We start from the raw sequence: 55,966 nt of genomic DNA on the forward strand, positions 1-55,966 counted from the left end.
ACAGATCGCCGGGATGGATCGGGCCGAACTGGACCGCATCCATGCGCCCATCGGCCTGCCTATCGGCAGCAAGACCCCGGCGGAGATTGCGCTGTCGGTCATGGCCGATATCGTCCGGGTGAAGAATAGCGGGCAGTCAGCCGCCTGATTCCGCTGTCTTCTCAGGTGCCAGCCGATAAAGATAGCTGCCCGAATAAGGGATGGGCAGGAAATCACGAAACAGCTGCTGTAACGTCTGTTCGGGATCAACGTCGCGGAACAGCTGTGGATAGAGCGTGGTAGCAAAGAATTCGGTCGCTACGACGTGCCACGGACTCAGGTAAAAGTTGTGCCAGATAGCTCCGGTATGCCCCTCCCGTAGCGCGGTCAGCTGCTTCAGCGCATTCTGCTGACCGGTCAGTGCCAGCAGGCTCTGTCGGGTCTGCAACGTGGTGACGGCGGGGCCGAGCTTCAGCGCGCTCACCTCATCGGTGCTGCCGCTGCCGGTGGCAAAGTAGTACTCCGGCTGGGCCGCAATCACGCTCTCCTCACTCAGCCGTCCGAACACGCCTTTGATCTGCTGGCTGGCGATGTTATTGCCACCAGCAAACGTCAGCAGCTCACCCAGATTGCCATTCACCGAGGTGACGCAGCATTCGCTGCGTCGTCCAAGATGTAACTGTAACAGCACTGACGGTTTCGGGCCATGATAATCCGCCAGCCGATCGGCAATGCGCTGCATGTGGCTGCGGTAGAAGTGATTAAACTCAGCCGCGCGCTGCGGCTGATTTAGCACCTCGCCCAGCAAAGTGATGCTGCGCTCAGTGTTTTTCAGCAGATTAACCCGCAGATCGATCTTCACCACCGGGATATGCGCCGCAGCGAGCATCTTCTCAAGCACGGCGCTGTTTTCACTGTCACGCGCCAGCTGCGGCAGGATCACCACATCGGGTTTAAGTGCGATGACCTGTTCGGAGTTCATATCGTTAACGCCATCCAGCCCCACCACGGGAATCGTCTCCATTTGCGGAAACTGGCGGGCAAAAATCTGCCAGGTCTGAGGATCGTACTTTTTCAGATCCTGCGGCCAGCCGGCAATATGCTGCAGCGGATTACCGGGCGTCAGCAGTGCGACGCTGTAGAGCATCCGGCTTTCACCCAGCACAATGCGCTGCGGATGGTCGGGAATCGTGACCTGCCGACCGGTGATATCGGTCAGCGTGCGGGCATGTGCACCCGCGCTGACCAGCATTACAGTGATCGTCAGCAGCACCGAACGTAGCGAGTTAAAATTCCACACGGGCCTGTACCATCAGATTACGGGTTTCGCCTTCACGGACGCGCAGGTTGCCGCCGCTTGAACTGTAGTAGTGCTGGTTAAACAGATTATTGATATTCAGACGCAGCTGGGTTTTTTCACCAAACAGGCGGTTGTTCCACGCCACGAAGCTGTCCGCCACTACATAGTCGGGCAGGGTGAAACTGTTATCAGGATCGCCCGCACGGCTGCCGACATAGCGCGCACCACCGCCGAGCCTGAGCGTGCCGGGCAGGCTGGTGATCTGCATCTCATGACTCAGATAGAGCGCACCGGCATGACGCGGCGCATTCTGCAGGCGATTGCCGTTGTTATCCGGATTCACCCGGTCGCTGACGATCTCTGCCTGATCATAGCTGTAGTTCGCACTCAAATCCCAGCCGGGTGCGATTTCACCGTTAAGCTCAAATTCAGCGCCGCTCGAACGGGCCTTATCAATCGCTCGCGTGCTGCCATTGATGTTAAGCGACATCGCCTTTTCATCAATCCGGTAGAGCGCCACTGTTGCCAGCAGTTTCGGCGAAAGCTGCCATTTGCTGCCGACTTCCCAGCTCGTGCCCTGTTCCGGCTTGCCAACATTACCGTCATCATCCACATCGGTGGATGGCGTAAACGATTTGCTAACGCTGGTGTAGAAAGAGAGGTCAGGCGTGAGTTTGTAGATTATCCCCGCCTGTGGCAGAAACTTATTGCCCTCATCGTTCAGGATTTCTGACTGGGGATTAACGCCGCGGGAGGCGCGCTGTTCATAATGCTGATAACGACCGCCCAGCACCAGAATCCAGTCCTGTGTGAGTGAAATACTGTCTTTGGCGTAGAGCGAGCGGCTATGAATTCGGTTCAGGTTGTTGGCGCCGGTCGTGTTTTCCGTGCTGTCATCTGTAACCGGTGACAGGATGTCATACTCGGGATTGACGTAACTGAACTGGCGGTTGACCTTACCCTGAAACTGATGGGCGCGATAAGTCTGATTCATCTCATAGTCAGTGCCTGCCACAAGTGAATGTTGCATGCCCAGAATCTCCGGGTTGCCCAGCAGATCCCAGCTCACATATTTGGTTTTGTGGTTAAATCCGCGGTTGGCATCGGCGCGACGAGTCACCACGCCCGTGCTGGCATTGACCACTGTTACGCGCACCTCATTGTTGTCATAGCGCCGTTGATTCCAGCCCAGGGTGAGCCGGGTGCGCCACTCATCATTAAACTGCCAGTCATAGTGGGCATTCAGCGTTTTGTTATGGCCCCAGGCGTGGTTGGCTTTGTCATCCAGACGATCTTTGTAAGCAATATCGATCGGCCTGCCGTCGATAAAGGCCGTGCCGCGGTCGTAGGGAATGTCATAACGGTAGTCGGCATAGCTGATCAGAAAGCTGGCCTGCTCGCCAAACCATTGCAGAGAGGGTGCCAGCAGCGTGTGCTCTTCGCTGCCAAAGTTGCGCCAGTAATCCTGATTCTGCTTTTCGGCGATGAGCCGGAAGGCAAAACCATTGCCCAGCGGGCCGGTGACATCCAGCGTACCTGCACCGCCACCTTCACTGGCATAACGTCCGGTAACGCTGGAGTGCCAGCTATATTGCGGTTTTTTGCTGACCACATTGATAATGCCGCCCGGATTCTGAATGCCATACAGCAGCGAGGAGGAGCCTTTCAGCACCTCAACCCGTTCGGTCGTGGCATCAAAATTGAGCCCCTGACTACTGCGGATGCCATCCCGGTAAACCGACCCATCAGCGTTACTGCCAAAACCGCGTCGTACAAAGCCATCTTCGGTACCCGCCAGCGTGTTGGCCTCTGAAACGCCGCTGACAAAGCGCATTGCATCTGCCAGTGAGCTGGCCTGGAAATCCTCCAGCTGCTGCTGCGTCACCACGCTGACCGATTGTGCTTCATCGAGCCGCGCGGTTGGCATTTTACTGGCAACGCTGGTTTCGCTGGCGCTGTAATTTCCCTCTGAGCTGGCATCGGCGGTCACGGTTATATCTGATGCGCTGTCGGTTGCTGCACTGACCTGCGGCAACAGCATGCTGCCACAGATCGCCACGACCAGAGCGGGGTGCCGGGCCGGATATCGCGAGTCTCTGTTTTTCATTTTTCTTTTCGTATCTTTTTCTGAAGCTAATAAGGCCCGATGGCTGACGACTACGCCGGGCTTCCCTGAAGGTGTTCTGCAAGATGCAGCGGTTTAAACAGAGGCGATCAGCATCAGGGCTCGGCGCTCATTACGGCACCCGGACGACAATGCTTCTCATCTGTAATTGAGAATCATTCAAACATCCGGTAATGTAGTAGTAAACATAATTTGTACATAAATCACTACAATTATGGCTAAAGGTACTTTCACCGGTAATCAGATGCGTGTTTAATGCAGGTTAATGAATGTATTGAATTTATTTACATATCAAATACAGTTTGAGGCATAAACCCCCATCTTTTGCAGGTGAAAAAGAAAACGGATTCAGCCATTCACTACATTTTTACAACGTTTAACCCAGCAGCAGGAACAACATGAAACAGAACCGGCCAGGTAAAAACAGGGTGGATGTGGTGGCAGAGCGTCTGCGCGCCCGCGAAAAGCAGCTTTCTCCTCGTCTGCTGGCTGTGGCGCGTTATATCGATCAACAGCGTGAAACGGTACTTGAAAGCACGGCGATGGGAATCGCCGTGGCGAATGCTACCTCTGATGCCACCGTGATTCGTGCTATTCAGGCACTGGGATTTAGCGGACTGCGCGACCTCAAACAGACGCTCAGGAGCTGGTTTGGTGCCTCGCTGACCTCGGAAGATAAGATGATCACCACGGTCAGTGAGGTGACCAGTGACGTAAACAGCGCCATCGACTTTGTACTTGCGGGCCACCGGCATGCCTGTGAGGTGCTGTCGCAGCCGCAGAACCGGGTGGCGATGGCAGACGCCGTGGCGCTACTGAGTGAGGCGCGGGAAGTGGCTATTTTTGGCATTAACGCCTCAGGGATTCTGGCCGACTACAGCGTGCGGCTGCTGAACCGCATCGGCCTGCCCGCTTTTTCGCTTAATCGCGCCGGGATTGCGCTGGCAGAGCAGATGCTGGCGCTACAGCGTGGCGACGTGCTGATAATGATGGCGCAACAGTCGGCGCACCGGGAAGGGACCACCGTAGTGCGAGAGGCGAAACGGCTGGATATCCCGATTATTCTGCTCACCAACGCCACCGACTCTTTTTTTGCACGCGAGGCGGATGTGGTGATCAATGTGCCTCGCGGTGGCGAGAAGGGAAGGATTCCGCTGCACGGCACCATTATGGTCTGTCTGGAGATGCTGATCCTGTCGGTAGCCTCGACGCTGCCGCAGCGCACGGTTAAAACCATGAAACGGTTACAGGATTTCAACCGCGGGCTAAAACCTGCCAGCAAAAAGTAGCCTGCTTAACTGCGTCATGACCGGAGTTTTCCGGTAAAAACTGGCTCACCTTTAAGTCAAATTTCTCCGCTTTGCGAGCGCGATCGCCTCTTTTCATCAGCACGTTTATCAGGGCGACTACGCTTACAGCGTGCTGTGCCCCCGGGTGTGGCTTTTACTCTTTCTCACTCACTTTGTTTTGTGCGGAGCTGCTGATGAAACCCCTTCACGCGCATTACCTTTTCTGTTGTGCCACCCTGAGCCTCCTGTCGCCGCTGCCTGCAATGGCATGGAGTGACCTTACCGTCTTTGGCGACAGCCTGAGCGATGGCGGAAACGTAGGACGTTTTACCTATGATGGTGCGACCCATCCGCTCTATGACGAGATCCTGGCGCAGTCGCTGGGTGACACTCTGCGCCCCTCATCCCAGGGTGGTAACAACTATGCGGAGGGCGGTGCCGTCGCAGTGCCCGCGATCAATCCGTTATTTAATACCCAGGATCAGCTTGATCGTTACCTGGTGGCGCGCGACGGACGCGCCGATCCGGACGGACTCTATATTCACTGGATTGGCGGCAATGACTTAGCGGCGGCGGCCCTTGCGCCGCTCGCTGCGCAGCAGATCGTGGATAACAGTGCCAGTGCCGCGGCCTCACAGGTCAGTCGTTTGCTGGATGCCGGAGCCGGCACGGTGATTGTGCCGACGGTGCCGAATGTCGGGGCGACGCCCGCGCTGCTTCAGGCGATTCTGCAGGTGCTGGGTCCGGCCGCGCAGCCTGCCACGGCGGCGCTGTTTCAGTCGCTGAGCGCCACCACCACGTCAGATCGTGCCGCCAGAGAACAGGCGATTGAAACCGCGCTTAACGAGGCCGCTGGTCAGGTCTCTTCGATTCCGCTGATCCGCGATGCCCTTGCTCAACAGCTGATTGCCGCCTGGCAGTTGCTGAGTCAGGAGGCGGCGGCGCTTACCGATCGTTACAACCAGGCGGAGGAACAGGGCCTGGTGGCGGCACGCGGTAACATCGCGCGGGTGGATATTAATGGCCTGTTTAATGAGGTGATTGATAATCCGCGCCTGTATGGACTCAGCAACACGGCGGGCATGGCCTGTCCGCCCGGCGTCTCATCCATGGACTGCACCTCCTCGACGCCAGGTTTTTCGCAGTCACAGCAATATCTGTTTGCCGACCGGCTGCATCCCAGCCCGGCAGTGCATGCGCTGATCGCCGATTATATTCAGTCAGTGCTGAATGCACCGCTGCAGGTGGCCGCACTGAGTCAGGCACCGTCGATGCTGGTGGGTGATGCGCAGAATACGCTGGATGGCCATCTGCAACAGCAGCGTCAGCAGCCCGCCAGCGCTGGAGAGTTTACCGTTTTCGGTGGCTATGCCGGACAGCAGCGAGATTTCCGCGGCGACAGCCTGCTGGATGGCGATGCTACCAGCGCCACCGGCACCGTGGGTGTGGGCTATCAGCTGACCGATCACTGGCAGGCCGGCGCCTTGCTCTCCACCACCTCGCAACGACAGGATCCCTCGTCGCGCTTTGATTACCGTTTACGCGGCAATCTGGTTGCGCTGTGGAGCCAGTTACATTATCTGGATCGGGGATGGATTAATGCAGATGCCCATTATGCCGATCTTAACTTTGATGATATTGAGCGTAAGGTCAGGCTGGGACCGGCGACCCGCACGGAGAAGGGCAGCAGCGACGGCAAGGTGCTGGGAATGCGGGTGCAGACCGGCTGGGATCTACCGCTGGGCCGCTATGTCTCCACCGGCCCGATGGCCAGCTATGCACTCGACTACACCCAGGTTGATGGCTACAGAGAAGAAGGAAACAGCAGTACCTCGATGCGCTTTAGCGACCAGACGCTGCATTCTCAAATCGGCTCGGTGGGCTGGCGTATCGACAGCAAAGATTTAGTCATCAATCCCTGGGCGCAGGTCAGTTACAACCATCAGTTCGGCGATAGCGACTCTGCTGTTACCGCCGGACTGAAATCGACCCGCACAGCCTTTACCCGCAGCAGCGGCTCAAGGGATGATAACTGGATCAACATGGCTCTGGGTGCGAGCGTGCCAATTGGCACATCGGTGAACGCGTTTGCCGGCGTTTCAGCGGTGACAGGTAACAGCGACTACCATCAGGTGACCTGGAACGTCGGGCTGAACGCCCGTTTTTGAATAATAAGTTATATCAAAAAGCCGTGCAGGGATCGTCTGCCGCTGTCTGAAACGGTGCGGCAGACGACACAGCGTGTTATTCATTACGCCGGGGCGGCAGAGCGTTAAACGCGCCCTGGCGTACGGTTTTCACGCTTCGATCAGTGCCGCCTGCGCCTCCAGTTCACGAACGCGCGGTATCACTTCGCGGCCAAAGAACTCTACCTCTTCGTGAAAGTGCAGAAACGCCAGCAGCAGCAGATCGACACCGGCCTGCTTCAGTTCGAAAATCCGTTCAGCAATCTGCTGGGGGGTGCCAATCAGATTGGTTTTGAAGCCGTCGTTGTACTGCACCAGATCTTCAAACGACGATTTCGCCCAGTTGCCTTCACCTTCGGGTGAAGCACTGCCTGCATTTTTGACCTCATGCTGGAAGCCTTTCACCGCATCCGGGTTGGCTTTGCTGATGATCTCCTGAAGCACCGCCTGCGCCTGCTGTTCACTCTCCCGCGCAATCACAAATCCATTCAGTCCTATTCTGACCTGATGTTGATTGCGAGTCGCTTTTTCACGGATATCCGCAATCTGCAGACGGACGCCGTCCGGCGTATTTCCATTAGTGAAATACCAGTCTGACACCCGGGAAGCCATGTCGCGCGCCGCACGTGAACTGCCGCCCTGGAAAATTTCCGGTAACGGAGACAACGGCTTGGGTTTCATGGCGTAATCGCGAAAGCGATAAAAATCACCCGCAAAAGTAAAACTCTCTTCGCGCCAGATGCCTTGCAGGCAGCGAATAAACTCTTCCGAACGCAGATAGCGCTCTTCGTGATCGAGCCAGGGTTCACCAATCGCTTTGAATTCGCCCCGGAACCAGCCGCTGACGATGTTAACGGCGATACGTGGCCCATAGAGATGGCTGATGGTGGCGATCTGCTTTGCCGCTAATACCGGATTCCACGGGCCAGGCAGCAGCGCGGCGATCACTTTTAACTTCGAGGTGTGACTGAGCAGGTCCTGCGAGAAGGTGACGGATTCATGCTGATTGTCTGCGCCATACCCGGCAGTAAACCGGATCTGCGTCAGCGCATAATCAAAACCCGCCTGTTCGGCGATCTGCGCCAGTTTACGGTTGTAGGCAGCATCCCAGCGGGTTCGCTGCTCTATCTGACTGATCACCAATCCGCCTGAGACATTCGGAACCCAGTAGGCGAACTGTAAAGGCTGTGAAGCGGACATAGTCTCTCCTTATATAGCTAAATTAATGGGGCGCTAATTTTTTCCAAACTTTCCGATATAAAAGAAAGATAAGCATTAACCGTGCCATAAATTAAGCGACTGTTTTTAAAGGAGTAAACAGCTTGAGGCGAGCCAGATGTGTTGCAAATGCGGCACGGCTGAGACAACCGGGTTGCCAATGCAGCAGCGATGCCTGAATGGATCGGTGAACGTTGAATACCTGCCATCAGGTTATCGACGGCAACAGGGCCAGAATGTCAGTTCTGCGGGACGTGCTGTGATAACGTAGCGAAACGCGACGCGATCACAGCCGGAGGGGAGCATGATAGTCAGACAGGCATCGCCTGAAGAGGCGCATACTTTATGGAACATCCGAAATCAGGCCATTCGTTACGGCTGTGAGCAGGTCTATCCACCCGATGTGATTGTCGCCTGGACGCCAGACCGCATGCCTGCCAGCTTTCCCGCGATGATCCGCGTTAATCCCTTTTTCGTGATTGATGGCCCGGCCGGTGTGCCGGTCGCTACCGGATCGCTGGATCTCGCCGCCGCCAGTGTCGAAGCCATTTTTACGCTGCCCGATTTCACCGGACAGGGAATGGCTGGCCTGATCATTGATACCCTCAAAGCGGAGGCGCGGCAGCGTGGCTACCGTCAGTTGACCCTTGCATCGACGCCGAACGCCGTGAGCTTCTATGAGCAGCATGGCTTCCGCGCGCTGGGAGAAAGTCTCTATCCGTCAAAGCTGGCGGGCTGCGCGTTGCGTTGTATTGAGATGGCGATTGAGCTGTGAATGCCCGCTGCCGCAAGGCTGGCGAAGTGGGGCAAAAGTTTCCCGTGCAAAGACTTCGCAAGCCCCCGCCGGTAAGGTATAGTCCGCGTTTTTTGGAGGAATCATGCTGACTGGCTCATCAACACGTCTTAATAAATACATCAGCGAGAGCGGTATCTGCTCCCGTCGTGACGCCGATCGTTACATCGAGCAGGGCAACGTTTTCATTAACGGCAAACGCGCCTCTGTGGGCGCGCAGGTATTTGCAGGCGATGTGGTGAAGGTGAATGGTCAGCTGATTGAACCGCGCGATGAAGACGACCTGGTGCTGATTGCCCTGAATAAGCCGGTGGGGATCATCACCACCATGGAAGAGGGCGAGCGCGATAACATCAGCGACTTCGTCAATCACAGCAAGCGCGTCTTCCCGATAGGCCGCCTCGACAAAGATTCCCAGGGCCTGATTTTCCTGACCAACCACGGCGACCTGGTCAACAAAATCCTGCGCGCCGGTAACAATCATGAAAAAGAGTATGTTGTTACTGTCGACAAGCCGATCACCGATGAATTTATTGCCGGGATGAGCGCGGGCGTGCCGATGCTGGGCACGGTGACCAAAAAGTGCAAAGTGAAAAAGGAAGCGCCGTTTGTCTTCCGTATTACGCTGGTTCAGGGTCTGAATCGCCAGATCCGTCGCATGTGTAAGCATTTCGGCTTTGAAGTGACGAAGCTTGAGCGCACCCGCATCATGAACATCAATCTCAAGGGTTTGCCGCTGGGCGAATGGCGCGACCTCACCGACGACGAACTCGTTGAGCTGTTTAAACTGCTGGAGAACTCCTCTTCAGAAGATAAACCCGCGAAAAAAGCCAAAGCTCCGGCTAAAGCAGCTGCCCCTAAGAAACCGCAGAAAAGTGCCGCGAAACCGGCTGAGAAAGCGGATGCGGCTGGTGCCTCGCGCAAGCGCTTTGTCCAGCCGGGACGGAAGAAGAAAGGGCGCTAAACCCAGCCCGATGCAGAGAGCGATATTCTCGCTCTCAGCACCGGGAGCATCACGGAATAACGTGAGCTGCCCGAAAGCGGGCAAACAGATCGCAGAACATCTCATCCGTCGCGCGATAACCGTGAAAGCCTGCCCGCCGCAGCTTACTGCCGTCGCCAAACATGTCGTAATTCCAGCCGAAAACAAAATCAGCGAAAGCACCGTCACTGAGAGCCAGAATATCCGCTTCAGTTAAGGCGTGCTCCACGGCGATTTGCCGCCACAGCGCACGATAATCCTGAAACATCTGCCGGAATGACAGCGAAACCGGCGGGGCAATCTCCAGTTCGAACCACGCTGCAATCACCGGCCACAGCTCACTCCAGCGCCAGAGATCGCCATTGTTAATATTGAACGTCTGATTACGCGCGTTAGCGCTGCGCGAAGCCCAGAGGGTGGCCTCGGCCAGCAGTTCTGCATCGGTAAAATCGACCATGCTGTGCCAGGTTTCCGGCGAACCCGGGAAGCGCAGAGGGAGCCGCGCCGCGCGACAGATCGATGCATAGAGCGCCAGACTCAGCGCCAGATTCATGCTGTTGCCATGCCGGTCACTGCCAACGACGCCAGGGCGCAGCGCACTCCAGTGCCAGGCTTTACTCTGCTGGTGTGCGCTCAGCCAGTTCAGCTGTGCGGCGTTGAACTCGGCCCCCGGCACGCCAGGATCGCTTTCCCGCGCCGGGGTTTTGAATCGGCCCAGATGTGCGCCATACACCTTGTATCCCTGCATCAGACTGACATGCTCAAGCGGGGCGACATCCTCCATGGCCTGAACCAGATTCTGCAACATAGTGAGATTGGGTCCGACCATCGCTGCCCAGTCAGCAGCATTGAGCCAGGCGCTGTAGAAGATATGCGTAACGTCGGTGAGTGATGCCAGCCGTTGCTGGCTTTGCAGCCGATCGCGCAGATCCACCGCAATCGTCTCTATGCCGCCTGTGGCAGACCCTGAGCGATGACTCAGCGCTATTACCTGCCACTGGTCTGCGACCAGCGCCTGAGTCAGTTGCTGACCCACAATTCCACTGGCACCTGCTACCAGCGCAACTTTTTTACCCTGAGTTGTTTTCATGATCGCTATCCGGTTAAGAAAGAAGCCGCATTCTCACCTGCGTCAAATTCTGATTAAATCCCCTAAACCGGATATCACTTATCAGGAAAATCAATAAATGCAGAACAAACTGACTGCGATTCAGACCTTCGTCAGGGTGGCGGAAGCGGGTTCCTTTTCGGCGGCAGCACGACAAAACGGCATGAAGCAGTCGGCTGTCAGCCAGCAGATTGCCGCGCTGGAGGAGGCGCTGGGCGTGGTGCTGCTACATCGCACCACGCGAACCATGGCGTTAACGGAGTCGGGTCAGCATTATCTGCAACAGGTCAGGCAACTGCTTGGTGCGATGGATGAACTGGAGCAGCAATTGCGGCCCGGCTCGCAGCCGCTTCACGGCAGAGTGCATATTCAGTTGCCGAGCGGCATCGGTCAGCGACTGATGCCGCATCTGATCGCTTTCCAGCAGGCGCATCCAGCGCTGCGTCTGAATATAGCGCTGGAGGATCGCCTGTCGGATCTCGTTGCGGAGGGCGTTGATGTGGCCATCCGTCTCAGCGAGTCGCCACCTGCCACGCTGGCTGCGCGTTCGCTGGCCACGGTTGAAACCGTGCTGGTGGCTTCCCCTGAGTGGATAGCGCGCAACGATCCGCCGCAGACACCCGATGACCTTATGCGCCATCCACATATACGTTTTAGCGGTATAGCGACTGATGCGCCGCTGCAACTGATCTCTGCGACCGCGAAGGTCTCGGTCCCGGTGGAAAGCGTGTTTCGGTCTAATAACAGCGATGCCTTGATGCAGGCCCTTGAAGCCGGCCTCGGGATCGGCGGCTTACAGACGTTGCCAGGCGCAGAGGCGCTGGCCTCCGGCCGACTGGTGCGGGTGTTACCGGACTGGCGACTGCCCGACCGGTATCTTTATGCCGTGTTCCCGGATGCCCGTTTTATTCCAGATAAGGTCCGTAAGCTGGTCGGGCGGTTGAGTGAGGTGGTGCGGGTAGCAGGGCAAAACGTCAGTTGATGGGCGCTGGAAAAAGAAAAGACTCTGTTTGAAGTGTCCCCAACTTAAGGATGAAATATCCCCAGCCCGGGGATAGGGAATATACTGTACATGGACGCATTATTCATTGCGCTTTCCAGCTTTCAGAAATACCGGGCTGGCTATCTGAGTGATGATCAGTATCGGCGATTTCAAAACATGTTGCTGGCTGACCCTGAAAAGGGTGACGTGATACCGGATACCGGTGGACTGCGTAAGGTTCGTTACAGGAATGAGCGCCGGCACAAGGGTGCCAGAGGTGGCATCAGAGTTATCTATTACTGGATGGACGAACAAGGCCAATTCATCCTGCTTACCCTCTACGATAAAGATCAACGCGACGATCTAACGAAGCAACAACGTGATGCCCTTGCGACTGCGTTGAATGTGATCAAAAAAGGGTTGAGACATGACTGAACGCGATATTTTCAGTGAACTGATGACGGGTATGCAGGAGCTTAAGGATCATCAGGAGGGCAAAATCACCCTGAAGAGTCATAAGGTTACTAAGCGCGCCCCTATGACCATTGCGCCGCAAGAGCTGCGTGACGTACGTGAAAAACTCAACCTCTCCCAGGCCGTCTTTGCTCATTATCTTCACACTGGCGAGACGACTTATCAGAACTGGGAACAGGGCAGAGCCAGACCTAATGCCCAGGCGGTTTTATTAATTCGCATGGTGCAACAGAACCCGGAAGCGCTTAAAACCCTCGCTAAGATCTGATATCGACGTCCGGATGCCAGGCGCATTTTTTCACATATGCGCCTGGCATCCGATGTCCGGCGGGCTAACACAGCCTTCTCTTTCGCCTGACCAGAAAGCGCTTTTCCCACCATAAGCCAGATTTTGAAAGGCTCACATTCAGAGCAACGACACTTTTCACCCTGATCAGGGCGTGGCAGGATATGCGCAATCTATCAAGGAGTAAGCCTGATGTTACTGAAAGGTATGAACGATCCGCTGCTGAAAGCGTATCAGCATCCCAAATCACGGATGATGATCAGCCGTTTCAGGGGGCTGGCGGGCGACAGAAGACTCAGTGACTGGCAGGCGTTCTGTATTCTGGTGACCGGCTTTACCAATTACTGGTATGTGCAGGCTGGTCACTACACCATTAATGTCATGCTGACCAAAACCCGTCAGTTCGACTTCCTGCAGGACTTCCTTCATTTCACAGTTACCCTGGATGGATTGATCGGCGATGAACATTTTCGCAGCCCGGACTTTGTACTGCCACATTACGATGTGCCTTATGAATTCTGTCGCTGGCGCAACAAGCGCGGCTATGACGCGTTAACCACCTATGTCAGTAAGCAGGGAGTGAAATCCCATAAAGGGATGTTTGTCGCCTCGGAAGGCGCGTCTCCGGAAGAGCAGGTGATGAAATGGGAAGGGGTGGTCAACGTCTATGACAAAACCTTTTTCAGTATGGCTAACTTCAATACCACTCAGGAATTCCTGATTAAAGACATCCGTAAAGCCATTCTGGATGGATTACTGAAGCACCTGAGTTTTTACCGCGATCTGTTTCACTACATCTTTCCCACACCGGCAGAGGCACGGTTGCAGGCGCGTGACGACAGGCGCTATCTGGCGAAAAGATAGCGCCTGGTCATCTTTACTCGCAGCCACTGGCATCCGCACAGAATGGTCGCTGAAAGGCAGCTCACTCTGTCGTTAGCGGACCTCTCTGCAGGTTTACCACTTCATCTCGCCGGTATTCACCTTCGCGCTGAGTTCCAGTGAAGCCGGCTCAGCCAGTTCTGGCCAGGCGGTGTTCATGGCGGCAATCACCTCTGCTGAGGTTTTGTGTTCTGACAGCGCCGCTTCAAAACTCTTCAGATAATTCAGGGTGAAATCCACAGCCTGCGAACTGGCTGGACGCGCACCCAGATAGTGTCCCGGAATAACATTTTTCGCATTGAGCGTCTGCATTTCTGAGAGGATATGTCGCCACTCACTGCGGCTCTTAACGGTCTGAGTGTCAGCCGTCCAGACGTGGATGCCAGAGGAAAGGGCTGTACCGCCCAGAATGGTGCTCACTGAGGGGATCCAGATATATGCAGCATAGTGATCAGGATGACGCAGTTCCAGCGCCTCGCCATCCACGCTGAAGCGGGCCTGATGCGTAACTTCTGGCACAAAGACCTTATCCGGGGCGCCCTGTTTCATCTGAGGGCCCCAGTATTTCAGCTTGGCGTCATGTGTCTGCTGGATATGCTTCACTACTGCAGGTGCGGCAACAACCTTGACGTCCGGCCAGGCTTTAACAATCGGCTCCAGACCGAAGTAGAAATCGGGATCGCCAGAGGTGATCACAATCTCCTTCAGCTTTTTACCGCTATTTTTAATCATCTCCACCAGTTTCTCACCATCCTGGGTGCTGAACTGGGCATCAAACAGAATCGCTTCGGTTGGCCCGGAGACCAAAGTTGAGGAGACGGCAAAAATACCCTTCTCCTGCGGATTATAGGTTTCCAGTTGCAGCGTGGCTGCGCTGGCGGAGGCGGAGGCCAGAACAAGCATCACAGGTAACAGAACCGTTTTCATAAATATTCCTCAGAGATAAATGCCTGATTCAGGCAGGTGTATCGGGCGATGTTCAGAATCAGTAGCGCTATTCTACCCATCTGGCTATCTGTTAGAATTCCCGAAATCAGAGATGCTGAGTTTCATAATCCGAACAGGTGAGCGGGATGGACAGAGTGACGGCAGCTGCCGTTTTTAACCGGATATGTGAGCTGGGCAGCCTGAGTGCTGCTTCTCGTGCGCTGGGGATCTCACGGCCGATGGTCAGCCGTTATCTGGAGGAGATGGAAAAGTGGGCGGGAACGCGTCTGCTGCATCGCTCGTCGCGCCGGCTGACTCTGACGCCTGCCGGTGAGGCGATTCTGCAAAAGACCCGTCAGCTGGCCCTGCTTTCAGAGGCAATCCAGCAGGAGAACACGCAGGGCGTTCCGGCCGGAACGTTACGCATCGCCTGCGCGCACTTTACAGCACTTCATCTTGTCGGTCCGGTGATCCCCGATTTTCTTGATCGTTATCCGGCACTGCGCATCGAACTGGAAATTAACAATCAGCCGGTGAGTTTGATTGGAGAGCGCATCGACCTTGCTATTCGCATCACTGATGCACCAGAGCCGGGCGCTATCGCACGCCGCCTTGGGGAATGTCGCTCGGTACTTTGCGCCTCACCCGGCTATCTCCAGATGCGAGGCACCCCGCAATTGCCTGGCGAACTGACGCAGCACAACTGCCTCTACTACAGTCGTTTTGCCGGACAGAGCTGGCATTTCACCGCGGCAGGTAGAGAGAAAATCTCTGTCGCCGTTAAAGGGAATTTCAGTGCGGGTATCTCGTCACTGTTATGTGATGCAGCGATTGCAGATTGCGGGATAGCGATGGTGCCTGAACTGGAAGCACGCCATGCGCTTGAAGCGGGAAAGCTGGTTGAGTTATTGCCCGATTTTGAGCCGCAGCGCATTGGCATCTGGGGGCTTTACCTGTCGCGTGAGCACCAGTCTGCCGCGCTGCGTCTGATGCTGGATGAACTGCAAAACAGCATCCAGGGCCGGTGATGAGAGGATGTCACACGGATACTGATGGAGATGTTTATGAATGATGATCAACAACGGTACTGGAACCCTATGGTGCCAGAACTGACCGTTACTGACTTTGCCGTTTCGCTGCATTTTTACACCGTTGTGCTGGGCTTTGACGTGCGGATCCAGCGTCAGAATCCTGACTTCGCATACCTCTGTTATGGTGAGGCGCAATTGATGATTGAGCAGTATCACCCGCAGGGCTGGAACACAGCTGAACTGGAGAGGCCACTGGGGCGGGGCATTAATTTCCAGATCGAAGTCGATGACATTGAACCTGTGCTGACGCGTTTACAGCAGTACGTCGTTCCGCTCTATCGGGCGCTACGGGATAATCATTACGAAACTGACGGGACAACCGCCTGCCAGCGGGAGTTTCTGGTACAGGATCCGGACGGTTATCTGCTGCGCTTCAGCCAGTATCTGGAATAAGCCAGAAGTGTTTTCGGTACTATTCGCGTTGATAACGCCATTGTGCCTCAAGTAAATACGTGCCGTATTTTATTTTGAACGTTCATGCATATTAATTAAAAGATTTTGATACTGACAAAAGCTTTTCTGTTGAAAAAGAATGAAAGTCTCTGCGAGTCTCATTTTTGCTCAACTGTTCTGAAGAAAATATTGCAACTATGATTTTTTCTAACGATGAACTACACTCACGTAGCCTCGCTGAATTAGGATAATTCTTAACAATCGTTTCATTGCGGATTTCATTGGGCCAGGTGTTCGAAAATTTACATTTCTTCTCTTACTCAGCACTTAATTTTTGAGGATGTGAGCCGATAACGGATATTACATACTCAGGAGGACAACCAATGAAATTCTTATTAACGACCTGTTTAAGTTTGCTGCTGATGACCCTGGCTGTTCCAGCGCGTGCAGACTCACAATCAGGCACTATCATCTTCAGGGGAGCCATAACGAACGGTTCGTGTAATATCAATATCGGGCAGAATCCTGTTGTGTTTGACTGCTATGATCCCGCTCGTGGCAAGGCTGTCGTCACGACTGCTGACGTGATTAATCCTGAATCCCTGACTGGCTTGCCTGTAGAAGTAAAAATGCACTGGTTTAACCCTGAGAAATCGAAAGGAATTATTGAGGTAAGCTATCTCTGATTCCCATAACCGATTTTAGTGTTTACCTGAAAAATCCAGCGCGTTGCAGGTCATAACTCGCAGAGAGTGAGTCAAGTATAACGCCCCTCACATAATAAGGTTTAATCTTCCGTACAGATATACAGCAAGAAACAATGAGCTGCACCTTGACCAGGAGATTCGGGTGAGTGAATTCTACGGTGCAGGCTGATGATACAGGCGATTTATTAAACCTCTTTTATCTTATGTGTTATTAAGCGTTATGCCGGCTCGCGGATGGAAAAAGATAAATGCCCACCTTTATTGCTAAAGGTGGGCATTTTTTAGTTTTACAAAAAACATCCGGAAATCACGAAGGATCAGAAGAACGCTGAGTAAAGTACTTCGTGGTCTGACGCTTCTCCTTTTTACGACGCAGAACCAGGCTGGTGGTAATGATCAGCAGCGTTAATCCGCCGGTTGCCAGTAATTCAGCCTGATGTTTCGCGTCAAACAACATGATCACCAGTACGGTCGTGATAAACAGAATCGTTACCCACGTCAGGCCTGGGAATAACCACATCCGGTAACTCAGGACTTCGCCGGCTTTTTCACGCTTCTTACGCAGCACCAGATGCGATACGGCAATCACCAGATAGACCAGCAGCGCAATCGCCCCCGAGGTCGCCAGTAAAAATTCAAATACCACGCTTGGCGCAAGATAATTGGCGATCACCGCCAGAAACGCAGCCGCTGTAGAAAGCAGCACTGCAACCCACGGCGTGCCGCTGCGATTAGTGCGTGAAGCCGAAGCAGGCGCATCTTTACGGCGTGACAGGGAGTAGAGCATGCGCGATGAGGTGTAGAGTGCAGAGTTAAGACAGCTGCACACCGCCATCAGCACCACCAGGTCGACAATCAGCCGGGCATGCGGGATGTTCATCGCCGTCAGCACCGTCTGCCATGAGCCCTGTTCGACCAGGCCTGGTGTATTCCACGGCACCAGCGCCACCACAAAGAAAATCGACAGCAGATAGAACAGCGCAATGCGCCAGATAACCGAGTTAGTTGCCTGGGTAATCTGCTTGCCAGGATTCTTCGACTCGGCAGCGGCAATGGTGACGATTTCGGTACCCATAAAAGAGAACATCGTGGTCAGGATTGCTGCTACAACCGCACCCATACCGTTCGGCATAAACCCGTGCGTGTCATAAAGATGCGACAGGCCACTGGTGTTGCTGTCAGGCAGCAGACCCAATACTGCCGCACCCGCCACACCCAGGAACAGGATGATAGCCACAACCTTAATCAGCGCAAACCAGAACTCAAACTCCCCATAATTTTTAACGCTGAGCAGGTTGGTAATGGTCAGCAGTAACGTGATGGCAAAGGTATATTGCCAGATGGCGACTTCGGGGAACCAGGCGTGCAGAATTGTCCCCGCTGCATTGGCTTCCAGTGGGATCACCAACACCCAGAACCACCAGTAGAGCCAGCCGATGGTAAAACCGGCCCATCGGCCCAGCGCTTTATCCGCATAGGTTGAAAATGAGCCGGAATCGGGAGAGGCGACGGCCATCTCGGCCAGCATCCGCATAATCAGCACCACCAGCGCGCCGGCAGCGGCATAAGAGATCAGCACCGCAGGACCGGCTTCAGAAATCGCGTGGCCGGAGCCGACAAACAGCCCTGCGCCGATCACGCCAGCAATCGAGAGCATACGCACGTGGCGCGGTTTCAGGTTTTGAGCCAGCGAATCTTCATTATTCGCACTCTGAGTCATCGTCATGTAAACGTCTCCAGGCGGCGTCCGGCCTGTGTGGCCGGACGAACGGGGATGAACTTGGGTTAACGCGCCAGCGAAATCAGGCCGGGACGACGGGGTTTCCGGCAGATGCGACACAGTGATCGATCACCGTGGAGAGAATGGTCAGCGCCTGGCTGAACTGGGCATCAGGAATAGTGAGCGGGTAGAGGAAGCGGATAACGTTACCTTTGGCGCCGCAGGTAAGCAGCAGCAGACCCTGTTCCATCGCCATCTTCTGAACCGCCTGCGCGGTGCTGGCCTGATAGAACTCCATCGCCACCATCGAACCCAGCGCACGCACGTCGGCAATGTCCGGATGTTTGCGTTGATGTTCCTGCAGTTCAGCTTCAAGCCGGGCACCGAGATCAACGGCGCGCTGGCAGAGCTGCTCCTCTTCAATCACATCCAGCACCGCATGGGCTGAGGCGATAGCCAGTGGGTTACCGGCGTAGGTTCCGCCCAGGCCCCCAGGCGCAGGCGCATCCATGACCTCTGCGCGACCGGCGATGGCGGAAAGCGGCATGCCGCCTGCCAGGCTTTTGGCCATGGTGATGATATCGGCCTTCACCGGATAGTGCTCCATGGCGAACAGCTTGCCGGTACGGGCAAATCCGCTCTGGACCTCATCCGCAATCAAAAGAATGCCGTGGCGGTCAGCCAGCTCCCGTAGCTGCACCATAAATTCTGCGGGTGCGGCATGGAATCCGCCTTCCCCCTGCACCGGCTCCAGCACGATCGCGGCTACATCATGGGGGGCAATATCCTGGGTAAAGATTTCGTCGAGGCTGGTCAGTGCCGCCTCAATGCTGATCCCCTGAACCGCGCTGGGATAGCGTGCATGGAAAACTGACGGCGGCATCGGGCCGAAATCCCGCTTGTAAGGTGCCACTTTGCCGGTCATTGCCATCGTCATAAAGGTGCGGCCATGGAACGCGTTACCAAAGGTGATGATGCCGTGACGGCGGGTATAGGCACGCGCCACTTTGACCGCATTTTCCACTGCTTCCGCGCCGGTCGTGAAGAAGGCCGTTTTGGCCGGACCGGCGATGGGCACCCGCTGATTAATGCGCTCAGCCAGGGCGATGTAGCTTTCGTAGGGGGTGATCTGGAAGGCGGTATGGGTAAACTTGATTAACTGATCGGCAATGGCCTGTTCGATACGTGGATGACGGTGGCCGGTGTTCAGCACCGCGATGCCGCCAGCGAAGTCGATCCAGCTGTTACCGGCCTGATCCCATAAGGTGGCGTTTTCTGCCCGGGCAACGTACCAGTCGCACAGCGTACCGATGCCTTTAGGGAGAGCCTGTGCTTTGCGCTGCTGCATCAGGTTATTATTTTCGCTCATTTCATCCACCTCGTTAATATGCGTGTTTACAATTCCCGACAAACACGTTTATTTATGCCTGAGGCGTGGTGAGTTGCCAGAGCCAATTGTCAGAGGAAAGGTGGAGCCAATTGCGACTCTTGTACGCAGATCATCTATTAGCACGGTTACAGTTTTTAAGAACCGGCTCATTACACCAGCGGCTGCTGAACTGTATGCAGGCCGCGATCGCTGAAGAGGTGTTTCCCCGCGGAAGCCGTTTGCCGCCGACCCGCGATCTAGCGCGGGAACTTGGCGTGTCGCGAAACACGGTAATGCATGTCTATGAAAGTCTGATGGCGCAAGGGTATGTCACCGCGCGCACCGGCAGCGGTACGTGGATTGCCGAGACGCTGCCGGAGAATGCTCTGCAAAGTGATGCGATTGCCGATCTGCAGGCGGTGAGGGCGCAACGACCCGCTACGCTGTCGAAGCGGGGTGCCAGTCTGCTGGGGCATGCCACTGCATCGCCCTGGCAGTGGGGCGCGTTTGTGCCCGGCGCGCCCGATGTCACCGAGTTTCCCCACAAGCTGTTCAGCCAGATTCAGGCGCGGCTGAACCGCGAACCGGATGTTCACCGCCTGGTCTACAGCAGCGGCGGCGGCTGTCCCGACCTTCGCCATGCGCTGGTGGACTATCTGCGGGTAGCTCGCTCAGTAAGAGCCGATGCTGACCAGATCCTGATTACCGAAGGCGTTCATCAGGCGGTTGATCTGGTGACGCGGGTGTTATGTGATCCCGGCGATCGGGTCTGGATGGAGGAACCGGGCTACTGGGGAACACGTAATCTGCTGCGCATGAATGGTCTGAAGATTCGCGCGATGCCGGTGGATGAGCAGGGCCTGGTACCGGACAGTGGTCCGGCCCCTAAAATGGTGTTTGTAACGCCTTCTCATCAGTATCCGCTGGGGGTGCACCTGAGCCTGGCGCGTCGTCAGGCATTGATCGCCCTGGCTCGCCGTCATCAGAGCTGGATTGTTGAAGATGACTATGACAGCGAGTTTCGCTTTTCCGGTCAGCCTCATCCCTCACTGCAGGGACTGGAAGCCGATGCACCGGTCATTTACATGGGAACATTCAGTAAAACACTCTATCCCGCCCTGCGTATTGGCTACATGGTGGTGCCGAAACCGCTGGCACAGCCGTTGCGCATTGCGGCAGCGGAACTCTATCGTGGCGGACATCTGCTGATTCAGCGGGCGCTGGCGGAATTTATCCGGCTGGGTCATTACATGGAGCATATTCGCCGGATGCGCCTGCTTTATCGTCAGCGGCGACAGTTTCTCTGCAGGCTGATTGAACGCTATCTGGGACCGGCCTTTTTGCCGGCATTCAACCATGAAGCAGGACTGCATCTGGTGATGCCGCTGCCTGCGGGCGCGGATGACGTAGCGATAGCTGCGGAGGCGCTGAAACGCGGGGTCAAAGTGCGGCCGCTTTCGCAATACTACATGCATCCGCAGGATGCTCGTGGATTGCTGCTGGGATATGCCTGCGTCAATGAGCGGCAATGTCAGGACGCCTTTGGCACACTCAAAGCCTGTCTTATGTCTGCAGGGATGGTCTTTAGTCCGCCGCGTTAGCGGTTCATGGGGTGTTAAAAGGCAGCCGTTTCAGGGCTGGAGCTGTGCTAACGCATTGACATTTCATCAGCGTCACCGAGAATACAGCTCTTTGCGTTCCGACCAGAAAATACTGGAGTTTATCATCGCCCTTAATCCCTTTTCTGCACAGGCCAGAGCGGCTATTAAGCGAGGCGCTGCGCTGGCTGCGGCGTTATTGCTGGTCAGTTGCGCATCCGAACCGCCGAAATCGCTGGTGACCCCTTTTCCGCCAGTAACGAAACAGCCATTACCTGTGCCCGGCAAACCAGCCCAGCCTCAGGCTAATCAACCGATGCGGGGCGTCTGGTTAGCCACGGTGTCACGTCTTGACTGGCCACCTGTCGCGTCGGTGAATGGCACCAGTCCGGCGCAGCGTATCCGCCTGCAGCAGCAATCCCTGACCGATAAGATGGATAAGCTGAAGAGTCTGGGGATTAACACGGTGTTTTTCCAGGTGAAACCGGATGCCACGGCGCTCTGGCCCTCAAAAATCCTGCCCTGGTCCGATATGCTGACCGGTAAAATCGGTGAAGATCCGGGATATGATCCGCTGCAGTTTATGCTGGATGAGGCGCACAAGCGCGGCATCAAAGTTCACGCCTGGTTTAATCCCTACCGGGTATCGGTGAATACCAAACCCTCTACCGTCAGCGAACTGAACCGCACGCTGTCACTGCATCCGGCCAGCGTTTTTGTGCTGCACCGCGACTGGATCCGCACCGCAGGGGATCGCTATGTGCTCGATCCGGGCATTCCTGAGGCGCGTGACTGGATTACCAGCATTGTGGCCGAGGTGGTGGCGCGTTATCCCATTGACGGTGTGCAGTTCGATGACTACTTCTATGCCGAATCGGCAGGTTCACTGCTCAACGATAATCAGACCTTCAGTCGCTACGGACAGGGTTTTAACGGTAAAGCGGACTGGCGACGTCATAATACTCAGCAGCTGATTGAGCAGGTGTCACGGACTATCAAACAGCTGAAGCCAGAGGTTGAATTTGGTGTCAGTCCGGCGGGCGTCTGGCGCAACTTGTCGCACGATCCTGCTGGTTCCGATACCCGAGGCGCTGCGGCGTACGATGAGGCCTTTGCGGATACCCGCCGCTGGGTGCAGCAGGGTCTGCTGGATTACATCGCCCCGCAACTTTACTGGCCTTTTTCCCGTCAGGCTGCTCGTTACGACGTGCTGGCAAACTGGTGGGCAGAAGTGGTGAAACCGACTAAAACCCGGCTCTACATCGGACTTGCGCTCTACAAAGTTGGCGAGCCATCGAAAATTGAACCTGACTGGACGCTTCAGGGTGGCGTGCCTGAACTGAAAAAGCAGCTCGACCTGAATGAATCTAACCCCAACATTGATGGCACCATTCTGTTCAGAGAGAACTATCTGAATCAGCCGCAGACCCAGCAGGCGGTGAGCTATCTTAAAAGCCGCTGGGGAGGCTGAAAAATGCCCCGACAGCATGACCAGTGCGGTTAAGTTTTTCCCTGTGACTTACTGCTATTCTTGCGCTTTATATGGGAGGAACCATGAGCGAACTGATTAATATTTTTACAAGTCATAAAAGTGAACGCAGTTTCACTGAGCAACCTGTCGATGAAGCGGTGCTGGATCGGATTATCAGTACCGCTTACCGCGCACCGACATCAGTAAACTCACAGCAGGTTTCAGTGGTGATCACGCGTGATGCAGGACGTCGCGCCGAGATCGCCGCCATTGCAGGCGGTCAGCCGTGGATTGCTAAAGCACCGGTCTTCATCACCTTCGTGCTGGATATGCATAAATCAGCGGTGGGAATGGCCGCTGTCGGTCAGCAGCAGATCGCGCATCAGAGCATTGAGAGCATCGTGTCGGGTTCTACCGATATCGGTATTGCACTGGGCTCGGTCATGGCCGCTGCGCGTGCAGAAGGTCTGGGCATTGTGCCGATTGGCGGAATCCGTCGCGATCCACAGGCGATGATTTCACTGCTGGAACTGCCGCCAATGACCTTCCCGGTTGCCGGTGTGGTCATCGGTCACGTTGATGAACCCGCTCATCAGAAACCGCGTCTGCCACTGGCAACCTTCCGCCATGATGAGACCTATCAGACGCAGGGGCTGGAGCAGCAGATTGCGGCCTATAACGATGAAATGGTTCAGCATTGGAAAAACATCGGTCGTCACGACGGTGAGAGCTGGAGCGAAAGCGTCAGCGGTTACTATAAAAACATCTACTTCCCGGCCGTACTGCCCGCCCTGCTGAAACAGGGTTTCGGCACAGATAAATAACCTATCCTGCGCGAAGTGAAAAGTAACAGGCCATCTGTACAGCGTGACGGGTGGCCTTTTTCATTTTGTTACTATAACGAAATGTGACTTTCTTCTTTGTAACACATAATTTCCCAGTTAACCGAAGCGCTACTGCCTATAACACTTACCTTCCAGGGAAATAACATGTCTCAGCGTTCACTCTATGCGCTCTGTTTAATGAGCTTTTTTCTGGCCGATGTCCGAGACGGTCTCGGGCCTTTTCTGGGCATATTTCTGACGGAACGGCACTGGCGTCCCGACGAAATCGGTCTGGTGATGACCTGCGGCGGCATAGCCGGACTCCTTGCCACGCTGCCTGCAGGCATAGCTGCCGATGCGACCCGCCATAAAAAAATGATTGTGCTGCTGGGTTGTCTGGTGATCACCGTTGCTACGCTGCTGCTGTGGTACAGCAATCAGACCTGGACCGCGATGGTCTCGCAAATTGTAGCGGGAATTGCTGCGGCGTTTATCGGCCCGACCGTGGCGGGTATCACTCTGGGGCTGACCGGACAGCGCGGCTTCAACCATCAGATGGGACGCAATGAGGCCTTCAATCATGGCGGTAACACGATTGCGGCGTTGCTGGCGGGTTTTTCAGCCTGGTACTGGGGCATGGGTGCCGTCTTTATTCTGATGACGGTAATGGCGATTTTTGCTGCCTTCGCCACTCTGGCGATTCGCGGTGATGAGATTGATAACGAGGTGGCGCGAGGCTATGAACAGAATGAAGAGCGGCAGCCAGCGCTGAGCTTATCAATGCTGATGCGTAAGCCAGCGCTGATGATTGCAGGCGTAACGCTGCTGCTGTTTCATCTTGCCAATGCCGCGCTGTTACCGATGCTGAGCATGCGCGTCGCCTCGGCAGGCGGACAGGCGGCGGTCAGTCCGGGTCTGTACGCTGCGGCAACGGTGGTGATTTCCCAGCTGGTGATGATCCCGGTCGCGCTGTGGGTCTCTAAACGGGTGGAAACGCACGGCTATCGCCTGTTTATCATGGTCGCCCTGATGATTTTACCGCTGCGCGCGGTGATTGCGGCAGGCTTTGCCGAACCGCTCTTTGTCATTCCGGTTCAGGTTCTGGATGGTATTGCGGCAGGGATTCTGGGCGTGGCGGTGCCAGGTTACATTGTGTCTCTGATGCGGGGTACCGGCCATGTTAATGCCGGACAGAGCGTCATTATGCTGATGCAGGGCGCAGGTGCTGCGCTGAGTCCGGCCATGACCGGATCAATCGCCGCACGTTATTCTTACAGCACTGCCTTTGCGGTTCTCGGGGCGATAGCCCTGGCGGCGCTGATTTTATGGTGGCGTACCGGTAGCTCGCCTGCTACCCGTCTGGCCTGATCAGGCACAAAAAAGGCTGCCCATTGGGCAGCCTAGTCTGGCAAATCCGTTTGCGACCATCCGTTATTTATACAATTCTGCGGTCATGTGAACACGGTTATTGGTGTTCGCTTCCGTAATTTTGTACTGTGCGCCCTGTTCCTGCGCCTGAGCAGCGATTTTCGATTCTGCGCCATCCAGTGTAGAGGAGGTGACAGAAATGCTTTCGGCAAAGCTGCCAAATGAGATCAGGGAAAGAGCGGCGAGGGCGGCAATTGAACGTGCTTTTACATTTTTCATGGTCATATTCCTGAGATATGCCTGTAACTGTTCCTGACGATTTCCGCTCATTCCTGAATGTGTCGGTAACAACCCGATAAAGCAAGAAAAAGCTAAAAAGTACCGGTCATGTTTTGTTTATACTGTTCCTCAGTATTCATATATTTTCCCTTTTCTTACTTACTTTTCGTGTACATACTGATGTACATAATTTCTCCATTACACAACAAAATTCATGGCGCTATCAGATGCTGCCTTGCGTTCAATGCTGGGCAAAGAATACGAAAAAGTGCAGGTCAAGACCGATCGTGACGGGCTTTCTGCCCGCGTATCCTGCAAGGGTAAGATCACGTTTCAGTACCGTTACCGATGGAATGGGAAAGGGGAGCGCGTGGATATCGGTACATACCCGGCGACCAGTTTAAAAGAGGCGCGGGACGAGGTCATCCGGCTGCGTGGCGAGCTCGAACAAAACCGTAATCCTCGCATAGTGAAACGCAAGGCACGTGACGATGCTTTTTCCGCACTGACTGTTGAAGGGGTGATCAGGACATGGCTGGAAAAATACGGAGCTGCAAATAAGCCTGAACATCATGACGTTTTGCGTTCATTCGAAATACACGTTTTCCCCCATTTAGGCAGTGTTCCCCACGAGGATGCACCTGTACACATGTGGCTAAACGTTCTGGAACCCCTGGCGCGTAAAAAACCCGCTATAACTATCCGGTTGCTGACGAATGCCAGGCAGGCCCATAACTGGGCGATGCGCAGACGGCTGACAAAAACCACACCGTTAAGCGATTTGCGTCTGGCAGATTTAGGGATCACGCTGACACCGCGCGAACGTGTTCTGTCTGCTGAAGAAATCGTGACAATTTTCCGCGCAATGGAGGCCAGCAGGCTTGCCCCCAAGTTTCAATTGCTGGCTAAGTTGTGCCTGCTGTTTGGTTGCCGGGTGGGAGAACTCTCAAATGCAGAAAAGGCTCATTTCGATTTTGAAAAAAAATTATGGTCAGTTCCGCCAACGCATCATAAAACGGGTAAGCGAACGCGCAGGCCGCTGGTAAGGCCTATCATTCCGGAAGCAGAGAAAATGCTAAAGGAGCTGTTCGACCAGTCACCGCGTAGCCGCTTTGCAATGGCGAACATTCAGCGTGACGCTCCCCAAGCCCGCTCGTCCCTGATCGATATTCCACCAAGGATCAGGCGGTCAGCACACCGCCACTTCGGCATTGAAATGGAACACTGGACATTACATGATCTGCGCCGGACAGCCCGCACCAATCTTTCCGATCTGACCGAACCACATATTGCGGAAATAATGCTGGGGCACAAATTACCGGGGGTCTGGCAGGTTTACGACCGGCATGGTTATATCGAGGAACAGCGGCGCGCCTATTCGTTGTGGTGGGCACGCGTCATGGCGTGGGTTTATGGTGAGGGTAAAGTATCTGTGCTGGCGCTATCCTCGTGATAGCGCATGATATCGCAGGTGCGAAAGATCAGACGGCTGCGGCGAACCGGTACCGGAAATGCAGGATTATGAGGGCGCTTAGTGCGCCCGTTTACTGATACCCATTTGCGTATAGTCTGAGGGGCGACGCGCAATAGCAGGGCCGCTTCGTCAAGACTCAGATAGGGCAACTGCAAGAGCGTTGGGATATCAATCTTTGGGTTGTGCATCATTTCTGTCTAAACCTCTGTCATGTTGTTTCGCTCATATTTACCCGGTCACCCATGCTTATGCGCTAGCCTGCAGGTTGTCAGCGTCATGGATGATTTGTCAGAACGAAATAAAAACTGAAGCCAGATTCAGGCAATAAAAAACCCCGATATGGCGGGGCTTCATTGTTTATCTTTGTCTCGATTATCCTGCTCTGGCTTCCATTCAAGCCCCCCACATATCGCAGGAAAACTTCCCATCTGGGCGCTTGCGGGGTCCCCAGAAATTGCAGAAGGGACATGTTCTCGGTCTGTAAGCTATTTTCAACCTCCTTATGTAAAATCAGGTCTGATTTCCGTGGAAACGGCATCGATCAATGACCTCAGGACCTGAGTCGCGGAGACGTTAAAGATTGTCTCGATGAAAAGCTTTTGCAGCTTTGCTGACTTCATAATTTCGTCGTTTTTCAATCATCCTTATGTAGAAGTCATAAAGCTCTTTGCGCATGTGCTGCTTCATTTCATCAGGCAACGGTTCCAGCGATTTCTTCCATTCATCCAGTTCTGGCCTGCAGATTACATAGGCCCTATCAACAATTTCTTTAGGCGGGATTTCCGACTTTATGAATGGGATGGTGTGGTCATTCAGGCATTTCACCTCTGGCGTTTCGAATGAGCGGTCCTCTGCTACTACTGTCATGGAAAATAACATTCCAGATAAAAAAATCCACCTCACCGCTTTTTCTCCTTGTGATTAATCGTGCCAGTGCCGCCCGGATACTGCAGCCCAAAGCTCCGGTAATACTTATCTCACGACTAAAATCTAAGTTAATCCTGTCGCGTTCGTCCATGCTTAATTCCTCTACCTTTCCACTAATTATGCTTAACCCCATAATCATAAAGAAGCTGCATCAGAACCATGCGTGGCATCTCTTTACCGGAGATTCTGAAATTATTCCTGAGTACAGAGGCAATATTCGCGCTGGAAAGCAGATTGCCTTTGTAATAAATAGACAACTTCTTACCAATGTTCTGCTTTGTCGTTACATTGAGCATTTTCCCACACTCATCACTTAGGGAGAAATTTACATTCTCAGAACCAATCTCATCACTATCCACGTAACTTATTGATTTTATGCATTCTGGTGAGTATGTCTCCTTCGTGCCATTTACTTCAAATATAAAACTACCTGGCCCGGCGACAGAGGCTACAGGAAAGAGAAGGGCGGCGAGAAAGAGCGCGGATTTAAGCATGCAATATCCATATTTTGAGCATTAAAAAGTTATTATAAAACCATTAGGGTGCATGTGAACACTATCATGCAGCCTGGCTGATACAGGGCAGAGCAAAGCCGCCAGATGAGGCTGGTGATTAAGCCTTCCCCCGCCTTATGCTGGCGACCACAGGTCTTTGCTTAATGCCCATTACGTCTGTCGTCATGGTTGTGTGCCGTGTCAGGCTTAATGATAACGTTATAATCCTTGTCTGTCCCCGCGGTTAAAAAGCTGCTGCACGTCTTACGCTCAGGCCACTGCAGGCTCAGGGTCTTGCGATTATGCCAGCCGAAAGTTAACCAAGAGATGAGCCTCGTCGGGGACAAAAAACCTTTTTACATCTAATCACAATGAACCAGTTTTATAGCTAGGAATACAATACCGGTACGATTAGTACACTAATCGTACCGGATGTGATAACACTAAGAAACAAATGCCGCTGCATCCAGGCTAATCGTGTACGTATCAGCAGTGACAGATTGGTCACCCTCAATGGTAATGATTCCTGTGAATACTTTTACCGGACCTTCTGATAAAAATGCCCAATGGCCAGTTCCCGTTTCAAATCCTGTCATTCCATGATAGCCAGTGATACCAAGCTTGATCTGGTTTTTTGGGTTATTTTTACCGGGTATTTTTATATTAAAAAAATTGTCTTTTTGTATGATTCCGGAGTTGGGGGTCCAGCGTATACCTAAATTCATTGGTGATTTTGCAGAAATACTGAAAAACGCTACGGGGCTATTGTCTACATTGACTCCAGCCTCCAGGTCCGGCCTTGGTGTAAGCCTGAACATTAATTCAGGATTCTCTCTGAAAACCAGATCAACGGAACGACTTACCGGATCGCCTACAGGTTTGAATTCGTCTTTAGCTGCGACCGGAGTGCACACAAATAATATTGCTACTGAGAATGCTATGGGAAGTAATTTCATTTTAACTCCTTTGGAGTGGTGTATTAATTTAAGTTGTTAGTTTGAATTGGTTTTGTAATGTTGGTTATTTAGTTATTACGGCATTGAGCGGAAATTTGCATGGAAGAAATATGGCTTGCTATAAACTGGTCGCCATTACTCACAACATTTAATGTAGCGAGTCTTGATATAAATTTTGACAACACGCCTTTTCCGGCCTGAGTGTCAGGTTTCCAGTTATCACCTGATAGTCTTACATTTAGTTTACGTCCTCCTTTATTGCGGTCAGTTAATATATATTGACCCGGCATAATCTCTTTACCGGATGGTTCAATCCACACATTGAGCACGCAGGATTCTGACATCCCTGATACGTGGATTGTTGCCAGTTCTGCTCCATCATTCATTCTGCCAGCATGCAAATCCTGTTCTGGTGTTATTGTGAGTTTAAGAGTATTTGCTTCAGAACTCTGAAAAGAAACAATAAACATTATGACCAGAAGATTTGATATTTTTTTAATCGATGATGCATAAAGCTCTCCTTTCCTTTACTTGCACTTTGCGGTAAAGAAGTTGAGTCCGTGCGCTTCGTCATTTTTTATCAGATGGTAAGGGCATTTGAGTGAGTGTGTTTTACCTATGACGGTAAGATTTCCTTCGGGTGGTAATCCTGACATATAGACTTTCCCATCATTGTCAACAATACCCTCATTTCCTGAATCTGAACTAATTCGCACCACAGAGCCGAAAGGGACTTTTGTACTATCAGGCTGCAAAAGTGTAATGATTGCCTTCGCACCCACTCGTGTTTTAAATTTAACAGGAATGATAGCCCCTGCTGTAGGCACAACTTTACTGTCAGTGATAGTTATCTCAGCCTCCGACGGCAACGTTGTTGGATCTAATGAAAGAGAATTTTCATGGTAGGGGTTCAGCCAGGGCTGTACTGTATAACCACGATAGTCCGTAGCGATGCCCGGAAAACCCGATACCTTCACACCTGAAGCGCCTCTGGCTTCAATGAGTGCATTGGTTTCGCCAAGGGCCTGCGTGAAAGTCATGCCATGGCGATGGGCGATAAGGCTGCCGTCTATGGCAACGGTACGCTGCTGGTAATGCCGGCCATAGCTGTAATCACCTGCGATGTGCCCGTAGGTTCCGGTCCATCCCAGAGATACGTCGCCATTGCTACGGCTCCCTGCGTGTCCGGCGGTATAACGCTGATCAACATTCCAGTTGAGGCGCTGATCAAACGCATCACCACTTAATCCCACTGAGTGACTGCCCTGACGAGATGCTGAATGTATGTACCGGTAAGACGCGCGCGTGTTGCCACCCATCCATTTTTTCAGCGGAACAGAGAGCCAGAGGCTGATCATCTGTTCCCTGGGATGGTGCCGGGCACGTTGACTGGCAGACCAGTTTAATGACAGCGTCATATCCCTGAACGGAACAGAGTATCCCGCGTTAAGGCTGCTTTCGCGCAGGCCGCGGTTCCAGTAGTTATCCTGATAAGCACCTGCGTTCAGGTAACCCCATTTACCCAGTCCCTGACTGATGGATAGTCCGGTACGACTTTTTCTCCTTTTTCTGCGAATGCCTGGAGCTATTCCATCAATCCGCCAGCTCTCCAGTGTTTCAGCCAGTGTGAGATAGTCCGGCTGGCTGAACTGTAAATTGACCAGTGACAGCGAAGTATTTGTCCCGACAAACTCTTTGCTGTAACGCATACGCCAGGAATAACCGTTTATCGGGTCATGACCCGGGTGCTGTGCGCGGCTGAGTGTGACATCTGAAGAGAGTGCACCCCAGTTGCCTATGCTCAGCCCGGTACCCAGGGATGAAGACTGATAGTGCCGGGCTGCCTGGATTCCGCCATAAAGCGTGAATCCAAAGGGAAGACCGTACATGGCGGTGGCTTCCATGACCGGCGCTCTTCTTACTCTCCTGTCAGACGAACGATACTGCCCGGCCATCAGGCTGTAACGCAGGTAGCCCTCTTTAATGGCGATTGCTGGCGTCTGGAAAGGAACAGTGAAAACCTGAGGAACACCATCCGCCTCCCATACCGTAACCTGAAAATCACCACCTGCGCCGGTGGGATTGAAGTCAGTCAGGGCGAACGGACCCGGTGCGACGACCTGGTTATAAATGGTGTAGCCGTTCTGCTTTACCTCAACGCGGGCCTGGGTTCTCGCCACGCCACGTATGACCGGCGCAAACATATACTGGCTGGAAGGTACCATCCGATCGTCAGAGGCAAGCATGACGCCTCTGAAGGGAACGCTGTCAAAAATCTCAGAGGCGGTATAACGCTCACCCAGCGTCAGGCGGCTGTTGATGCCATTAATACCGCGCTCCAGATAAGTCGTAATGGCCTGCCAGCGTCCGGGCGTTCCACGTGTTTGCTGCCAGCTGGTGACGTTGCGAAGCCGCCAGGCACCGATGTTGACGCCTGGTGTCAGTTGCAGCCAGGAGTACTGATATTTTCTTCCCGAGGGGCCACGGGTAACACTCTGGCTCGTCCCGGTACGATAATTCATGATGAAGGCAGGTATGCCGTCGTCCCAAAGAGTCCGGGGTGCGATGCCTTTAAATCCGGGCTTCAGATAAACCTGAGGAATACTCAGATGCAGTGACTGCTCATCAAAGTGGAAATCAGCCTGAGCGCCCGGTATCTGCGACAGATCAAAAAAGCCTGAGCGTTTTTCCTTCTCAGTAACCTTGAAGCTCTTCATGCGTACTCCGTAACCTGACAGCATGGATCTGCTGAGGTGAGGGACGAGTCCCTGACGACCATATTTATCCGGCCTTAATATGTAACTGACTGGCCGGGAGTCGATAAGTGTATTGTTCAGGTAGATGTCAGTCGGATAAATGCCCGGTAGCTGACTGCCCTGACTGAAAAGCATAAGGTCTGTTTCCTTTCCGCCTCCGCTAATCAGTGCAGGGTTGAAGGTATAAACCTTTCCCTGTGCCTGAATAGCAGCCAGCGTCAGACCGGCCACGAAAAGTGGTCTGTAAACAGTCATCGTTTTAATCCTGGCAGGGAGTACTCTCAGTGAGAAACAGGATCAGTGCTCAGGTCGGACGTGAACGCTTTGCTGTCTCCGCCATAATCGGTAATCAGTCGCCAGTGCACCTGACCTGACGCATCCGCAGGTATGCGCAGTTGCCGTTTACCCATCGGAGGAACATATTCAGGGTTGGCCACACTCGATTTTCCAAGCTGAACACTTCTGAAATTCATGAAAAAGGGCGTGGGGTTGCTGACCGTGAGCGTCTTACCGCGTTTTGCCCAGGTCAGGCTGGAGGCAAAGTCTTCGGGTGTGCCTCTGAGGGAGGATGGGCGTACAAGCAGTTTCAGGCAGCTTTTGATACGCAGTTGCGTCAGAAGGGTAGCGTGCTGTCCGGCCTTTTTCTTTCTATACGCATCACCCGTCCAGTCCGCATCCGCCTCAGGGGGGATGCCTGTTACGCAAAGCCAGTAAAGTGACTCTTTCGTGTCATTATTGTGACTGCTGGTTGCGATAACCTTTATCCGGCTCTGCTGATGCCCGTCCAGACGGAACAGTGGTGGGGTGACAATAAACGGGGCCCGGGTTTTCCGGTCTTCCATCATGACTTCCGACTGCACCAGCATCGGATACGCCTGGGGGTTCATCACGGTCATTGATGCACCATTCGAACCCGCAGAATATATAATCCGGGTTGCGCCGGTTTTTACAGAAAAGGACTGGAGTTCATTTTCCAGCGGCATACTTTCTCCCCTTGCAAGCTGGAGCGAGCACAGTATAGCCGCCACAATAATAATGGCATTCGTTGTTCTGGTCATTGAATTTTTCCTGACTGCCCTGGTGTTGTTTTTTATTTCGAGCCACAATCATGACGCGTTAAATTTGCAGATATAAGATAACCATTGCCTGCTTTTAATTAGAGACTAATCTTCTTCATCAGGTAATGGCGTCAAAAGCAGATGCCGGATTTCTCCTGCACTCATGTCCACTTTTACTGTTGTGAAAAGTGGCGCGACATAGTCATCGCTGTGGCCCTGCTTTTCAAGAAACTCCAGTGCCTCTTCCTGAGACGTAAAGAGTCTGTCGTCTTTGCCAGTCGGGCGTTTGACGACCCAGGCTGCGGGTGCAGTAATGAGGCACAGTTTTGCGATGATATAAACCAGTTGCTGCAGTGGCTCGGTAGAAGAATGGTATAAAAAGGTGTCGATATAGCTTAACAGTCTTGTGTTCATAGGTGGCGTCTTCTTAATTAATGTTACACTCAGGGGGCGCGCGGGGTTTTAATTTTATGTATATATTTATTCGCCTTCTGTAAAGAAACTAACACTCACTTTCATATCAGTGAAGTCAGAAAAGTGAATATAATATTCATAATGATGAGGGTGCCTCTGGATAATCACTGCTGGCTTAATCCCTGATATAAGACCATCCATTACGTAATGCACTCATACAACACTGACTGCGGTGTTCTGCCCACTGGGCATTCATCGGTCTTAAGGCCAGCTTCATTGCCCGCAGCCAGAGTTTTCCCGCCTGATCAAACTTTTCGCAGCGTTCGGCAAATGCAGCCGCCTCGGCGACGGCGTAATAACGTTGGTTGCGGTCAGTCTTTCTCTGATTCATCGATAACTCCTGAATTAACGGGGTTCAGATGGCATTTATTCTCTGGCTTCTTCAATCTCGGCTTTCCTGACCAGAAACACATCTGTGGCTTTATCCAGCAGCGGTGGCACAGGTTTAAGTACCTTTGATGCGTAGGCGTAGCAGCGGGCGAGTGCGCTGACCGACTGACTTTTCATGGCTGCCTCACAAAAATCAGCGAGAAGTTCTTCTGAAGAACGTTCCCTGTCCTCAGCGCGTTCCTGTTCTTTACCCGGACAGTGTTTAGGCGAGGGCGGGGGTGCGCTCGCCGGCTGGTCAGGCGATCTGACCGGGCTGGCTGGTGGCGCTGCAGGCACGGACGTTTCTGCTTTAATCTCTTCAGTTCGCAGGTCCGGGACAGAATGGTTTTGCAGCGCAATACCGTGATCTCGGCTGGCTGACTGATTGATGAACGCATTCAAATCTTCACGAGCTGGCGGTGTCACGTCGCGTTCTGCAGGAGATAAGGTTTCCAGTTCATCCGGTGTGTACACCCCCAGAATGACGTCCGGGCAGTGCAGACGGGCCCAGCGTTTAACAGCGAGATAAGCCAGCTGCTGACGCGGATCGCTCGCCCAGAGTGTTGAGTTCCGCACCTGTGCCTGTGAGAGCAGCAGTTCCAGCACCCGCGGCTCCTGCTCGTTCTTCATTGTTGCCCAAACCCGAACACCGCATCCGGATTCATCCTGCAGTGTCCAGTCCGGTGCGATATATTTATTGCCTTTGGATGAGGTTTTCTCGGTGAATCTGCCGATAACATTTTCCCATGGCCCAAACCATTCGTAATGCAGCCGATCCCGTGTTGGGGCCATGGTGTTGATGACCGCATTCACCAGCTGTGCCTCGTATCCCAGAACACCGTTAACCGTGAAGGTTTTCTGTGCAACGGCGAACGGATTCATACGCCACTGCATGGCCTGCATGGTCACGGCCAGACAGTCCGCGGCTTTGCCCGCGAGGTGAGCAGGGACAGTGACTCTGCTGCTGGCCATGATTTCTGCAAAGCGCACCAGTTTATCCAGGGCATCGGGGCTGAAAATAGTGGCAGTTGTGTCAGTGCTCTCGGGCGCAGAGATCATCGGTTGATTTTGCATAACGCCTACTCCTGTTAATGTGCCCATGCAGGGCGCTGAATTATTTCTATGCCGCCCCAGTTATTGCCGAGGCGACAGGAATGGAATGTGCACAGGTCCCGACGGAAGAGGGCGGATCCCGCGCTCATGTCATTGTCGTGCAGCTCAAACACACGAACCGGATAACGGCCACAGTCGATCGCTTCACTGACCGCAATAAAAACGAACTGCGGATATGTGCCAGTGCAGTGATAAAAGCCCTCGCAGTACATGGCTGCCTGAACGTGGTACCGGAACGCTTCGATGTGGCGGGCAAAGCGCGACATATCACTCACCTTTTTCACGTCGACGATGAGAGGGCGATTCGTCAGATATTTATCTGGCCGGATGCGACAGAGTTCTTCTGTCTCTGCATCTGACCAGTAGAGGGAGGATTCGCAGTGGCCGTCAGCTTCAAGAAAAAAGCGTGCGGCGTGATGCGCCATTACGCTCTCTCTCATGAGCTGAAGTTTCCGGCCCTGTTCTGCATCCATGACCGTCATGTTCCGGATGCGTGTCTCATTCAGAAATGCTGCTTCGTCTGCTTTACCCTGAGAGGTGCGCCGGTTAAAAGAAGGAGCCACAATAAAGCGCTTATCAAACTGTTCAGGCTCAAGCAGCATGCAGTGCAGCGCGCTTCCCATATCCAGTGCGGCTGTTTTATCCGTATCCACAAGCGCATGTTTGCGCCAGAGGTAAATGGCCGGGTTAACCGCAATGTCATCGAGCTGCGATTTACTGACGCCGGGACCGGCGTGATAGGCCTCATTGCTGAGGCCTTCATAGATACCCGGTTTCATCATGCTGGTTCCTCCCAGCCAAGCAGCACCTGAAGGTCGTAATTTCGGGCCGCCTGCAGGTAGGCCAGATTAGTGATAAAGCTGATGTATTCCTCAGCGGCTTCAGGATGGGCACAGCACTTCATCGCATCAGGATGCAGGTTCCAGTGACGGAACAGGTGAAGGTGGTCAGGAAAACAGGACAGCAGGCGCTGGGCTTCGTCATCGATCCACTGTTCTTTCCTGACTGCGTCCTGCTCCTGGGCATCCAGGTGGTCTTTGTGACGTTCCAGCAAAGCATACGGTGTGATCATGGCTTCCCCTCCTGAAGAAGGATGCCGACAAAACGGTCAAACACCACCTGCATCACGGGCAAAGGTGGCTGGGGTGGCAATCCCGGGGATGTGGGCGATGAAAAGCTGGCACCATTGACAATGTTTTCAGGCGCAAACTCGATATCGCGGATGGCATTAAAGGGGCGAGCAAAAGCAGCATCGCCCCTGATGTCTGGTTGCATCATGGGAAATGGTCCTTTGAATAGTCAGTTAACCTGTTCCGGTTCTGATAAGCCCGGCAGTATGATGAGGGGCAGGGATGACGTGTTTACTCAGGTGTCAGTAAGACCGGGCACGACGTCATCAGACCTGGTTTACTCTTCTTCTTCACGACGGGCCTCGCGGGTGGCTGCAAGGATTTGTGCCGGGTCTCCTGCTATGCGCGTATGAATAACAAACGTACCAGTGTGGGTCACCCGGGCATCCGGTGCGGCCATGAGAGCCGCCCTGACAACACGTTCATGGATAAATGCCCGAAGAACGCAGGATTTGATATGGAGCGTGCCCTCTGTTGAGGTCGTGATGTACTGAATTTTCATCTTTTAATCTCCTTTAAGTGAAAATAACCGTTTAACTTCGGGGTTGGTGACCCGCCTGATCTGGCTGTTATCCCGGACCTGGTTTCTCCTGGATGCCGCCCGCTCTGATCGGAGCGAAGCTTCGGGGCTCCGCATTTGCGAGCCAGCGTTTATGGACAGCAGGGCGATGCTGTCACTCTTCAGCGTCCATGACCGATTTTCTCTGTTTAGCCCCGTGTCGGTCACTACGGCTGAAACATCGGGACTAAATCTGATTGTCGTAATCCGCATGACTGAGTAATTCCCAGTTCTGTCCATTGTCTTTCGATAACAGTCTCCACTGCGGCGTAACCCTTAACGTAAGATACTGACCCCGATAGGTTCGCCTCGCCCGGATTTGCCCGGTACGCCATAAGCGCATAATGCGCTCAGCACGCCTCATTATCCGGACGGGGGCATGTGGCTTGGACATCACCGTTACCTCATTTCAGCGGCACAGGCAGCGGCAAGCTTCTGCACATACGTCCAGGCGATGCCTTCACTGAAACAGACAAAACGGCGGCTTCGGTTTGAAGAACTGGCGGTGAAGATGAACCTGCCGTTCCGGATATGAATAATCATGCTTTGTCTCCGTTGAGATATAAAAAAACCGCCCTGGCGGACGGTTTACTCTGACGTATTCAGGCAGGCAGTTACGGCGTGGCAGGAATCTAAAAGGTCATGCACGAGGTAAATGCACACAACATTGCCTGCCCTTAAAGGGGGCCGGGGAACCAAAATTCACGCTTTAAATTAGGAGGATTTAATATGCCAATACCGTTAATCATCCTTGGTGGAGCGGCCATCGCCACCGCTTTAGGTGGCAAAAAAGCATACGATGGCTATCAGAAAAAATCGGAAGCGGAAGATGTCCATAACCGCGCCGAAAGTCGCTACAAAAATCGCAAAGAGAGTTTCGATAAAACGAACGAAGCTTCTTCCTTTAAGCTTGAGAAGCTTGGGAAAAAAGAGCTACAAATAGGTAGCGAATTTAAAGAATTTCACACCCTTGCCAAAGAGTTACTGAAAGCCATTTCGAAGGCCAACCATCAGGAGATTGAGCTAAAGATCCCTGAACACAAGCTCAACAGCATTGAGCGTCTTGCCATTTCTGCAACAGAATACCTCAGTACTGTGGTTGGTGCAGGAGCTTCCGGTGCAGCAGCGGGCTTCGCCGTTTACAGCGGCGTGATGGCCTTTGCGGCAGCCTCAACCGGTACACCTATAGCGGCGCTTTCTGGCGCGGCGGCATACAACGCCACCATGGCAGCCATCGGCGGCGGTTCGCTGGCAGCGGGCGGCTGGGGGATGGCCGGTGGCGCGATGGTGCTCGGCGGCGCAGTTGTGGCGCCACTTATCCTGATTGCAGGCTGGGCATACAATTCTCACGCGACAAAAGCACTGGAAAATGCCCAAGAGGTATCACGCCAGATCAACGATGCTGTCGGTAAAATGGACAAGGCGGAAGCGCACCTTAATCGCGTCAATAAATACGTGGACTCTATTTATCAGTCACTGGAGCGTATGCATAGCACTTTCACCACCCGCTATCTCGATCCACTAAAAGCGATGCATGCCAGAGTCATGGCACGTCATGCCGGACAAATCACCGAGCAAGAGACCGATGAGTGTGTGGCGCTCATTCAGAATGGCTATATGCTGGCTGCCATTATGACCAGCATCATCACCACTCCGCTGTTTGAGCCAGTCACCGATGTCAAAAGCAAAGCGGTCATTGAGGAAGGTGTAATCCAGCTTAAAACCGACGGAAACGGCATCAACGTGCTGAACGCCGTTGCACTGGACAAAACACTGCATGATGCAGATGCCGAGTTCTCCCGCAAATTTGCCTGATCCGGATTCGCGAATGACAACCGTAACCAAAACGTTCGACTGGGGCGAGGAGTTGCATCAGACGGTGGTGAAGAGCTTCGCCACCTCGTTTGGGCTCGATTTTCTGCTTATCAAAGACAAAGTCGGCGGGGACATCGACACGATCCATAATGCCCGTCATCAGGTATACGCGACTGACAAAGAACGTGAGAAGTTCGCGAACCGCGGCGATTATGATTCGACGGCATATCATCATCATGAGAACTACATTGCCATTAACCGCGAAGGCAAAGCAAAGCGGGAAGCGGGCACTCTGATGGACACCTACACCGGCGAGATCTTTGCGCAAAACGCCAAGACCAATCTTGACCATATTAAGTCCGCAAAAGAGGTGCATGACGATCCAGGTCGCGTGCTGGCAGATTTGAACGGGCCTGATCTGGCGAATGATCCCAGAAACCTCACCCATACCAATGAGACACTCAACAAAGCCAAAGGCGCCAAAAAGATGGATGCTTTCGTGGAAAAGTTGAGTGCCGACTACCAGGCGAATCAGCTGGAAATTGCGGCGCTGCGAAGCCAGCCCTCACTCACGGATAAGGAACAAAAGCGGCTTACCTCGCTTGAGAACAAATCCAGTGCCGATTTCGACCGCATGCGCGAAGCCGATGGAAAAGCGCGCAAGCAGTACGAAGACACTATAAATCATGCCTACTATGCCAGCAGTAAATTTGCCAAAAGCGTGGCGTTAGCATCTGCCAGCAATGGCCTGATGATGGGGACCCGCCAGATGTTAGGGCTGGTGCTGGCTGAAGTGTGGTTTGAATTTCGCGATCGCTTGCCGGAGATAATCGCCCGTCAAAGGGAGAACTTTGTTGCCATTGACCTGCTGAGTGACATGGGGGATGTGCTGAAGGCCATCTGGGCACGCATTAAGGCGAAGTTCAGAACGTTTCTTGAAACTTTCAGGGACGGAGTGATTGGGGGCATTCTTTCGAGCGTCACCACCACGCTCTTCAATATCATGTTCACCACCCAGAAGATGATGGTGCGCCTGATCCGTGAGATGTGGAACAACCTCACCCAGGCGTTCAAAATTATGGTTTTCAATCCGCAGAACCTCGCACCGGGAGAACTGGCTAAAGCGGTGAGCAAGCTGATTGCCGCAGGCGTTGCGGTTGCAGCAGGCGTGATCATCAATGAATCGCTGGCCAAAATCATGGTATTCCCCTTCGGGCCGGAACTGGCGGCATTTTGCGGAGCACTGTCCACAGGCCTGCTGACGGTGGTGATGAATTACTTCCTGGAATACAGCCCAATGATGCAGAAGCTGTGGACGTTTCTGGATAAATTCAAAGACAAGTATCAGCATGCCCTGGATTACTACCGCCAGGTTAACGCTGAGCTGGACCAATTTATCCTCGCTCTGGCTTCGCTGGAGTTTGCTATGAACGACGGCGAAATGGCGTCATTCTCGCTGCAGCTTGAGGCGGTTAACAGCGAAGTAGAGCACGGGCTGCTGCTGCGTGATGAGATAGAACGACGCAACATTGTCCTGCCGTTTGAGGCTGGCGACACGGATTCGGTCAGAAGCTGGCTGAATTCATTATGACGCTCTCTCCCGCGTTTCCCTGTAACCAGTGCGGCGCCTGCTGCCGCCTGGTTTCACTCGCGCCGGAAACGCAGTTTCTCGACCGGGGTGACGGTGCCTGCCGTCACTACGATGAACTGAATCGGCTGTGTACCATCTATGGGACCCGCCCGCTGGTTTGCCAGGTCGACAAGCAGTTTCTGCTCAATTATCAGCAGACATACAGCTGGCAGGAATTTATCGATGCAAACCGCATCGCCTGTCTGGAACTGGAAAAAATATCCGCTAAACCGGCTAGGTAGAGCTTACAAATCCCATTGTGACGCCGGGCGCCGCAAGCTAAAGAATGATATAAGGAGTTAGAAGTGGCAACAGTACAAATTAAGTGGGACTGGCTGCACTGGAACTGCCTTCAGACATGGGGAAAGGATGTCCTGCCTGAATTGCAAAGCAGAGGGGTAAAGCCGCAGGATCTTAAACGCTGCGTTTATGTCATCAGGCTTAATGGGCTGTTCGCCATTCAGTACCCGCGCGGCATTTCACCCACCGTCTATATTGGTGAAGGAAATTTTGAACAACGCATTACTCAGCATAAGAACTGGCTTATGGATCTCGCGGAACTCCAAGGCGAGCATGAATTTCTCATCGGCTATTACTTCCCTCGGGCAAGAAATGCTTCAAAGGTTTACTCCGAATTTGAAGCAATGCTTATTCATGAGTTTCGAGACACCTACGGCGCAGCCCCACTGCGGAATAAACAAATGGAGTTTCAGAGGGCAAATCATGTGTTTGAGCCAATGGACGAAATTCGCAGCGCGATTATGAATCGTCGGGGTGGGCGGTTTCACTGGGCGGTACAGCCAATGAAAAGTTCGCCTATGTATGACGTTTTTCAGCAAACAATGGAGCTGCCCACCTCTTAAATACCTGACAGAGAGCCGGTGGAGAGCGCACTGCGGACAAGAATAGGCTCCGTAAGGCTTTTATTCTTATGCCCTTTGTTATGTAAATTTTTCTTAGCCTTATGCGGCGTCACATGAGGCTAACTTGATGAATGTAGTTTTCTCCACTTTCTCTAAAAAACTCTCATTCATCCCAGCAATCCATCAACGCTCCGCCTCCAGCAACTAACCAATCACGTTAGAAATGTCTGCCGAGTAACAATAATACCCTTTGGTGCCTGATGGTGAGTGGCAAATCATGCATTTGGACAGGCTCACCGGTGAACCAGTGCGTCAGTCCGACTACGCTAACCTTCAAGCCGCTAAGCTCGGTCGAACCGGCAGGGTATGCGTTTCGGGCCTGCGGCTGGGGTCTGATGGCAACTGCCTGGTTAGCTGTTAATGTCCGCTATGAGCGAAAAGCGGACTTTGTGGATGGGTATACCCCGATAAGGAACAAGTGTTTGCCCGGCAGAGCCGGGCAAGGGAAGGAATTTCCTTTAAGACTTTATTCTGTCCATATTAACGGGTCACAGTCACATCCATTGGCGCGGCAGGCAGTCTAGGTTGCGAACGCTGCCAGGCAGAACCATAGCGGGTGTACTGAGCAGGTACTGGAATGGCGACCTGAAGGTCATCGCCAGCGGTGCGGGCCCAGAATGGATCCTTAAGCATTTCACGTCCAATCAGCACCATATCTGCACGTCCATTCTGCAGGATTTCTTCCGCTTGGCGACCGGTCTGGATCAGGCCGACCGCGCCGGTTTTGATATCAAGGGAACTGCGCAGCAGCTCAGCTGCGGATACCTGGTAGTTAGGGAATACATTTACCACGGCCGGTGCAATGCCCCCGGAAGAACAGTCAATCAGGTCAACAGCCTGTTCTTTCATCCAGCGGCCATAGGTCAGAAAATCTTCCGGCGTGTTGCCACCCTCAGCATAATCGGTGGAGGAAATCCGGACAAATAGCGGGCCTTTCCACTCCTGCCGGACGGCATCAATGACTTCGCGCACGACACGGTAACGGTTCTCGTGGCTGCCGCCGTACTGATCTTCACGCACGTTAGCTAATGGTGAAAGGAACTCATTCAGCAGATAACCATGCGCGGTATGCACCTCGATAACATCAAAACCAGCTTCACGGGCACGAACAGCTGCCGCGCGGAAGGACGCGACTATTCCCTGAATGCCGTCCAGGCTCAGCGCTTGAGGCACCGTTTCCTCCTCAGAGTACGGGATGGCTGACGGTGCCACAGATACCATATCCGGAAAGCCCTGCTTACGCCCCGCATGACCAATCTGAATTCCGGCTTTTGCACCCATTGAGTGAATAACGTCAACCAGACTGGTCAGGCCAGGGACATGGCTGTCACTCCAGATTCCCAGATCGCCCGGTCCAAGCTGGCCGTTTGGCAGGACAGCGCAGGTTTCCGGAAAAATCAGCCCGGCTCCGCCCAGCGCACGGGCACCGTAGTGGACGAGATGGAAGTCTGTTACGCTGCCGTTTTTGTCGGCAGAGTGCATGCACATGGGAGACATGGCAATACGGTTTTTAAATTCTGTCCCCTTGATCACAATCGGGGAAAATAACAATGACATGTTTAACTCCTGAATAAAATAAACAGTAAAACTATACTGCTAATTCATATATGGTAAATACAGAAATAAAAGCCTGTCAGTTTACTAATGAGTACCTTGTTCAAAAAAGGTAACTATGGATGGGCTGGTTTATATTTGATGTTTCCTGCTAAAAAATAAGGTAAAACAGAATGTTTTAGCTATTTCACATTTATGATGCGGTAAGTTATTCCGCTGCTGTGTTTACCGCACTTCAGTTAAATCCATCCAGCGCAATTTTGCCGATCGTCGCAGAGGTTTCCAGTCGTCTGTGGGCCAGACGAAGATTTTCGACGGTCAGTGGTCCCAGGTTTTCCGTCATGGTTGTTACTAGAATACCGGAGTCAATCAGCGCAGCCACTTCATTAAGAATGTCATGCTGGGCAATCTGGTCGGCCGTGCTGAACAGTGCGCGTGTGAAAATCATTTCCCAGGCAACCGTCACGCTTTTTGCCTTCAGGGCCGCACTGTCGAAAGCACCGTCATCAATCAGGGAAAGGTAGCCCTGCGGGGCAATAATATCAGCGATTTCATGGATCTGTTGCTGCGTACCCTGCAGACCTGCCACATACTCGATCTGTTCAATACCCAGCGCCCGGATCTGCGCAGCCAGCGGCTGATAATGGTTAATCACATGGTGGGCGCCCATTTTTTCAGACCAAGCGATGGTTTCCAGACGGGACGCCGTTGTAATGACGGTCAGACCGGTCAGCCGTCGCGCCAGCTGCGTCAGTACCGAGCCGACGCCACCCGCACCGTTAATGATGAGTAGGGAACCGCGACGGGTTTTCTCGCCGTAGCGTACACGCAGGCGGTTAAACAGCAGTTCCCAGGCGGTCAGCGTGGTCAGCGGCAGAGCCGCAGCTTCCGCCCAAGTCAGGCTTACCGGCTTATTGCCGGTAATGCGTTCATCAACAAGCTGAAATTGCGCATTAGAGCCCTGGCGCGTATGCAGGCCACTGTAATACACCTCATCACCCGGGCTGAAGAGCGTAACGGCTGAACCCACAGCCTCCACCACACCAGCAGCATCGTATCCCGGGATTTTCGCTGAGCCAGGCTCCGGTGGAAAGCCACTGCGGAGCTTAAAGTCCACAGGGTTAACAGAAACCGCCTTTACAGAAATCAGAAGGTCGTGTGGGCCGGGCTGCGGTTTTTCTGCCTCAATTAGCTCCAGAACGATATCAGAGCCGGTACAATAGTAACCAATGGCTTTCATATTTTTTACTCCAGTATGCGAATAAGATGTGTCAGAATAACTGTCGTTCTGATAGTAAATATTCAGGAAAAAATAGAAAATACGGTAATAAATAACCCTTGGTATACTTTTGCGAACCCGTCATATAAGAATAACGTATGCCGAATGCCTTCCCGGAGAGAAAGAAAGAGGTAATTAACGGCATATATATTTCTGAGAATTAATCAGCCTGGGGTTAAAAAATTCAGAGGTAAATTCGATTTGGCGGAAGGGAAAGACACAATGCAACTTATCAAAACATAAAATGTATTTCAGGAGGCGACCCGCCTCCGGATAACAGGCGTCAGCTGGCCACCGATTTGGCCTCTGTTTGTTCCCCCGCTTTTTTGAGGGCATCAAAATCTTCCTGGTCAGCGGTACGCATACCGCGGCTTTCAAGCCACTCACGGCCCCATACACTCAGGCCCATGATCAGATCGTGAAGCGTTCGGCCTTCATCCGTTAGGGCATATTCTACCCGAGGAGGCACCACGGGAAAAACGGTACGTGTAATAAGACCATCTTCTTCCAGCTCACGCAGTTGCTTGGTCAGCAGGCGCTGATTCACGCCCCTAAGCGCGCGGAACAGCTCACTGAAGCGCAGCGTTCCGTCGGTAAAGAGGTGATACAGAATCACCCCTTTCCACTTTCCGCCGAGTATATGCAGCGCGGCTTCCATCGAGCAGCCTGGAGCTCCGTCAAAGTTGCGCATTTTTTTTAACATGATATTTCTCCAGTAGTTCGCTTTTTGTAACTACCATTAATTCGTACTGTACCTCACCATAATAACCTTTTCCGTTACAGGAAGGTACTTTTCTGCTACCGGCGAGCCTCATCACGTCATTAGTTGGCGTTCCCTTTTTTTATGTCGCATTCGAGGGAGCTGATTCAAACCGGTAATAGCGGGAAGGGACGGTGCTGAATATGGTCCGGTAGGAGCCAATAAAACCGGAAGAAGAACGACCGCTTCTGGCACAAAGCGGACATAAGCATCAACAATCTGATGTTTCCTTAAACTCATAGGGTCTGGAAAGGTTGAGGTCGGCGGGCAATCCTGGCTGGCCTGAATTCATGTTACAAGGCTCTCAGACATAGTAATCACAAAGAAACACGTTTCTCAAAATACAGATCAAAACGCTACCTATAAGCCACTATTTCCACTTAAACCGGAATGTTTTTTTGCAAGGTTTGTTCCAGTAATTCAGCAGCTTTATTCTCATAGGATGGGTGCGCTTGAACGGGATGTTATGAGCTGGAATGACAGGCATTCTTTTAACGATCTGCATCATAGCTGTGACCTTTCCATGATCCGTCAGGCTGACGACTAGCCCGGACTCAAAACACTTTTCAACCGACTGGCTGAAGTGGCTTCCAGGTACAACGCGTAAGCGCCTTCCTGTCACTTTAAGCGATTCAGATATGGCTTTATGGTAAATGCAGGGCGCTGTTTAAACGGCAACAAGCAGTGAGCCGCTGAGCGCGAAATCTGCGCTTAAGGAAACAGCCCGGAAGGTGGGGGTTGGCATTGACATCTTATAATTCGAACTAATTTCTTTCTAAGATTGAACGACAACAGCCTTAACTAACTTACCGCGCCGAATCCATACTTACAGTTCATCACCTTGCACCTCTCTAAGTCCCATCACATTATAAATATTTGGTGTGCGACTTTTAACAAAACCCATGTTTTTTCACAATTAAAATAAAGTTTGGTTAACAAATATTCAACAACCTGAGGCGGCATCTCAGGTTACGCGCATAAATGTTAAGTAGACACTTTATTCATTAAATGAATATAAATTCAATTGAAAGAAATAAGCATGCTTTACATAGATTTACATGAAGCTGGTAGAGGGTTTCACGCGCTTACTGGAGTCATTAAGAAACATTTATGATTTTTTAATAATTCACTGTGATAATTATGTTGTTTTGTAAAGTTTTGCTCTTAATATCTCATCCGGGAATGTGAGGAGGCTCACACAGCAGGATAATCAATATCTAAGGAGAAGATTGTGATGGACATGCTGGCCTACCTTAAGAGGCTGAAAATTAATGAAAAAATTGAAAAGGATGGTTTTAATCTCTCAACGCTGCACAACGCTCACTTTTTTACTGTGCCGTTCGAAAACTTTGCCATGCACAACGGCTCAGATGTCAGCCTACGTCCAGAAGATGTCGCCAATAAAATAATACTTAACAGTAGAGGGGGGATTTGCTTCGAATTCTCTGTCTTACTACAGCAAGTTTTTAGTCACTTTGCCGTTGATTTTCAAAGCCGAATGGCCAGAGTCCTCATCCCTCATTTGTCGCCTGCAACGCATCAGCTTTTTCTGGTGAACAAAGATAATGAGCGATGGATTTTTGACGTCGGATTTGGAGCCAAAGGCCCCCGGGGGCTTTTATTGCTTAAGAACGGATTCACTCATGAAGATGATTTTTTATCATCCCGAGTCAGATGCGATCATGAGCTTGGGTGGATTGTTTCTGTTAAAGAAAAGAGCAGGAATGATGCGGTTTGGGAAGACATCTATTCATTTCAGGATGTAGAAATTTATCCGCCGGATATCAAAATGGCGCATTTCTATACTCTTTTTTCACCTGAAAGCCTTCTTAAAAATTATAGAGTTGCGAGCCTTCCAACCGACAACGGCCGGATAAGTATCAGAAACAATACATTCACTGAGGTCTGCGGTCTTACCTCTACTTCATATGAAATAGCTGACAAAGAAGAGCTTTTATTGCTTCTGTCCTCAAGGTTTGGAATTAACATTTCCGCTGACAACGTAACTTATACGAGAAACTGATGACTACTACCTATCTAATTGTCCCCGGATATACAAATTCAGGTCCGGATCACTGGCAGTCATTCATTGAGAAGAAATACAGTAATGTACTACGCGTTCTTCAGGATGACTGGAACTCGCCATCATCTTTATGGGTTAAAAGACTAAATCAGGTCATTGCCGTGACCAGGGGTGACATAGTTTTACTAGGTCATAGCTGCGGGGCTGTTACAGTGGCCCAATGGGCAGCTGCTCATTCTTGCCAGCGTGTTAAATCCCTGATTCTTGTTGCCCCGGCGGATGTTGACGCCGAAACGGCGATTGAGCCGATCAGGCAGCAACGCTCATTGCCCACATCCCGCTTAGGATACAGCAGCTTGCTCATTCACAGTGATAATGATGAGCATCTCAGCCTTACTCGCGCGCGCATCCTTGCGGAACAATGGGGATGCGAAACCCGAGAGTTTAGCGGGGCGGGTCATATTCATACTGCAGCAGGATATGGTGAATGGCCTGAGGGCGAATCTCTTTTCGAGAGCTTTACAGGTATTAATTTAATTAAAGCTGAAGGACGAGATTGAATATGTTTAGGGAAGTAAGAAAATTCGGATCAGCTGCACAAAGTTTTTTAGTGGCGACTTTCCTGATGGGTCTGAGTAACGGTATGTTCGATGCTGTTTATAATTTTTATCTTGAAGAACGTGGCATCGATAAAACAAATACTGGACACATTTATGCAATAGCTATGGCGATGATGGCAGCAGCGGTAATCCCATTAATCTTAGCCAGTCGACGGGTATCACAGAAGAAGCTACTGCTTGTTTTTTCATTCCTGTATGCATTACCTTTTATTCTGCTTCCTGTGCTAACAACAGTATGGGCTAGCGCTTTTACACTTGGATTGATTCTTTCCGGTATGATTGCACAGCTGTCGCTGGGCAATTCACTCATGGGATCAAACATTGATGCCGGAAACAGAACGACACTCTTTAGCTGTTTCTTCGTATCGTATCTGGGTGCTGCTATGACAGGTTCTGTCGCAGTCAGTGCTATTACACACTTCTCACAGTTTGCTGCATTACGGAACTATCAAGCTATCCTGGCCGCCTCGTTTATTTCCGCTTTGCTGATGATTTACTTTCGAATAAAGTCCATTCTGGGAATAAATGAGCCGGGAAGCGATGAGCGCCGATTTAAGAGCGCTAAGAATATGGAGTGGAGCAATTTTATTATTCTCTTTATTGCTGCTTCACTTCTGGGTGCGTCAATAACACTTATTTTCCGGTTTGTTAATATTGTCTTTAATCTTGCTTATTCAATGAATATTAGTGAAATATCATTGATTATGGGAGGTGATAAAGTTGTCAGTATTGTTGGAGCACTGTTTGCTCCTATGCTTGTAAAGCGTTTTTCTCTGAAACCGGCCGTAATTATCGCGGGCATCATGACGGCCGCGTGTTTGTTCTTTCAAACACTACATGTTCCTGTGGCAATCTTTATTACATTATATTTTTTAAGACTTTTACTGAATTACTGTCTCATGCCGCTACTGGATACTCTGGCTATAACAGGCTTTTCGAAAGACAGAACTCTCCTGTCAACCAGCATCAGGCAGCTCGCCTTTTATCTTGGCAGTGCTCTGTCAGCAATTGCATACGGCGACCTGCTTGATGGCGGGCACTGGGAAAATGCTTTGATCATTTCCGCTGTATTAGCCCTATCAGGCGCTATTTTTATGAGTTTGATTAGAGTAAAAAACGAACATTAATCTGGCAGTCAAAAGTTAAAGGAGTAATTTATGTCCGCTGAATTTGCAGTGCCCGACATTGAAAATGTCGCCCTTATGTTGAAAAGATTGTCTGCACTTTGGAAAAACAGAGCTGCAGTTAATAAATCTCAGCCTGAGTATTCAGATCTTGAATTTGACCAAACTAAAAAAGATTTTAGTGAGTCTTTGCTGCCATTCAGACAGCACGATGCCTGGAAGGAAGCGCCTGAAGATGTTAAGGACAAGTGTCTTTCTTATGCGTGGGGTATATACAATTTAAAAACCATCTATATTGAATGCGACATTGTTACGCCGGCTTGTGAAGACATAATAAAGTGTCCGCCGGTGAACTCACCTAACAGGGCAGATCTTCAGGATGTAATGTCAGAAGCTCTTCTGGATGAAGCCCTGCATACAAGAATGTCAGTGATGGCATGTAATTATATCTATGACCGCCGAAAACTTGAGCCGCTTAACTATACAGATTTTAATCTCATAAACTGGCGACGGGAAATGCTGGCCGGATGTAGTGCAGAGTGGCAGCGAAGACTGACACGTTTTGCTGTGGCATGTGCCAGCGAGACGCTAATAACAGACTATCTCAAAGTGATGGCTGAAGATCACAGTATTCAGAGAATATGCCATGAAGTTACACGAGTTCATGCTGAGGATGAATGGAGTCATTCAAGCGTCTTTAGTTATGTGGCTTATGATATTGTTCGTGATCTGGGCACTAGTGAACGGAAATATCTTCGGGACACAATGCTTAAAACAGCGGATCTATTTGCTGATAACGAGTTGGGTGCATGGGAGACAGTTTTCAGACTGTCGGGGATGCCCTATGCCAGAGAAATTATTTCTGAAACAGAAAGATGTAATGAGATAAATATTTATCTCGATTCAGCTGAGACAGTAATTTCCAGAATAGGCCTATAGGGTAATCCAGTAAATGAAACTTGTCTGCGAAGAAACATCCCTGCTTACATCAAGGATGAGATCATTCCGTCTGATGCCTGTGAGTGATACAGATTTATTAGTTGCTGATACCATGCCGGGTGAGTATTTTGTTTTTAGCTTCGATGATGAGGGTAATAATTCTCTCCAGCGTTGCTATACACTGGTATCTGCTGAGCATGGAAAGTTTTATGAATTTATAATTGAAGACAGAGGCGAAGGAAGTGCATCAAATGTCATCAGTCGGCTATTACAAGAAAGAAAAGAAGTAAATATCTTGGGGCGAGGGGGCGAAATAACCTTTAATTCAGTCCGGAGTAGAAAGAATGTGCTTCTGATAGCAGGCGGCGTTGGAATAACACTTCCTATGGCTTTGATAAGAGAATGTTTTAAATCTTATGGGTACAGTGCTCCCGGGGTCGTTGTGCAATTGGTACTAAGTTGTCACGATCTGGGGTCTGTGCCTTGCCTGAATGAATTAATGGATTTGCACACACGATGTGACTGGTTTTCGATGCGCATTCACGTAACTCGGGTCAAACTCGCAAAATTCAGTGACATTGTCAGAGCAGGAAGGATTGATTTAGCTTTTGACTATATTAAAGCGGTGCCTGAATCGGCAATAGTATGTGGCGGTGCTGATTTTGCACAGTCAATGGTTACTGCTATAAATACAAAATTCCCACAAACTTCTGTTGCTGTAGAGGCGTTTAGTTCAGGCAGATCATTTGATTACATCATGAAATCAGAAACTCATAAAACAGAGATTACTTTGAAAACTTTGAATAGAGTCATCTCTGTAGATCCTGGTTTAACTGTTTTGGATAATCTCATCAGCCACAACGTTTCAATAAGAAATATGTGTCGGTCAGGTATCTGCGGGAGTTGCAAGTTCAGGCTTCATAGCGGAGATATAAGAAGCGAACCAGATTTCTGCCTTTCTGCTAAAGATAAGGCTGAAAAAGTTTACCTTGCTTGTTGTTCATATCCTTCTGAAAACGCAGTGATTGACATAATCTGAATCAAAATTTAAGGATGAAAAAATGGAAAATAAATTTGTTTTAATTGTAGATCCCTTTTCTAGCGGTTCTGTTTTCGCAAGCAGAATTAAATCGCTTTATGGTTATGATGTTGTTGCTCTAATAACTAATCCAAATCTTCCTCAGGCGATCCTTGCCACATTTGTTGAGGAAGATTACTCAATGGTTTTCAACTATCATTCTCATCTTGAAACAGTTCAACAGATTGAATCTGCTCTTGGAAAACAACCTGATTTTATTGTTTGTGGCTCAGAACCCGGCGTACTGGTTTTTGATCAGTTATGTGAGCACTGGCAGCTATTACCTAATGTGTTTGAACTAAGCCATGCGCGGCGTGACAAATATCTTATGCAGCATCAGTTGAAGAAGGATGACATTAAATACATACCGCATTATAAATCCGGAAATCTTGATGATATCCTGCAATGGTGCACAAAAAACCAGTTTGATGAATATGTGATTAAGCCGGTCAGTTCATTTGGTACAGAAGGTGTTTTTTTCTGCAAAGATGTATCAGAAGTTGAAAGTGCCTTTGGTAAATTGATCAATACATTTGATTATTCGGGTAGTAAAAACGCCGAGCTGCTTATCGAACAGAAAATTATTGGTACAGAGTATGTTGTCGATGCTGTCAGTAGTTTTGGTCAGCACTTCGTAGTGAACATTTTCAGATATGTAAAACAGGAAATTAATGGTGTGCCGATCTATCGTCAGATGATCACAGAACCGCTGGAGGAACATCCAGTTCTTATCAGTTATATCAAGTCGGTACTTACTTCACTCGGCATTCGTAATGGTACGTCCCATAATGAGATAATTATGTCTGCCACCGGTCCCGTACTGGTCGAATCTGGTGCGCGTATGCATGGCGGACTTGGACCGCGCCTTGTTGAAGACTGTAATACTCATTCACTCATCGATCTGAGTCTTATGGCCCGTATCTCACCAAGAGAATTTACTGATAAGACCTCTGTGAGCCCTTTATTGAAAAGATACGCACTGGAGTTTTTCCTCAATTCACCTGATGCAGGCTATCTTAAGGAGGTTAATATTGAATCGAAGTGCAGCCTGCTAAAGAGCTATGGATTTACTGTTTGTAAATATAGACCTGGCGATTACATCAATAAAACTGTCGACCTGGTCACTTCTTATGGAAGGGTTGTGTTGGTTAACTCTGACAGGGAGCAATTGGCAGCGGATGCTGAGAAAATTACTGAAATGGAATCTTCCGGTGTGCTGGTAACCATCATTTAAATTTTTTAATTACTCTCAAAAATCAAATTTTTAGATGAGGCCAATGGCGATTATCTTTATGCAAAGCGCTGAGCAAATTGGCTATTTCATTGTATCTTCACGTCATGTATGACTTATGCTGACCGATAAGGTCATGGGATGGATTGTCCGCTTTGTTTCGAAAGCGGACTTTTCCCGCATTCTATGACATGTGGCAGGTACACCGCTCATACGACTGAGATAAGTGCCGCTATCCTTCTGTGATGGAGTTTGTGGTTGATGTATTAACACTGGATAGCAGAATAATTTACCATCGTATTTCTTGCGGGATAAAAATCTAACTTAATCGCAATGAGACATTTCACGCTGCCTTTACAAAATTTCGCACCCTAGAAATTTGCTTAAAACCTCTAACTGCAGTTACTGTTTATATATACAGTATTTCTGAAAGGGCAGTGATCATGCCACGCGATTATGAAATCAAAGACGCTTTCCGGCTGGCCATTAAGCGGGACGCGCGCGGACGTTACACCGTGAGCACACTCGACTTTGTTCACGAACTCCAGCAGCTGAACTGGCAGTTTACCGCCAGGGAAGCGAACAGGTGGATAGAAGCGCACAAGTCAGATTTCCGGGATATCTCAGCATCCGAAGGTGAGGATCGCATCTTCCAGGTCTTCAACCCGAATGGCGCTATGTGATGTTTGCGCTGGTAGATGTGAACTCGTTCTATGCCAGTTGCGAGACAGTATTCCGGCCTGACCTGCGCGGCAAACCAGTGTTAGTTCTGAGCAACAATGACGGCTGTGTCATCGCCCGAAGTGCTGAAGTAAAGGCACTGAATATCCCTATGGGCGCACCGTATTTCAAACTCAGAGACGAAATCAGACGGCATAAGATTCACGTCTTCAGCAGCAACTATGCGCTTTATGCTGACATGAGTAACCGGGTAATGACGACGCTCGAGCAGATGGCACCCAGCGTAGAAGTCTATTCAATTGATGAAGCGTTCCTGGACCTGACCGGTGTACGCAACTGCATGGTGCTGGAAAACTTCGGGCGCGAAGTGCGTGAGACGATCAAACGCAACACGCACCTGACCGTGGGGGTTGGCATCGCCCAGACCAAAACGCTGGCTAAGCTGGCAAACCACGCCGCCAAGAAGTGGAAGCAGACTGGCGGAGTCGTCGACCTGTCGAATATCGACCGGCAGCGAAAGCTGATGGCGCTTGTGCCTGTTGAGGATATATGGGGAGTAGGGCGTCGTATCAGTAAAAAGCTCAATGCAATGGGCATCACCACGGCCAAAGACCTCGCAGAACAGAGCACCTGGATCATCCGCAAACATTTCAACGTCGTGCTTGAGCGCACCGTCAGAGAACTTCGCGGCGAGTCATGTCTGGCGCTTGAGGAATTTGCCCCCACCAAACAGCAGATTGTCTGCTCACGCTCGTTCGGTTCACGTATCACTGAGTACACGGATATGCGTCAGGCGGTGTGCGCGTTTGCCGAGCGTGCCGCTGAGAAACTGAGAAAAGAAAGGCAGTACTGCAGGCAGATAGCGGTTTTTATCCGGACCAGCCCGCATGCCGACGGGGAGGTGTTTTACGGTAACCAGGCAACCGGCAAGCTGCTGACCCCATCTAACGATACCCGCGATATTATTCGCGTCGCCATGGATGCGCTCGACAGGATATGGGTAGACGGACACCGGTACATGAAAGCAGGCGTCATGCTGGGCGATTTCTTCAGCCAGGGTGTGGCTCAGCTCAGCTTGTTTGACGAATACCGGCCGCAGGCGAACAGTGAGGCTCTCATGCGGGTAGTTGACGGGCTTAATCAGAGCGGTAAAGCCAGTCTGTTTTTTGCGGGGCAGGGTATCCAGAAAACCTGGTCAATGAAGCGGGATATGCTGTCGCCTGCCTACACAACCCGTGTGTCTGATTTGCCATGGGCCAGATAGGGCTCAAATCAGGCTGTAGCAGTACACCATCCGGATGGATACTCTCCGGCATCTGTCCTGGCCAGTAATTATTGTAAGCGAAGCGGATATACCTGTACAGATTTACATATTTTGTATAATTTACGCAAAACACGTCATTTTCGAATCATACAGTGGAGTCAGTCATGCAACTGAATCTGAGCAGCATAGGTTCCAACAGCGATATCGCTGACTATTTCAGCCGTGCAAATCTGCTCTCGCAGCAGGAAACGCTTGGTTCAGTTGTTGCTGAGATCCTCCGTTCAGGTCAGACACTGAATCGCAAAGCTATCTGCTTAAGGCTGATTGTACGTCTTGATAAGGCTTCATCTGATGCAGAAGAACAGCAGTTGCATGCGCTGATTGAGCTTTTGTTCAGCAAATGAGTGTGATTTTACTGCCCACCTTTTCGGTGTCGTGAGACAGGAGACCAGCTGCAGTCATGACAGAACAGGATATGCAATTGCTGCGTGATGTGCTCATCGGGGAAGCGACTCTCGCCATACTCAATGACAACACACGTGTCTCATGGCCGGGCATACTGAACAAGCTGAATAGTTTTCTCAAAACAGAGAGTGATATACACAGGATTGATGCCCTGAAACTGGCAATCAATGATGTCAGCGACGAAATCAAAAGGCGCGATGCACTACAGAGAAGTGCCATGGGAGAATTCACCATGAACTCAACCGACAGTTACGATGACCTGACCTGGCATTGATCGTCTTTTCATATCCCTTTTTGCTGATGACAGTACAGTGCCCTGCGTGCGGTGTCTGCAGAGGTATCCCGACAGGGGGCATGTTCTCTCTGATTACTTAAAGGGAGATGTGTATTGACCTTCTCAGTCCTGTTGTGCTGCGCTGCTGTAGGGTAATTCTGATGGGCCTCAAAGACGCAACGGGATCATCCTGATCGGCTTCCGGCGGTCGCCAGACTTCATTTCATCTGCTGTTCAATGAATTTAAGACTATTGGAGCAGGCTATACTGTCAATAGTGCTATCACGCAGTCACTGAATTGCACGCGTAATGGTGTCAGCTGTTTCAGTATTGTTCCGCGTCGGCACCCCCGGTCTTGCCAGCCATCTCATCTGAAGTAATATGCGCTTTCTTTTTTAATTTGTCTCAGGATGGTTCCAGAGATACCCCATAGCATCAGGTAATACTTCCTTTCTGTAAGTGGAAAAACAGCACTCATCTCATTATCTTCCCTATTTTTTCATGACTTAAAGGTGATTTTCACGATGTGAATTTAACCGATATGTGAGTGTCTGTATGAAAGTATAAATCCGCCTTCTATTATTCAGGCTCGTCAGAATTCATTTTGGGTAGGAATGGGTGCTAACAGGAGTCTGAAAGTTACTCCTAATACTTTTCCTGGTATGACTTTAACTTATTTTAATCAACAGGTTAAAGGGGGGGGTTTGTTTGGCATTTCTGTCGGGCAAACGATTGCATTGAATGTCCTGCAGGATATGAGTAGTAATAATACGCGTCATTAGGAGGGTGGATGTAAATCCTTTTGGGATGAACTGCTTAATACGGAAGGCAGGATATGAAAAGCAAAGAAGGCTGTATTGTCGTCATCGGAGACAACAATGTTTTACATTATGGACTATTCAGTCTTATACACGCCGCATGCAGTAAAAGAAATCTGACAGTATTAACGTGCGGAAACGGCCTGAAATTCAGCAGTCATGAAGCGAACAGATATCCGGGTCGCTATCATCTCGCCGTTATCTGCCTGGGGTACGATGACTTCTTTCCGGACTGGTTTAGCTTATTTCTCACGCTGGTGCGTAAAACAAACGGTAACGTGCTGGTTTTTTCAGACAGTCAGGCTCTTCTGGACAGCCGGAAAAGAAACCTTCTGAACAGGGTATGCGATATGGAATATGTTCTGGATGTGTCCATGCCTGTTTCCTGCATCTCATTCGTTCTCAAACGCTATCTGGACAGGAAACCTTCAGACAGAGAAAACTGCAGAATAACGCTGCGTGAGCATGCCGTCATTGATGGCTTTCTTAACGGCACAGATGTCAGTCATCATTGCTCAGCACTGGGTATACAAACCAGAACGCTTTACCAGCACCGGAAAAACTGTGCTAATAAGCTGGGCGTCAGAAATCTCAAAGATTTACTCAGGCTGTAACAGCAGGGGAAGTCGCGTGCCCGTCATCAATATTCATAAAATCGACTGGTTCCGGATTCTCACAGACCTGAGCCGTTCCGGTTACTCCCTTCAGGACATCGCAGATGAACTGGATGTGGTTGCCTCCACACTTATTGGATGGAAAAAAGGCGCCAGCCCCCGTCACCATTCTGGCGAAGCGCTCATTGAACTGTGGTGCCGGGTGACGGAGAA

59 protein-coding genes (2 of these 59 running past the window's edge) are annotated in these 55,966 nt (G+C 51.5%); 33 read left to right on the forward strand and 26 right to left on the reverse strand.

Annotated elements, in window-relative coordinates; all coding sequences use genetic code 11:
- Positions 1 to 148 carry the final stretch of an XdhC family protein gene (locus AC6I8C_RS19010; RefSeq protein ID WP_497823408.1) on the forward strand. The gene continues 836 nt to the left of window position 1, outside the view, so only the last 148 of its 984 coding nucleotides appear in the window; its start codon lies off the left edge, out of view; its stop codon occupies positions 146 to 148.
- Here the strand turns inward: AC6I8C_RS19010 and AC6I8C_RS19015 are convergent.
- Both AC6I8C_RS19015 and AC6I8C_RS19020 read right to left on the reverse strand, forming a co-directional pair.
- Positions 137 to 1,231: an ABC transporter substrate-binding protein gene (locus AC6I8C_RS19015; protein WP_497823750.1), complete on the reverse strand. Its 1,095-nt coding sequence runs from the start codon at positions 1,229 to 1,231 to the stop codon at positions 137 to 139. The two genes, AC6I8C_RS19010 and AC6I8C_RS19015, sit on opposite strands and share 12 nt — an antisense overlap.
- Positions 1,232 to 1,265: 34 nt before the next feature.
- Positions 1,266 to 3,386, reverse strand: coding sequence for a TonB-dependent siderophore receptor (locus AC6I8C_RS19020; RefSeq protein ID WP_497823409.1), 2,121 nt, complete (start codon positions 3,384 to 3,386; stop codon positions 1,266 to 1,268).
- Positions 3,387 to 3,802: 416 nt separating this feature from the next.
- Between AC6I8C_RS19020 and AC6I8C_RS19025 the strand changes: the two genes are divergently transcribed.
- Together AC6I8C_RS19025 and AC6I8C_RS19030 are read left to right on the forward strand one after the other, a co-directional pair.
- Positions 3,803 to 4,693, forward strand: coding sequence for a MurR/RpiR family transcriptional regulator (locus tag AC6I8C_RS19025; protein WP_497823410.1), 891 nt, complete (start codon positions 3,803 to 3,805; stop codon positions 4,691 to 4,693).
- 194 nt (positions 4,694 to 4,887) lie between these two features.
- Complete coding sequence (locus tag AC6I8C_RS19030) at positions 4,888 to 6,861, forward strand: autotransporter outer membrane beta-barrel domain-containing protein (RefSeq protein ID WP_497823411.1); 1,974 nt, start codon at positions 4,888 to 4,890, stop codon at positions 6,859 to 6,861.
- Positions 6,862 to 6,990: 129 nt separating this feature from the next.
- On the opposite strand, the gene sfnG is transcribed toward AC6I8C_RS19030, so the two are convergent.
- Positions 6,991 to 8,079, reverse strand: a complete 1,089-nt coding sequence (gene sfnG / locus AC6I8C_RS19035) for a dimethylsulfone monooxygenase SfnG (RefSeq protein ID WP_497823412.1) — start codon at positions 8,077 to 8,079, stop codon at positions 6,991 to 6,993.
- A 322-nt stretch (positions 8,080 to 8,401) separates the two neighbouring features.
- On the opposite strand from sfnG, the gene AC6I8C_RS19040 reads away from it, so the two are divergent.
- Together AC6I8C_RS19040 and rluF are read left to right on the forward strand one after the other, a co-directional pair.
- Positions 8,402 to 8,872: a GNAT family N-acetyltransferase gene (locus tag AC6I8C_RS19040; RefSeq protein ID WP_497823413.1), complete on the forward strand. Its 471-nt coding sequence runs from the start codon at positions 8,402 to 8,404 to the stop codon at positions 8,870 to 8,872.
- Positions 8,873 to 8,975: 103 nt separating this feature from the next.
- Complete coding sequence (rluF, locus tag AC6I8C_RS19045) at positions 8,976 to 9,854, forward strand: 23S rRNA pseudouridine(2604) synthase RluF (protein ID WP_497823414.1); 879 nt, start codon at positions 8,976 to 8,978, stop codon at positions 9,852 to 9,854.
- A gap of 49 nt (positions 9,855 to 9,903) precedes the next feature.
- On the opposite strand, the gene AC6I8C_RS19050 is transcribed toward rluF, so the two are convergent.
- Complete coding sequence (locus AC6I8C_RS19050) at positions 9,904 to 10,962, reverse strand: SDR family oxidoreductase (RefSeq protein WP_497823415.1); 1,059 nt, start codon at positions 10,960 to 10,962, stop codon at positions 9,904 to 9,906.
- Positions 10,963 to 11,059: 97 nt separating this feature from the next.
- On the opposite strand from AC6I8C_RS19050, the gene AC6I8C_RS19055 reads away from it, so the two are divergent.
- The 4 genes from AC6I8C_RS19055 (at position 11,060) to AC6I8C_RS19070 (ending at position 13,586) form a co-directional block, all read left to right on the forward strand.
- Positions 11,060 to 11,962, forward strand: coding sequence for a LysR family transcriptional regulator (locus AC6I8C_RS19055; protein ID WP_497823416.1), 903 nt, complete (start codon positions 11,060 to 11,062; stop codon positions 11,960 to 11,962).
- A 90-nt stretch (positions 11,963 to 12,052) separates the two neighbouring features.
- Positions 12,053 to 12,397, forward strand: coding sequence for a toxin (locus AC6I8C_RS19060; RefSeq protein WP_497823417.1), 345 nt, complete (start codon positions 12,053 to 12,055; stop codon positions 12,395 to 12,397).
- A complete protein-coding gene (locus tag AC6I8C_RS19065) occupies positions 12,390 to 12,704 on the forward strand; it encodes a helix-turn-helix domain-containing protein (RefSeq protein ID WP_497823418.1) in 315 nt (104 codons plus the stop codon). The genes AC6I8C_RS19060 and AC6I8C_RS19065 overlap by 8 nt, the downstream gene beginning before the upstream one ends.
- Positions 12,705 to 12,914: 210 nt before the next feature.
- Positions 12,915 to 13,586: a hypothetical protein gene (locus tag AC6I8C_RS19070; RefSeq protein ID WP_497823419.1), complete on the forward strand. Its 672-nt coding sequence runs from the start codon at positions 12,915 to 12,917 to the stop codon at positions 13,584 to 13,586.
- 93 nt (positions 13,587 to 13,679) lie between these two features.
- On the opposite strand, the gene AC6I8C_RS19075 is transcribed toward AC6I8C_RS19070, so the two are convergent.
- The gene (locus tag AC6I8C_RS19075; protein ID WP_497823420.1) at positions 13,680 to 14,531 is read right to left on the reverse strand and encodes a Vmh family MBL fold metallo-hydrolase; all 852 of its coding nucleotides are present in this window, start codon (positions 14,529 to 14,531) and stop codon (positions 13,680 to 13,682) included.
- A 146-nt stretch (positions 14,532 to 14,677) separates the two neighbouring features.
- Between AC6I8C_RS19075 and AC6I8C_RS19080 the strand changes: the two genes are divergently transcribed.
- The 3 genes from AC6I8C_RS19080 (at position 14,678) to AC6I8C_RS19090 (ending at position 16,701) form a co-directional block, all read left to right on the forward strand.
- The gene (locus AC6I8C_RS19080; RefSeq protein WP_497823421.1) at positions 14,678 to 15,559 is read left to right on the forward strand and encodes a LysR family transcriptional regulator; all 882 of its coding nucleotides are present in this window, start codon (positions 14,678 to 14,680) and stop codon (positions 15,557 to 15,559) included.
- 36 nt (positions 15,560 to 15,595) lie between these two features.
- Positions 15,596 to 16,015 carry a bleomycin resistance protein gene (locus tag AC6I8C_RS19085; protein WP_497823422.1) on the forward strand — a complete coding sequence of 140 codons (420 nt, stop codon included), beginning with the start codon at positions 15,596 to 15,598 and terminating at the stop codon, positions 16,013 to 16,015.
- Between the two features lie 383 nt (positions 16,016 to 16,398).
- On the forward strand, positions 16,399 to 16,701 hold the full coding sequence (locus tag AC6I8C_RS19090) for a YmdA family protein (protein ID WP_497823423.1): 303 nt from the start codon (positions 16,399 to 16,401) through the stop codon (positions 16,699 to 16,701).
- 328 nt (positions 16,702 to 17,029) lie between these two features.
- Here AC6I8C_RS19090 and gabP read toward each other — a convergent pair whose 3' ends face one another.
- Complete coding sequence (gabP, locus tag AC6I8C_RS19095) at positions 17,030 to 18,448, reverse strand: GABA permease (protein WP_497823424.1); 1,419 nt, start codon at positions 18,446 to 18,448, stop codon at positions 17,030 to 17,032.
- A 76-nt stretch (positions 18,449 to 18,524) separates the two neighbouring features.
- Positions 18,525 to 19,811 carry a 4-aminobutyrate--2-oxoglutarate transaminase gene (gene gabT, locus AC6I8C_RS19100; protein ID WP_497823425.1) on the reverse strand — a complete coding sequence of 429 codons (1,287 nt, stop codon included), beginning with the start codon at positions 19,809 to 19,811 and terminating at the stop codon, positions 18,525 to 18,527.
- A gap of 110 nt (positions 19,812 to 19,921) precedes the next feature.
- Between gabT and pdxR the strand changes: the two genes are divergently transcribed.
- The 4 genes from pdxR (at position 19,922) to AC6I8C_RS19120 (ending at position 25,072) form a co-directional block, all read left to right on the forward strand.
- Entirely contained in the window at positions 19,922 to 21,412 is a 1,491-nt protein-coding gene (gene pdxR / locus AC6I8C_RS19105) for a MocR-like pyridoxine biosynthesis transcription factor PdxR (RefSeq protein ID WP_497823426.1), read from the forward strand.
- A gap of 91 nt (positions 21,413 to 21,503) precedes the next feature.
- Complete coding sequence (locus AC6I8C_RS19110) at positions 21,504 to 22,880, forward strand: glycoside hydrolase family 10-like protein (protein ID WP_497823427.1); 1,377 nt, start codon at positions 21,504 to 21,506, stop codon at positions 22,878 to 22,880.
- A gap of 83 nt (positions 22,881 to 22,963) precedes the next feature.
- On the forward strand, positions 22,964 to 23,704 hold the full coding sequence (locus tag AC6I8C_RS19115; RefSeq protein WP_497823428.1) for a nitroreductase family protein: 741 nt from the start codon (positions 22,964 to 22,966) through the stop codon (positions 23,702 to 23,704).
- 165 nt (positions 23,705 to 23,869) lie between these two features.
- A complete protein-coding gene (locus tag AC6I8C_RS19120; RefSeq protein ID WP_497823429.1) occupies positions 23,870 to 25,072 on the forward strand; it encodes an MFS transporter in 1,203 nt (400 codons plus the stop codon).
- A gap of 63 nt (positions 25,073 to 25,135) precedes the next feature.
- Here AC6I8C_RS19120 and AC6I8C_RS19125 read toward each other — a convergent pair whose 3' ends face one another.
- Positions 25,136 to 25,351, reverse strand: a complete 216-nt coding sequence (locus AC6I8C_RS19125) for a YdgH/BhsA/McbA-like domain containing protein (RefSeq protein ID WP_497823430.1) — start codon at positions 25,349 to 25,351, stop codon at positions 25,136 to 25,138.
- Positions 25,352 to 25,565: 214 nt separating this feature from the next.
- On the opposite strand from AC6I8C_RS19125, the gene AC6I8C_RS19130 reads away from it, so the two are divergent.
- Positions 25,566 to 26,804, forward strand: a complete 1,239-nt coding sequence (locus AC6I8C_RS19130) for a tyrosine-type recombinase/integrase (protein ID WP_497823431.1) — start codon at positions 25,566 to 25,568, stop codon at positions 26,802 to 26,804.
- 594 nt (positions 26,805 to 27,398) lie between these two features.
- On the opposite strand, the gene AC6I8C_RS19135 is transcribed toward AC6I8C_RS19130, so the two are convergent.
- From AC6I8C_RS19135 to AC6I8C_RS19205, 15 genes are all read right to left on the reverse strand, one after another.
- Entirely contained in the window at positions 27,399 to 27,692 is a 294-nt protein-coding gene (locus AC6I8C_RS19135; RefSeq protein ID WP_497823432.1) for a hypothetical protein, read from the reverse strand.
- Positions 27,693 to 27,865: 173 nt separating this feature from the next.
- Entirely contained in the window at positions 27,866 to 28,246 is a 381-nt protein-coding gene (locus AC6I8C_RS19140; RefSeq protein ID WP_061703271.1) for a SecDF P1 head subdomain-containing protein, read from the reverse strand.
- A 443-nt stretch (positions 28,247 to 28,689) separates the two neighbouring features.
- Entirely contained in the window at positions 28,690 to 29,202 is a 513-nt protein-coding gene (locus AC6I8C_RS19145; protein WP_497823433.1) for a hypothetical protein, read from the reverse strand.
- Positions 29,203 to 29,270: 68 nt separating this feature from the next.
- Positions 29,271 to 29,672, reverse strand: coding sequence for an AfaD family invasin (gene afaD, locus AC6I8C_RS19150; protein ID WP_497823434.1), 402 nt, complete (start codon positions 29,670 to 29,672; stop codon positions 29,271 to 29,273).
- 57 nt (positions 29,673 to 29,729) lie between these two features.
- Entirely contained in the window at positions 29,730 to 32,213 is a 2,484-nt protein-coding gene (locus tag AC6I8C_RS19155; protein ID WP_497823435.1) for a fimbria/pilus outer membrane usher protein, read from the reverse strand.
- Between the two features lie 26 nt (positions 32,214 to 32,239).
- Positions 32,240 to 33,016: a fimbria/pilus periplasmic chaperone gene (locus tag AC6I8C_RS19160; RefSeq protein WP_497823436.1), complete on the reverse strand. Its 777-nt coding sequence runs from the start codon at positions 33,014 to 33,016 to the stop codon at positions 32,240 to 32,242.
- Between the two features lie 105 nt (positions 33,017 to 33,121).
- Positions 33,122 to 33,430, reverse strand: a complete 309-nt coding sequence (locus AC6I8C_RS19165) for a hypothetical protein (RefSeq protein ID WP_010670534.1) — start codon at positions 33,428 to 33,430, stop codon at positions 33,122 to 33,124.
- Positions 33,431 to 33,605: 175 nt separating this feature from the next.
- Complete coding sequence (locus AC6I8C_RS19170) at positions 33,606 to 33,821, reverse strand: ANR family transcriptional regulator (protein ID WP_010670533.1); 216 nt, start codon at positions 33,819 to 33,821, stop codon at positions 33,606 to 33,608.
- A gap of 35 nt (positions 33,822 to 33,856) precedes the next feature.
- Positions 33,857 to 34,933, reverse strand: a complete 1,077-nt coding sequence (locus AC6I8C_RS19175) for a RecT family recombinase (protein ID WP_497823437.1) — start codon at positions 34,931 to 34,933, stop codon at positions 33,857 to 33,859.
- Between the two features lie 14 nt (positions 34,934 to 34,947).
- The gene (locus AC6I8C_RS19180) at positions 34,948 to 35,751 is read right to left on the reverse strand and encodes a PD-(D/E)XK nuclease-like domain-containing protein (RefSeq protein ID WP_497823751.1); all 804 of its coding nucleotides are present in this window, start codon (positions 35,749 to 35,751) and stop codon (positions 34,948 to 34,950) included.
- Complete coding sequence (gene gamL, locus AC6I8C_RS19185; RefSeq protein ID WP_022624508.1) at positions 35,751 to 36,044, reverse strand: host nuclease inhibitor GamL; 294 nt, start codon at positions 36,042 to 36,044, stop codon at positions 35,751 to 35,753. The genes AC6I8C_RS19180 and gamL overlap by 1 nt, the downstream gene beginning before the upstream one ends.
- A complete protein-coding gene (locus tag AC6I8C_RS19190) occupies positions 36,041 to 36,250 on the reverse strand; it encodes a hypothetical protein (protein WP_022624507.1) in 210 nt (69 codons plus the stop codon). The genes gamL and AC6I8C_RS19190 overlap by 4 nt, the downstream gene beginning before the upstream one ends.
- 129 nt (positions 36,251 to 36,379) lie before the next feature.
- Entirely contained in the window at positions 36,380 to 36,604 is a 225-nt protein-coding gene (locus AC6I8C_RS19195; RefSeq protein ID WP_497823438.1) for a hypothetical protein, read from the reverse strand.
- Between the two features lie 244 nt (positions 36,605 to 36,848).
- Positions 36,849 to 37,055, reverse strand: a complete 207-nt coding sequence (locus tag AC6I8C_RS19200; RefSeq protein WP_140029366.1) for a ParE family toxin-like protein — start codon at positions 37,053 to 37,055, stop codon at positions 36,849 to 36,851.
- A 5-nt stretch (positions 37,056 to 37,060) separates the two neighbouring features.
- Complete coding sequence (locus AC6I8C_RS19205) at positions 37,061 to 37,204, reverse strand: hypothetical protein (RefSeq protein ID WP_497823439.1); 144 nt, start codon at positions 37,202 to 37,204, stop codon at positions 37,061 to 37,063.
- A gap of 186 nt (positions 37,205 to 37,390) precedes the next feature.
- Between AC6I8C_RS19205 and AC6I8C_RS19210 the strand changes: the two genes are divergently transcribed.
- The 4 genes from AC6I8C_RS19210 (at position 37,391) to AC6I8C_RS19225 (ending at position 40,969) form a co-directional block, all read left to right on the forward strand.
- The gene (locus AC6I8C_RS19210) at positions 37,391 to 38,476 is read left to right on the forward strand and encodes a chemotaxis protein (protein WP_497823440.1); all 1,086 of its coding nucleotides are present in this window, start codon (positions 37,391 to 37,393) and stop codon (positions 38,474 to 38,476) included.
- Between the two features lie 13 nt (positions 38,477 to 38,489).
- The gene (locus AC6I8C_RS19215) at positions 38,490 to 40,067 is read left to right on the forward strand and encodes a cobalamin adenosyltransferase (protein WP_497823441.1); all 1,578 of its coding nucleotides are present in this window, start codon (positions 38,490 to 38,492) and stop codon (positions 40,065 to 40,067) included.
- The gene (locus tag AC6I8C_RS19220; protein WP_497823442.1) at positions 40,064 to 40,348 is read left to right on the forward strand and encodes a YkgJ family cysteine cluster protein; all 285 of its coding nucleotides are present in this window, start codon (positions 40,064 to 40,066) and stop codon (positions 40,346 to 40,348) included. Before AC6I8C_RS19215 ends, AC6I8C_RS19220 begins: the two co-directional genes overlap by 4 nt.
- A gap of 63 nt (positions 40,349 to 40,411) precedes the next feature.
- The gene (locus tag AC6I8C_RS19225) at positions 40,412 to 40,969 is read left to right on the forward strand and encodes a hypothetical protein (protein WP_497823443.1); all 558 of its coding nucleotides are present in this window, start codon (positions 40,412 to 40,414) and stop codon (positions 40,967 to 40,969) included.
- Between the two features lie 540 nt (positions 40,970 to 41,509).
- Here AC6I8C_RS19225 and namA read toward each other — a convergent pair.
- From namA to AC6I8C_RS19240, 3 genes are all read right to left on the reverse strand, one after another.
- Positions 41,510 to 42,586 carry an NADPH dehydrogenase NamA gene (gene namA, locus AC6I8C_RS19230; RefSeq protein WP_497823444.1) on the reverse strand — a complete coding sequence of 359 codons (1,077 nt, stop codon included), beginning with the start codon at positions 42,584 to 42,586 and terminating at the stop codon, positions 41,510 to 41,512.
- A 232-nt stretch (positions 42,587 to 42,818) separates the two neighbouring features.
- Positions 42,819 to 43,823: a zinc-binding alcohol dehydrogenase family protein gene (locus tag AC6I8C_RS19235; protein ID WP_497823445.1), complete on the reverse strand. Its 1,005-nt coding sequence runs from the start codon at positions 43,821 to 43,823 to the stop codon at positions 42,819 to 42,821.
- 322 nt (positions 43,824 to 44,145) lie between these two features.
- A complete protein-coding gene (locus tag AC6I8C_RS19240) occupies positions 44,146 to 44,565 on the reverse strand; it encodes a winged helix-turn-helix transcriptional regulator (RefSeq protein ID WP_346551592.1) in 420 nt (139 codons plus the stop codon).
- A 1,291-nt stretch (positions 44,566 to 45,856) separates the two neighbouring features.
- On the opposite strand from AC6I8C_RS19240, the gene AC6I8C_RS19245 reads away from it, so the two are divergent.
- From AC6I8C_RS19245 to AC6I8C_RS19300, 12 genes are all read left to right on the forward strand, one after another.
- Positions 45,857 to 46,645, forward strand: coding sequence for an arylamine N-acetyltransferase family protein (locus AC6I8C_RS19245; protein WP_010670507.1), 789 nt, complete (start codon positions 45,857 to 45,859; stop codon positions 46,643 to 46,645).
- Positions 46,645 to 47,205: an RBBP9/YdeN family alpha/beta hydrolase gene (locus AC6I8C_RS19250; protein WP_010670506.1), complete on the forward strand. Its 561-nt coding sequence runs from the start codon at positions 46,645 to 46,647 to the stop codon at positions 47,203 to 47,205. The genes AC6I8C_RS19245 and AC6I8C_RS19250 overlap by 1 nt, the downstream gene beginning before the upstream one ends.
- A gap of 2 nt (positions 47,206 to 47,207) precedes the next feature.
- Complete coding sequence (locus tag AC6I8C_RS19255) at positions 47,208 to 48,392, forward strand: MFS transporter (protein WP_022624465.1); 1,185 nt, start codon at positions 47,208 to 47,210, stop codon at positions 48,390 to 48,392.
- A gap of 30 nt (positions 48,393 to 48,422) precedes the next feature.
- Entirely contained in the window at positions 48,423 to 49,328 is a 906-nt protein-coding gene (locus AC6I8C_RS19260) for a diiron oxygenase (protein WP_497823446.1), read from the forward strand.
- Positions 49,329 to 49,341: 13 nt separating this feature from the next.
- Positions 49,342 to 50,367, forward strand: a complete 1,026-nt coding sequence (locus AC6I8C_RS19265; RefSeq protein WP_497823447.1) for a 2Fe-2S iron-sulfur cluster-binding protein — start codon at positions 49,342 to 49,344, stop codon at positions 50,365 to 50,367.
- Positions 50,368 to 50,389: 22 nt separating this feature from the next.
- Entirely contained in the window at positions 50,390 to 51,640 is a 1,251-nt protein-coding gene (locus AC6I8C_RS19270; RefSeq protein ID WP_157353248.1) for an ATP-grasp domain-containing protein, read from the forward strand.
- 440 nt (positions 51,641 to 52,080) lie between these two features.
- Positions 52,081 to 52,320, forward strand: coding sequence for a hypothetical protein (locus tag AC6I8C_RS19275; protein ID WP_010670502.1), 240 nt, complete (start codon positions 52,081 to 52,083; stop codon positions 52,318 to 52,320).
- Complete coding sequence (gene umuC / locus AC6I8C_RS19280; protein WP_010670501.1) at positions 52,320 to 53,582, forward strand: translesion error-prone DNA polymerase V subunit UmuC; 1,263 nt, start codon at positions 52,320 to 52,322, stop codon at positions 53,580 to 53,582. The genes AC6I8C_RS19275 and umuC overlap by 1 nt, the downstream gene beginning before the upstream one ends.
- Positions 53,583 to 53,746: 164 nt before the next feature.
- Positions 53,747 to 53,986, forward strand: a complete 240-nt coding sequence (ycgZ, locus tag AC6I8C_RS19285; protein WP_497823448.1) for a regulatory protein YcgZ — start codon at positions 53,747 to 53,749, stop codon at positions 53,984 to 53,986.
- Between the two features lie 56 nt (positions 53,987 to 54,042).
- Positions 54,043 to 54,321 (forward strand): hypothetical protein, encoded by a 279-nt coding sequence (locus tag AC6I8C_RS19290; protein ID WP_010670499.1) that lies wholly within the window; start codon positions 54,043 to 54,045, stop codon positions 54,319 to 54,321.
- An 835-nt stretch (positions 54,322 to 55,156) separates the two neighbouring features.
- Entirely contained in the window at positions 55,157 to 55,753 is a 597-nt protein-coding gene (locus AC6I8C_RS19295) for a helix-turn-helix transcriptional regulator (RefSeq protein ID WP_497823449.1), read from the forward strand.
- Between the two features lie 16 nt (positions 55,754 to 55,769).
- Positions 55,770 to 55,966, forward strand: partial view of a hypothetical protein gene (locus AC6I8C_RS19300; protein WP_010670497.1) — the 5' portion only. It continues 88 nt past the right edge of the window; the window shows 197 of its 285 coding nt (coding positions 1-197); its start codon is at positions 55,770 to 55,772; the stop codon falls past the right edge of the window.

The sequence above is a fragment of the Pantoea sp. X-Soil-YNGN-844 genome (genome assembly GCF_059730595.1).

Bases quoted from the DNA above. Each gene is read 5' to 3' on its own strand.
- AC6I8C_RS19015 (WP_497823750.1), bottom strand. From the start codon at position 1,231: ATGCTGGTCAGCGCGGGTGCACATGCCCGCACGCTGACCGATATCACC.
- AC6I8C_RS19020 (WP_497823409.1), bottom strand. From the start codon at position 3,386: ATGAAAAACAGAGACTCGCGATATCCGGCCCGGCACCCCGCTCTGGTC.
- AC6I8C_RS19025 (WP_497823410.1), top strand. From the start codon at position 3,803: ATGAAACAGAACCGGCCAGGTAAAAACAGGGTGGATGTGGTGGCAGAG.
- AC6I8C_RS19030 (WP_497823411.1), top strand. From the start codon at position 4,888: ATGAAACCCCTTCACGCGCATTACCTTTTCTGTTGTGCCACCCTGAGC.
- sfnG (WP_497823412.1), bottom strand. From the start codon at position 8,079: ATGTCCGCTTCACAGCCTTTACAGTTCGCCTACTGGGTTCCGAATGTC.
- AC6I8C_RS19040 (WP_497823413.1), top strand. From the start codon at position 8,402: ATGATAGTCAGACAGGCATCGCCTGAAGAGGCGCATACTTTATGGAAC.
- rluF (WP_497823414.1), top strand. From the start codon at position 8,976: ATGCTGACTGGCTCATCAACACGTCTTAATAAATACATCAGCGAGAGC.
- AC6I8C_RS19050 (WP_497823415.1), bottom strand. From the start codon at position 10,962: ATGAAAACAACTCAGGGTAAAAAAGTTGCGCTGGTAGCAGGTGCCAGT.
- AC6I8C_RS19055 (WP_497823416.1), top strand. From the start codon at position 11,060: ATGCAGAACAAACTGACTGCGATTCAGACCTTCGTCAGGGTGGCGGAA.
- AC6I8C_RS19060 (WP_497823417.1), top strand. From the start codon at position 12,053: ATGGACGCATTATTCATTGCGCTTTCCAGCTTTCAGAAATACCGGGCT.
- AC6I8C_RS19065 (WP_497823418.1), top strand. From the start codon at position 12,390: ATGACTGAACGCGATATTTTCAGTGAACTGATGACGGGTATGCAGGAG.
- AC6I8C_RS19070 (WP_497823419.1), top strand. From the start codon at position 12,915: ATGTTACTGAAAGGTATGAACGATCCGCTGCTGAAAGCGTATCAGCAT.
- AC6I8C_RS19075 (WP_497823420.1), bottom strand. From the start codon at position 14,531: ATGAAAACGGTTCTGTTACCTGTGATGCTTGTTCTGGCCTCCGCCTCC.
- AC6I8C_RS19080 (WP_497823421.1), top strand. From the start codon at position 14,678: ATGGACAGAGTGACGGCAGCTGCCGTTTTTAACCGGATATGTGAGCTG.
- AC6I8C_RS19085 (WP_497823422.1), top strand. From the start codon at position 15,596: ATGAATGATGATCAACAACGGTACTGGAACCCTATGGTGCCAGAACTG.
- AC6I8C_RS19090 (WP_497823423.1), top strand. From the start codon at position 16,399: ATGAAATTCTTATTAACGACCTGTTTAAGTTTGCTGCTGATGACCCTG.
- gabP (WP_497823424.1), bottom strand. From the start codon at position 18,448: ATGACGATGACTCAGAGTGCGAATAATGAAGATTCGCTGGCTCAAAAC.
- gabT (WP_497823425.1), bottom strand. From the start codon at position 19,811: ATGAGCGAAAATAATAACCTGATGCAGCAGCGCAAAGCACAGGCTCTC.
- AC6I8C_RS19115 (WP_497823428.1), top strand. From the start codon at position 22,964: ATGAGCGAACTGATTAATATTTTTACAAGTCATAAAAGTGAACGCAGT.
- AC6I8C_RS19120 (WP_497823429.1), top strand. From the start codon at position 23,870: ATGTCTCAGCGTTCACTCTATGCGCTCTGTTTAATGAGCTTTTTTCTG.
- AC6I8C_RS19125 (WP_497823430.1), bottom strand. From the start codon at position 25,351: ATGAAAAATGTAAAAGCACGTTCAATTGCCGCCCTCGCCGCTCTTTCC.
- AC6I8C_RS19130 (WP_497823431.1), top strand. From the start codon at position 25,566: ATGGCGCTATCAGATGCTGCCTTGCGTTCAATGCTGGGCAAAGAATAC.
- AC6I8C_RS19135 (WP_497823432.1), bottom strand. From the start codon at position 27,692: ATGACAGTAGTAGCAGAGGACCGCTCATTCGAAACGCCAGAGGTGAAA.
- AC6I8C_RS19140 (WP_061703271.1), bottom strand. From the start codon at position 28,246: ATGCTTAAATCCGCGCTCTTTCTCGCCGCCCTTCTCTTTCCTGTAGCC.
- AC6I8C_RS19145 (WP_497823433.1), bottom strand. From the start codon at position 29,202: ATGAAATTACTTCCCATAGCATTCTCAGTAGCAATATTATTTGTGTGC.
- afaD (WP_497823434.1), bottom strand. From the start codon at position 29,672: ATGTTTATTGTTTCTTTTCAGAGTTCTGAAGCAAATACTCTTAAACTC.
- AC6I8C_RS19155 (WP_497823435.1), bottom strand. From the start codon at position 32,213: ATGACTGTTTACAGACCACTTTTCGTGGCCGGTCTGACGCTGGCTGCT.
- AC6I8C_RS19160 (WP_497823436.1), bottom strand. From the start codon at position 33,016: ATGACCAGAACAACGAATGCCATTATTATTGTGGCGGCTATACTGTGC.
- AC6I8C_RS19165 (WP_010670534.1), bottom strand. From the start codon at position 33,430: ATGAACACAAGACTGTTAAGCTATATCGACACCTTTTTATACCATTCT.
- AC6I8C_RS19170 (WP_010670533.1), bottom strand. From the start codon at position 33,821: ATGAATCAGAGAAAGACTGACCGCAACCAACGTTATTACGCCGTCGCC.
- AC6I8C_RS19175 (WP_497823437.1), bottom strand. From the start codon at position 34,933: ATGCAAAATCAACCGATGATCTCTGCGCCCGAGAGCACTGACACAACT.
- AC6I8C_RS19180 (WP_497823751.1), bottom strand. From the start codon at position 35,751: ATGAAACCGGGTATCTATGAAGGCCTCAGCAATGAGGCCTATCACGCC.
- gamL (WP_022624508.1), bottom strand. From the start codon at position 36,044: ATGATCACACCGTATGCTTTGCTGGAACGTCACAAAGACCACCTGGAT.
- AC6I8C_RS19190 (WP_022624507.1), bottom strand. From the start codon at position 36,250: ATGATGCAACCAGACATCAGGGGCGATGCTGCTTTTGCTCGCCCCTTT.
- AC6I8C_RS19195 (WP_497823438.1), bottom strand. From the start codon at position 36,604: ATGAAAATTCAGTACATCACGACCTCAACAGAGGGCACGCTCCATATC.
- AC6I8C_RS19200 (WP_140029366.1), bottom strand. From the start codon at position 37,055: ATGTCCAAGCCACATGCCCCCGTCCGGATAATGAGGCGTGCTGAGCGC.
- AC6I8C_RS19205 (WP_497823439.1), bottom strand. From the start codon at position 37,204: ATGATTATTCATATCCGGAACGGCAGGTTCATCTTCACCGCCAGTTCT.
- AC6I8C_RS19210 (WP_497823440.1), top strand. From the start codon at position 37,391: ATGCCAATACCGTTAATCATCCTTGGTGGAGCGGCCATCGCCACCGCT.
- AC6I8C_RS19215 (WP_497823441.1), top strand. From the start codon at position 38,490: ATGACAACCGTAACCAAAACGTTCGACTGGGGCGAGGAGTTGCATCAG.
- AC6I8C_RS19220 (WP_497823442.1), top strand. From the start codon at position 40,064: ATGACGCTCTCTCCCGCGTTTCCCTGTAACCAGTGCGGCGCCTGCTGC.
- namA (WP_497823444.1), bottom strand. From the start codon at position 42,586: ATGTCATTGTTATTTTCCCCGATTGTGATCAAGGGGACAGAATTTAAA.
- AC6I8C_RS19235 (WP_497823445.1), bottom strand. From the start codon at position 43,823: ATGAAAGCCATTGGTTACTATTGTACCGGCTCTGATATCGTTCTGGAG.
- AC6I8C_RS19240 (WP_346551592.1), bottom strand. From the start codon at position 44,565: ATGTTAAAAAAAATGCGCAACTTTGACGGAGCTCCAGGCTGCTCGATG.
- AC6I8C_RS19245 (WP_010670507.1), top strand. From the start codon at position 45,857: ATGGACATGCTGGCCTACCTTAAGAGGCTGAAAATTAATGAAAAAATT.
- AC6I8C_RS19250 (WP_010670506.1), top strand. From the start codon at position 46,645: ATGACTACTACCTATCTAATTGTCCCCGGATATACAAATTCAGGTCCG.
- AC6I8C_RS19255 (WP_022624465.1), top strand. From the start codon at position 47,208: ATGTTTAGGGAAGTAAGAAAATTCGGATCAGCTGCACAAAGTTTTTTA.
- AC6I8C_RS19260 (WP_497823446.1), top strand. From the start codon at position 48,423: ATGTCCGCTGAATTTGCAGTGCCCGACATTGAAAATGTCGCCCTTATG.
- AC6I8C_RS19265 (WP_497823447.1), top strand. From the start codon at position 49,342: ATGAAACTTGTCTGCGAAGAAACATCCCTGCTTACATCAAGGATGAGA.
- AC6I8C_RS19270 (WP_157353248.1), top strand. From the start codon at position 50,390: ATGGAAAATAAATTTGTTTTAATTGTAGATCCCTTTTCTAGCGGTTCT.
- AC6I8C_RS19275 (WP_010670502.1), top strand. From the start codon at position 52,081: ATGCCACGCGATTATGAAATCAAAGACGCTTTCCGGCTGGCCATTAAG.
- umuC (WP_010670501.1), top strand. From the start codon at position 52,320: ATGTTTGCGCTGGTAGATGTGAACTCGTTCTATGCCAGTTGCGAGACA.
- ycgZ (WP_497823448.1), top strand. From the start codon at position 53,747: ATGCAACTGAATCTGAGCAGCATAGGTTCCAACAGCGATATCGCTGAC.
- AC6I8C_RS19290 (WP_010670499.1), top strand. From the start codon at position 54,043: ATGACAGAACAGGATATGCAATTGCTGCGTGATGTGCTCATCGGGGAA.
- AC6I8C_RS19295 (WP_497823449.1), top strand. From the start codon at position 55,157: ATGAAAAGCAAAGAAGGCTGTATTGTCGTCATCGGAGACAACAATGTT.